A 56,489-nucleotide genomic window follows, 5' to 3' on the forward strand; every position below is an offset into this window, starting at 1 on the left:
TTGCGGGGTGGGGGTCCCCGGGTCTATGTTATAAAAAAAAAAACACCACCCCCCCCCCCCCCCGCCCTGGGGGGGGGGCCCCCCCCCCCGGGGGGGGGGGGGGGCGGCCCCCCCCCCCGCCCCCCCCGCCACTTGGTCCCCTCCGGTCAGGCCAGGTAGTCGGCGACCATCTCGGCGAAGTCCTCCGGCGTGCGAACCTCGACGCCGAGTTCGGCCGCCTTGACCGCCTTCGAACTCGGCTTGCCACCGGCGGACGGCGCCGCGACCAGGATGGACGTCTTGGCGTTGACGCTGCTGCCCGCGCGCCCGCCGGCCTTCTCGATCAGGGAGTTCATCTCGGTCCTCGTGTAGGCCGCCAGCACCCCGGTCATCTTGCCGGTGACCACGACGACCTTGCCCGTCAGCGGCCCTTCACCCACTCCCGCCGAGGGCTCCTTCATGTTGACACCCGCGGCGATCAGCTTGTCGATGACCGGTGCCAGCGCGGCGACCTGCTCGACGATGACCGGGGCCTTCTCGGGACCGATGCCCTCGACATCCTGCATCGCGGCTGCGTCGGCCTGACGGATGTCGTTCATTTCGCCGAAGTGCCGGGCGATGCGGCGGGACATGCTGCGCCCGGTGCCGAGGACGCCCAGGGCGCAGAAGACCCGGCTGAGGGGGAGTGCCTTGGCGGCCTCGATCTGCTGGGCGAGCTTGGCGGCCAGCTTGGCGCTTCCGGATGCTGCCGTGAGCTGCTCGGCGGTCAGGGTGAACAGATCGGCGACGTCGGCGACGTCACCGGACGCCACCAGGGCCGCCACGTACGCCGGGCCGAGGCCGTCGATGTCGAGCATGTCGCGTCCGGCGGCGTACTGGATCAGCGCCGGAAGCGCGCACGCGCTGCCCTGCGCGCAACGCCACCTCTCCTGCGCTTTGTTGATCTTTCCGCCGCAGTTAGGGCAGACCTCGGGCAGCGGTACCTCCAGCGCCCCGGTCGGCCGCAGCTGGACCACGGCCCCCTGCACGCGGGGGATGATGTCACCGGCCTTGTAGACCGTCACGGTGTCGCCGATGTGGAGGTCCCGACGGCGGATGTCAGCGGGGTTGTGCAGCGTGGCCCGGGTGACGGTGGAGCCGTCGATCTCGACCGGGGTGAGGATCGCGGTCGGCGCGAGGACCCCGGTGCGGCCGACCTGCCACACGACGTCTTCCAGCACGGTCTGCCGCTCGACCGCCGCGAGCTTGACCGCGATGGCCCAGTGAGGGAAGCGCGAGCCGAACCCGGCCGCCGCCTGCTCCGCCGCGTCGTTCATCTTGATCACCACGCCGTCGATCCCGACGGGCAGCTCCGCACGCATGGCGGCGATCGCATCCACCCGCTCCTGTGCCGCGGCGAGATCCGCGACGACATGGAGCCCTGCCGCGGAGTCCGCGGTGGTCTGGATGCCAACTGCGGCCACGGCCGCGAGGGTTTCCGCATGGGTGGCCCCGGCGGGCAGGTATGCGACCGCGTCCAGCTCGACCGCGCCGTAGGCCCAGAACGTCATCCGGAGACGGTACGGCCGGTCCTTCGCCCTGAGCGTGCCGGCCGTGCCGTTGCGGGGGTTGGCGAAGACCTGCGCGTTGTGCGCGGCACGGACCTCGTTCGCCGTCTCGAACTGCGCCTGGGTAAAGGCGACCTCGCCGCGGACCTCGATGGTGACCGGCTCGGTCAGCTGCTCGGGGAGACCGTCGATCTGGCCGATGACGTGGCTGATGTCCTCGCCGTGACTGCCGTCCCCGCGGGTGATGATCTGCACCAGACGGCCGCTGCGGTACCGGGCCGCCACGGCAGCGCCGTCAATCTTCGGCTCGACGGTGAACCCGCCCTTCGGCGCGCGGGTCAGCCGGCGCTCGACCGACACGCCCCATGCCACCAGGCCCTCGGCGTCAAAAACGTTGTCCAGGCTCAGGAGGCGGGTGGTGTGCGCGACGTCGCCGACGGGCGCGGCCCCGTCGGCGACGAGGCCGGTAGGCGAGTCCGGGGAGACCTCGGCCGGGTGCTCCTGCTCCCAGGCTTGTACGGACCGCCGAAGCTGGTCGTACGAGACGTCGTCCAGGACGCTGTCGCCGTCGCCGTAGTACGTCCGTGAGGCGTCACGCAGAAGCTGGAGCGCGGCCTCGTACTCGGTGCGGCCGGACACGGCGGACAGCGCCTGAGCGGCGGGAAGAGTCGTCATGAGGGTGATCCTCTCGTAAGGGTCTGACAGTCGTGGGAGGAAAGGGGGCGAGGCCCGGACAGGGGGTCGTCCGGGCCTCGCCGGCCCCGGCCGTCGAGGGGAGTGCACGGCCAGGGGGAGCCGCGCGAAGCGGCTCCTTCGGAACTGGCTTTGTGTTGGGGGCGATGCCCCGCCCTCACGACCACCAATATACACATAGAAATGCGAAGACGCAACGGAGCTGGAGTGGGTTCGCCCAAGCCCCCGACCGGGCCTTCCTGGTTCGGTCAGATCTGGTCGGCTCGTCGGGATGCCGGTAGCCGGCGGAGCCCCAAGGGCGGGAGACCGCGGGGCATTCCGAGGCCCGGGACCTGCGATTGCCTAGACCGTGTCGCCCTCGGCCCGGGTTTCGACGCGGTGCAGCACGTGGGGGGCGATCAGGTCGGCGCCACCGTCCTCCCAACGCACAGCCTGGAAGGCGTAGGGGGTGCCCTCCGCCATGCCGAAGGCGTGCCCAAGTCGTTCGGTTCCCCTGGCGCGCATGACCAGGTGCGTTCCGTCCGCGTAGTAGGTGAGCGCCGGGTCGAACATGGTGGCCGCGCGGGTCACGTCCGACGCCAGGGGGCGCGCCCGGATGACGATGTCCGCGACCTGGTCGGCGTCGATCCCGGGCATGTTCATGCGCCGGTCGGGCTCGACCTTCCAGGACAGGCCGGGGAACAGGCGGTTGACCTGATCCCGGACCCACTGCCATGCCTCGTTCGAGGCTTCCTCGGTGGCCTCGTTCGCCGAGGAGTGCCAGCCCTCGGCGCAGTCGGCGCCCTGTTCACCGAGGAGGGCCATCACCTCGGAGTGAGTGATCTCGTCCGGGAGGGGTGTCCCTGCCTGCAAGCGGTGGACGAATCGGTGGAAGAGCTGCAAGGCCAAGGACTCGCCGTCCAGGTGGTGGGCGTAGACGATCCGCAGCACCTTTCCGTGTCCTTCGGAATCGGGGACCAGGGCGGCGATGGCGGGCGGCGGCGTCGTGTTGATGGCCATGGGGGTGCTCCGTTTCGGGCGGGGGCGGAGGGGCGACGGCAGCAGGGGGCCGGCCGCCGCCCCTGGGATCAGGAGGGGGGAACGGACTGCCACGGCCAGAACGGCGGGCGGGTCCTGGTGGGGTACAGCACGGGCCGGGCTTGCTGCTCGGCGGTCGCCCGCTCGGCGCGTTCCCGTACCGCTTCCTCCAGGAGCCGGGGGTCGTTCAGGGCGTCGCCGCAGGAGACGGTCACGTGGCGACCGAGCCTCCAGAGCTGGGCGTTGACGGCGCAGCATGCGGAGTTGAGGGGGTCGAGGTCGTTCAGCCACCAGCGGTACTCGGCGGGGTCGGTGGCGAAGAACCGCATCGTGGCGGCTGCGGCCCGGGCCATGGTGCCGGTCCCGGCGGCGGCTTCGAGGAAGAGATCGCCGGGCCTGCGGTCGGTGGAGAAGAGGATGTCGCCCATGTGGTTGGCGGCGACGGTCGGGGTGAAGAACTCGCCGGTCGACTGCCGTTCGCTGTAGCTGCGCATCCGGGTGATGAGCAGGCCGAGGATGTCGTCGGACTCGGCGCGGGCGGTGTCGGAGCAGTACTCCAGCAGTCCTGCTCGGACGAGGGTCCGGGCGTAGTCGGACAGGCCGCGGATGTCGGTTTCGGTGGGGTGGGAAAGCCAGTCGTGGAGGGGGCGGGCGGCTTCGGTCAGGTCCGGGTCGTACGTCCAGAAGGAGTTCCAGCCGGCCCGAAGTGCGTCGATGAGCTGCTCGTCGTTCAGGGGGAGCAGGAGCGGGCCGTAGTCGGGGCCTTCCGGGCGCGAGGGGGCGGACAGGGCCAGTCCGGCCAGGGTGCCCACCGCGATGGCTCGGTCGCTGGAGCCGCCGCGGTTGGACGTCCACCAGGCGTGCGCGGCGTCGGCTATGGCGTGGGCGTGGTCCCGCCCGCTTTCGGGCGCCATGGCGCGGCGCATTCCGGCGGGCGGGATGCCGTACAGCGTCACGTCGCGTCTCCCGGCCCCTGCGCGATGAGGCGGTCGAGTTCGGCGACGAGCGGCGGCAGGAGGGTCCGCTTGCGTCCCAGGCGGCTGGAGCCGAAGGACTGCAACCTTCCGGGGTGGCCGCTGGGCTGGAAGTCGCTGTCGACGACCCAGGTCCGGTCTCCGGGCATACGGGACAGACGGTAGGCGGCCTTGTTGAGCAGCGTGCTGTGTTCGAAGAGGAGGAGTTCGGCGTACAGGCCGGTGACGTTTCCGGCCTGGCGTTCGCCGAGGACCGGCACGACGCCGGTGTGCTCCACGGTGGTGTCCTCGTCGGTGATGGTGGCGGTGAACGTCCGGGCCGTGCGCAGCGGGGCCAGCGCTCGTTCGGCCGCCTCATGTGCTTCGGGGAACCCGATCGGGTCGGCGGCCAGGCATCGTCCGGCGAGGGCGAGCGGATCGCGGGTAAGGGCCTCGGAGAGCTTGAGGGGAGCGAGTTCGCGCAACAGCGCGTCGCGCCCGAGGGTCACGAGGTACCAGTACTGCTGAGCGCGGGTGGTGGGGATCATCGTGTCCATGGGGGTCCCTTCCGGGGGCGGCGGGTGCTGGCGGGACATTCCGCCCAGCGGGTCAGTTCGGGGAGCGGCGTCGGCTCAGCTGCTCGCCGAATCGGCTTCCTCGGCCTTGAGGTCTTCGAAGTAGTCGCGTGCGCTGGCGACCAAGCCGGGGACGTCGCACCCGAACGACTGGGCCGCGTCCAAGAGCGCCGCGAGCATCCCCGCCTCGCGCTCCGCTCCGGCGGCGACGACGGCGCACACAGCGGTGAGGTGGACGGGGAACGCCTCGCTGCGCAGCTCCTCGGCGGCCTGGTAGAGGTCCCGGGAGCTGACCCGTCCGTCCGTCAGGCAGAAGAGTTGCGCGACCAGATCCCCGATCACGCGGTCGGCGCTCTCCTGGTCGTCGACGACTTGGTCGCCGGGGTGGTTGAAGGCGACCTGGGCCATGGCTTCGGCCGCAAGGACGCCGAGCCGAACGCGCTCGGTCCGCTCGGGCACGGGCAACAGAGTCGTCGGGGCGTGCTGGTTGTACGCCTCCAGCGCCTCGCTGGCCCACGCCGCGCGGTCCGCGTTGGTGCACTCGCGGACGGGATTCATGTTGATCCCGGCGTTCCGCGCCACGGCGATGCGGGCGGCCTGGCGTGCAGTGATGGGGATGTCCACGGTTGTCCTCTGGGTGAGGGTCGAAGAGTGCGGTCGGTGAGAGCGAATCCGCCGCTCGATCACAGCCACCACATTACACATTAAATGAATAATACGCAACGTCTTAGGCGGGGTGACGATCATCCGCCCACTTCGGGTACGGAAGAGAGGGCATCCCGAAGACCGTCCTCGACCTCTCGGCCCGGGTCCGCGCGGCGGGCAGCAGATACCGCAGGTTGCCGGGGTGACGAGCGGCGCGGGCGCCGATCGCCGGCAGGATCTCGGCCAGCCAGCGAGCCGGCTCCTCCTCGGGCCGCAGCGGCCGCGCCCCAAGAAGTTCGAGGCGGCGGACGACCCCGCCGCTGCCAGCCTCCCGCCCGGTCACCTTGGCTTTTGACCGTGCGCTGAGTACGGACCCGTCGGGCAGGAAGCACAGGGACCGGGCGGTTCCGCGGCCCGTGAACCGGGCGCCGAGCGCCTGGTAGACGATGCCGAGATGGCCGGGGGAGCCGATCACCACACCCTCGCCGGTGACCCGCCGGCGCGGCATGGGATCGGCGAAGGAGACTGCTGCGCGCAGCCCGCTCTCCGCCGCGAGCCGCAGGGCTCGGGACACCAGGAACGTCTCCCCGTTGGCCGGGACGGAAGGGCTGACGATCAGTCGGGCCAATTCGGCGCTCTCCGCGTACGGAGCAAGTCCGGGGAAGGGGACGGTCAAAACTCGCTCGTTCATCGGGGAGGCGAGCACCACGGCTCCGACCAGGACGTGCCCGTGCACGGTCTGATCGTCTGGGCCGGCCTCGGCCTCGGTGTCCAGCATCCCGAAGCGTTGGATGGCTGCGGGCCATCCGGAGAGATAGTGCTGTGAGGTGACGTAGCGGCGTGCCGTCTGCTCGTCGATCCGGACGACCTCGTATCGAGCCCTGCGGAAGCCTCCTTCGGAGGCGTGCCGCCAGCTGGGTACGCCGAACGACCACCGCTGGGCATAGCCTCGCGGGTCGCCCGCCACCATCGCCCGCAGCTCACCGGCGCTGGGCATGACCGGCATCCCGTTCACGCCGCCTCCCGGACCGCGGCCAGGTGGCCCAGGAGGTCTTCGCGCCAGCGCAACGCGTAGGGAAGGCAGTTGGCCTCGCTCTTGTGCGTGCCGCAGGTCCGCTCGAACCTGCCGCCCTTCGACCACGCCATGCTGTCGGCGGAAGCCACGTGCCGCCACGAGACGTCGAGTCCGGTCTTCTTGTAGCCGAAGGCGTGCAACCTCAGGCCCATGGCGTGCAAGTCCTCCAGGATCCAGCTCGCCGTGAAGGTGCTGGGCCGCCGGCAGATGCTGCCCACGCCGACGAGGGGCTCCTTGGTCAGATCGACGCCGGCCGCCGCGAACTTTTCGACGCACCGGGCGTAGTGGGGACGAAGCCACCCCTGGACGACGGGGATGATCGGAAGCTCGGGGGCGAGCTCGCGCAACGTCAGGAAGTTCGCGACGGTGAGGTCCTGGTGCTGGTCGATCGTCAGGCCGGTCATGCGCAGCGCGTCGTCCTCGCACATGAGGTCTTGCTGACTGGCCCAGGACAGCCGGCCCACCTCATCCCTGTACCTGCGGATCTGCTGCACGTACTGCTGCGGGGTGGTGCGCCATTTGCCGAACTTGGTGATCTCCGTGAAGCCGCCGCTGTCGAGCGCCCACGGGTGGCCGGCGCGGGGAAGGGTTTTGACGCGGGCGAGCTGGCGGTTCGACACGAACATCGGCACGCGGCTCTCCTTGAGCCAGTGCGGGCGGTGGACGCCGAGCCAGAAGGTCGGCAACGGCGGTGCCGCCTGTGCGGGCTGTGCTGGAACGAGAACGGGCATGACCTCTCCGAACGTGAAGGCATCGGGTGGGGCGGTGCCGCCGCGCGGGACCTCCGCGCGGCGCGGCGGGCAGGGCTCACCAGCCGACGAGGCCCTTGTCCTGCGCGGCCGCGAGCTCCCGCAGACGAGCGTGGAGCCGGGTTGCGTCGCCAGGACCGCAGCCGTACCGCTCGAACACGGCCCGGGCCGCGACGGCGCGGGAGCCGGCGAAGGCAAGGTCGCCCTGCGCGACACGGAGCCGGGTCAGGGCCCGCGTGGCTGCGACGAGGCGTGCCGCGTCGATGACCGGTGCGAGGCCCGGGCCGTGGGCGGGGGTGTACATGAGGGCGGTCACCTGCTCGCCGACTTCAGGGCACAGGTTCTTGGCAGACGTCAGCCAAGGGCGCCGCGCGCTGGTGAGGGCCGGCGACCAGCTCTGGCCGCGGTCGGTGCTGACCACGGCGCACTCGAACTGGAGGCTGACCCGGTACGTGAGCGACACGGCGGCCCGGACGTCCATGTGCTCCCCGTGAGCCACACCACTCTGGGCAAGGCCCGGCGTGAAGCGCACCTGCGCGGCCCGGCCGTGGATGGTGGTCTCCAGCTCGTAGTTCGCCTGAACCACGGCTTCGACGTCGAGCTCACCGGGGCCCGAGGATCCCGGGAGGGGGAGGGCTTGACGGAGCAGGCCGGCGCGGAGCTGCTGGGCGAGAAGTTCCGAGAGGTCCTGGGCTGTACAGGTTCCGGTGGCGTGCGTGATCGCGCGGATCCCCGCGCGTGCCGCAGCGAGTAGCTGCTCCTCGGCGATGAGCGGGTCGAAATCGACTGAGGGCATGACGGAGCGCTCCATGAGACGAGGCGGGGAGAGGCGACGTACGACTGGCGGGTGCGTCGGGTGGCCGACGGTGGGGGAGCGCGGCCGGGGCGTGAAGGTGCCGGGCGCCGGTGGTGGAGCTGCGCCAGGGGCGGCAGCTGTCTCAGCGCACACCCCGCGGGGCAGGGGGCCGCAGCGAAAGCAGTGGGTGCCCGGCCCGCCTGCGGCCGGTGACGGCGGAGGTAGGTGGAGTCGCGAGAGCCGGTCAGCGCTCGGCTGCGGGCAGCGGCGCCCGGTCGAGTTTGAAGAAGCACCGGCCGAGCTCCTGCGCGGACCACGTGAACGGGTGCCAGTCCTTCTCTCGGACGGTGACGGTGACGCCGGTCGGTGATTCCTCGACCGCTTCGACCCGCACGATCGGGAAGTGGCCGCTGGCGACACCGTCGCGCATGAGGCGGTCCCCAAGCCCGACCGGAGCCTGGACCTCGCCGCCGGTGTACCGCGTGTAGGGCACCAGGACCTGCGGGATCCCTTCCGGCACGGCCAGCGCACGATCGGTCAGCATGTCGGCCAAGTGCTCTCTGATCAGCGCGTAGAGACGCTGGGACGGCGGGTCCTCCACCGTGCGTGCCACGAACGCCAGGCGCAGTGCCTCGTCGTCCAGGCCGGGCGGATATCCGCGGTTGTCGGCGCGGGCGAGGACGTCCTCGGCGTACCGGTGGGCCAGACGACCGCGGTGGAGGGACCCGGCGGCGGGCGGGCTCGCGGCGACGCACGCCGGACAGGAGAGCGGGGCGTCGGTGACGCGCGCCGGGTCCAAGTGCTCGTAGTGGTGGACGACCGAGTACCGGCCCGCGTCGCAGACCACGTCAATCAGAAAGCCGGTGTGGCTGTTGAGCAGACCCTCGTGAACGGCGCCGTCGTGGCCGATGAGGTTCTTGTGGTCCATGTCTTCTCCGCCGCCCCGGGGGCGGCGTCCTCGCTTTCGGTGCGTCGGGTGGGTGGCTGGCGGCACGGGCGCGGTGCGCGCGGCCCCGCGCCTCACGTGCCGTCCGGCCTACTTGCTGAGGTAGAACTTCACCCCCCGGCACACGACCAGGATCGGCCCCGTCGCGTTGATGATCAGCTGGTACGCCTCCTGCTCATAGACCGATCCCGCCTCCGTCACGGTCTCGTCGAACCGGGTCTGACCCTGGAGGTAGCGGATCAGCTCATATTTAGCCACCGGCCCGTCGAGCGGAATCGTCGCCCCCATCGGCGAGTGGGAGTCGCTCAGGCCCCGCCCGATCCATCCGGCCGAGAGCTGGAGCGGGGCCGGGAACGGGACGCGGTGCGCAAGGTGCCGGGCGACGGCTTCGTGGGCGCGCTGGTCCCACATTCCGTTCCAGACATCGCTCGCGTTCCTGGCCTCTTCGTCGTACGCCGCCAGGGCCCGGCGCATGTTGAGGTACTCGTTGTCCTCACGGAAGATCCGGGACGCGGACCAGTTGCCGGTCGTGTCGAACCCGTCATCCATCGACTGCCCGTCGTGCTGGCGGCCGACCATCCAGTGCCCCGTGGACTCGTCTACGCCGAGCCACACACCCTCGAAGGAGCCGCGCCACTCGCGCCGTGCCTGGTCGACCACGGTCCAACCCTGGTGCTGCTCACCGGTCTTGATGCGCATGAGTGTCTCCTGATCTCGTCGGTAGGGAAGGGCTGGGACGCTCAAGCCGAGGGGCGAGCACCACCAACTGAGATCAGAATACACAGTGAACTATTAATAAGCAACATCGAGTCGCGTCGTGTGCCCGTGGGCATCACGGTGCCATCGCGGCGTCGGCTCGGATCCCGGCGGCGAAGGCGGAAGCCGTCAGGACCGGGACCGAGCAGCAGCGAGTTGCCCCCACGCGCGGCCGGCATCAGGCTGCAGGGCGGGATAGGCGGTTGCCAGGACCTCCTCGGCGAGGAGAGCGGGCCCGCGCGAGTAGGCGAGGGTCTCCTGCCCGTCGCCGGACTGCACAACGGCCAGATCCGCATGGCGGCCGGCGACCCTGTGCACGGCCCGGCGGAGGTCTTCGTTGCCGGTGAGCAAAAGCCTGCCCGGCCCGAGGGGATCGGAGGCGAGACGGGCGAGGCTGATGGAGCCGCGCGCGGGACCCGCGGTGCGGGCGGCGAAGTCCAGGCTCGCGTACGCCTGGACGACGTCGGGGCAGCGGCGGCCGGCGGTGCGACGGACGGCCACGCCGTGGCTTCGGCCGGCAGCTCCACCAGCGGGAGGTTCGGGGTCGAGCAGGTGCAGGGTGCGGAAGGGGTTGGCGAGTTCGTCCTCGACACCCGTTGCGTCGCGGTCCCGGAGCGCGTACATGCTGACCAGGCAGGCGATGTCCGCGGCGACTACCGATCGGGCCGGGCTCGTGTGGCCGGCGGCTTCGGCGGCCGCCACAAGGCGCCCCTGCAGTTCTGCGCGGCTGTACCGGCTGATCGGGGAGTACCCGAAGAGGTAGCGCCAGCTGGGCACATGGCACCGTTCGGCACTCACCAGCCACCAATGAAGCACCCACAGGCTGGTGTCGAGCTCAAGGAAGGGGTCTGCTCGTCCAAGAGCCAGTGAGCCCGGTCGGTGGGCACCAAGTCCCGGCCGTGCCGGGCGGCCAGTCCGAAGGCCTGGGACCAGAAGGACATGGCCGGGACCATGCTCTTGCCGACTCCGAGCACGACGGTCGCGTCGGGGCGGCGCAGGGCGGCGTGATCCTGGAGCAGGGCGAGGTAGACCTTGCGGAGCCACCCGTCGCGGGGTGGGTAGCCGCGGTGCCGGCCGAAGGCGGGCAGGCAGCCGGTCATGGGGGTGTGGTTCGGCACGGTGATCCCTTGGTGAGGCTCAGTCGAGTGAGAGGGGGCTGCGGTCGGAGAGGGTGAGCCGGGCGACGAGACGCGCGAGGGGCTGCGCCCAGTCGGCCGGTGGGCCGGGGACGAGGAAGTCCTCGCTCCAGGTGGTGCCGTCGCCGACGAGCGGTCGGCTGGTCACATGGACGTGCCGCAGGCGGGCTCCGGCGGGGGCGAGTTCGAGCTCGTAGGCCCGGGTTTCGGTGTCGATGTACCAGGTCAGACAGCCCTCGGCGTCAGGGCATCCACAGGCCAGCATGTACACGCGGGTCCGGCTGGGGATGGGCAGGACGGCGCGCAGCGCCTGAGTCACGGCCTGGCCCTCCGTGTGGTCGTGAACGTGTGCCACGTTTCCTCCTTTCGGCCCGGCCCACGGAAGTGGGCCGGGCCATGCGGCTACCTGCTGGACGTGAGGGCGTCCAGCAGCTGCTCGGTGGTGCGGGTGGCGATCGCGAAGCGGACCATCTTCATGACGTCATCGCGGTGGCGGGCCATGTCGCGCGCCTGGGCGAGGGTGTCCTCGGCCAGGTCGGGCTGGGCGAGGACGTCTCCACAGCCGACGACCGCCCGGGGGCCCAGTTCCCATACGAGGGCATTGACGGCGGCTCCGGCGGCGGCGAGGGGGTCGAGTTCGAGCATGACCCAGCCGCGGTCGGCTGGGTCCTCGCCGTCGCGGCGCAGTTCCTGCGCGGCGGAGCGGAAGAGCCCTCCGGTCCCGGCGGTCGGCTCGAGAGCCCACTCGCCGCGTTGGTGTGGCCGCTTTTCTGAACTGCCGTCGTTGGCCAGCATCGCGGTGATCAGGGCGCTGACATCGGGCGGGGTGTGGTACTCGCCGAGGCTGCGCCGGGAGTGGTGGTGGCGCAGGCTTGTGATGACCCAGGAGAGCAGGTCGATCCGGGACCTTCCGGCGGGGTCGGTGTCTCCGGTGTGCTGGAGGACCCCGTGGCGCAGTGCGGCGCGGGTCACGGCCTGCACGCCCGCGAGGTGCGTGTCGTGGAGGTCCTCTCTTGTCCAGTCGAACAGGGGGCGGGCGGTGGTCCACAGGTCGGGGCGAAGGCGCCAGTAGTAGTTGGCGCTCTCGGCCAGGCCGCGGACCAGGACGCGCGGGGGTTGTGCGGCGATGTACGCGGCGATCGTGTTGGCGGCCTCGGCGCCCGGGGACTTCTGGGGCCACAGTGCGAGGGCGGCGACGACCCCTGCGGGGATGTCCAGCCGGCTGCCGCCGGCGGCGTACCAGGCGTCGGCGACCGCCTCGCCGAGGACGGAACCGGGGCTTCGGCTGACGGTGATCGGGGGGCAGTCGGTCGTGCCGGCATGCCGGGCACAGCTTGGATCGGTGCAGTTCTGGGCCTTGTGGGTGTGTGCCTGGTCAACGGCCTCGATCACGAGGGCGGCGGTGGTGTCAGTGGACATGAGGGTTCCAGGACGTAGGTGGGTCTGCTGGTCGGGGACAGGAGGGCAGGGCCAGGGCCGTGGGCGGGAACGCACCGTCCGAGGCCCCCGGGCCTGCACGTTGTGGTGACGGGTGGTGCCGTACGAGCGGCCACCCCCGGCACATTCAGAGGACTCCGCGGCGGGACAGGTCCGGCTCGCACAGGGAGCACGTCCCGCACGGCGCGTGGTCGGTGCATCCCGGCTCCGGGAGGGCATGGGCCGCGGCGTCCTCGCGATGGATGAACTTGGGCCACTCGCGTTCGTACAGGAACTCGCCGGCCCACTCTCGGGACTGGAATCCGGGGATGCGCGAGGCGTCGTTGGTCGTATCGGGCTGGGCGACCCACGTGGTCGTGCCGTCCGAGAGGGTGTGTTCCCACACGTACCCGTGCACGGTGGGGCTGGCCTTGTTCACCACGAGGAACCCGCGGGTGTAGTTGTTGTGGGCGGGCTGGAAGTCGATGTGCTGGGCGAGGCCGGGCAGCATGATCACGCCTCCGAAGGGTGAGTGCGGGTGGTGTTGGGGGTGCGGAGTCTGAGGGAGCCCAGCCCTCTCGGTGGCCTGCACGCGCCCCGACTTGGGGCGCGAGGCTCATTCCTGTGGGAACCGAGGGCGGTCCGGTGCTTGCTCGTGTGCCGGGCGGCGTACTGCACGCACGGAGGCGTGGACCTACGCAACTCAGGGGCGAGGCATGCGGCTTGCGCGGGGCCGGATGCCGGACTTAGAGCCTCGCTACCGTCACCGAGTCGCGTCGGCGGAGTTCTTGACCACCCGGCCGCGCGGGGTGAGGGTCCACACCTCGTCGGGTGCTTCGCCCCGTTTCGGTGCGACCTGGGTGGCGGAGCGCCTCCACACGAGCAGATACGCACTGGGATCTGCGTCGGGGAAGTCTTCGGCCGGACTGTCGGCGAGGGACGTGCCGTATTTGACGCCGTCGTAATAGGTCGGGCCGTGGTGGTGGGTCACGCGGCGCTTAAGTGCCCGCTCGGGAACTTCCTGGTTCGGGGCGAACTCCATCGCGGTCAGATCGGTCGGCTTCTTCCGGCGCGACGGTATGAACGTGAAGTACACAGTCATCGGCGTGAGTTCCCCGGGTCGTTGAGAGCGGGCTGAGGTGATGTTGGGCTGTGCCCCACCGCGCCGCCGTGGGTGGCGGCAACGCGGAGAGGCGTTGCCGGTCGGGTCGGGCTGCTCGGCTTTCAGGCGTTCCGCAGAGCGCTCGGCGCGGCGGCGTACTTCACGCACGCGGGCATGGAGTCCCGCAGATCGGGGCCGCGCAGCCCGCGGCTTCCGCGGGGCAGAAGACCGCACTTGAGGCGCTCCCGGCCGTCGTGGAGCTGCTTGAACACCTTGTTGGCGCACCCTCCGCAGACGGCGGAGGGGTTGTCGAGATCGCTGCCCAGAAGCGGAACCCGGGTCGCGGGGTGCTCGCCGCGGTCGAGGTGCATGCGTATCGAGCCGCGGCCGGACCGAGCCGGGGCGGGGATCAGGGGCGTGGTCATGATGGAGGTCCTTCCGGGCGGGATGTATGTCGGGGCGGCGGCACCGAGGGCATCGGTGCCGCCGGGGGCTTGTGGTGCTACTTGGCCTTGCGCTGGTCGACTCGGTGGGCCTGTGATGCCGCTCGCATGACCTCGTCGAAGTCGAAGCCGAGGTCATGGGTGTAGGCGCGCAGATCGTTGAGCAGCACGTACAGCGCCTTCGAGAAGGTGGGGTAGGCGTCGTCTGCCATGTGCACGCGGAGGGCAGCAGCGGCGTCGCTCGCGTGCACGTAGTTGTCGAAGAGGTGGTCTTCGGCGGCCGAGTCGTCGGTGTTGGTGATCGGCCCGACGGACGGGGCGAGGTTCGGCATGGCGGCCAGTGGCCGTTCGTCGAGGCGCGCCCTGGCGTCGCCGTCGAGGCAGCGCTCGAAGTCGGCCCGCATGTGGCTGGCCAGGTGCATCAGGTCGGTGGTGACGTCCACAAGGGTCAGCCAGATGTCGTTGCTGCTCTGGCGGTAGGCGAGAAGGGCGGCGGCGACCTCATGGGCGACGGCAACGGGCATGACAGGGCTCCTGAACGGCAACGGGGTGGACGCGGCGTGGACTTGAAGGCCCGCCAGCGATGCGATCAATCTACACAACGAAAGATAAATAAGCAACATCATGGGGTTGATGAAGGCGGGTCCGGTCAGTCAGCCGTCCCCGCGTTCCACCTAGTTCGAGCGCTCAGCGCAACCTGTGGCGGCGCGGAGCTGCTCTACTCGTTCCCGCCGGCATCCCTGCGCGCTCGCAGTTCTCCAGGCGGCTGCCGACGGGGCATCGTGCCGACGAAGACCAGCAGCGCCCCCAGCGCCACTCCGGCTGTAATGATCGCGCCCACAACGCTGCCGGGCTCCAGTACCCACACACTGACCAGGGCGACGGCTGCACTCGGCGCGCCCCATCGGAGCGCCCAACGGCGCCATGGGCTCGGGCTCTTCCCGTCGACAACCGGCATCAGTTCCTCCTTCGTTCTGGATGCCGGCCGACACCTGCACCCGTGCGTGAATTGTGCGGCCCGGGAGTGCGGACGGCCCGGGCCGTGATCGGGTCAGGCGCAAAACTGTTCCCCGTCGAAGTACGCCCCACGGGCCATGCGGGTGTTGGGAAGGACGCCCGAGACGACCGGGGAGGGAAGGCCCGGGACGTCGACGAAGGTCGTGTATCGGTCCAGGAGCCGGGCGGCCACCCGGGTGTCGCCCCAACGGTGCCCGACCGCGTTCAGGGGGCCGAGGGCCACGTTCAGGTCGTTCATGATCGAGAAGCCGAGACCCTGGTAGTAGCTTTCCAGCTTCGGGAAGCAGTTAAGGGTCAGCAGCCCGTAGCCGGCGCGTGTGAAGCGGCGTACGGAATGCCGGATGAGTTCGGCCCCGATGCCTCGCCCGCGCTGATCGGGGTCCACGGCAACGGCGGTGATGATCGCGATTCGTTCCGCCAGAAGGTGCGCCAGCGGCACGTCGATGCCGGGATGGTCGAAGAGCCACAGCGGAGCGCCTCCCAGGAGGACGCCGAGCGTCTCGCCTTCATTGCTTTCGGCCACGACCATCAGGGCCCGGAAGTGGGAAAGGGGCCCTTCCTGCGGCAGGGACAGGTTCGGCCGGACCTCCTCGAACGCGTTGGGATCGTCGGGATTCACGTCGGCGAGGAGGCGCATGACGGCGTCGGCGTCGGTGGGCGCCGCGTCCCGGAAGGTGATGCCGGGCAGGCGCGTGCGAGTGGTACCCATGGAGGCTCCTGGGGGTGATGCGAGGCGCAGTACGTCGCCTCTGGTTGTGGGCCGCCGGAGGGGTCCTCAACGGCGGGCTCGGTCACGCTGGACCGGGGCGGGGTTCGGGCCGGGGCCGGGCCGACCGGAGCGGGCGAGCTGCCCGGACGGCCCGGAGTGCTGTGCGGAGGGGCCTCAGTAGATGTGGCGGCCGTCAGGAACGGTCTGTCCGATCAGGCGCCAGGGCGGGCCGTCATTGAGAACGCCCATCGGGCACCGATCCGGCCGATGCGTCGACAGGTCGGCCTCGATGGCCGTGTACCAGTGCTGCGTGAGCGGGCATCGCGTTCCGCGTGCGCATCCCGGCCGCTCCGCGACGAACACGTGGTACACGTCCGGAGAGGTGGGGAGGGACCGACGGAACGATTCGGCGATGCGCTTGCCGTAGGCCGCCTGACTCTCGCCCTGGTAGCGGCGCCAGACCTCCTTGCCATAGACAAACTGGGTCTGGCCGTCGCGGTCGAGCCGCCAGCGCAATGAGGAGCCGTAGCGCGGGCTGTCGGGGGACGACTCGTCTGCGCCCGCGGGCACCGCTCCGGTCATGTCGAGAACGGTCTGGCCGGTCCCGGCGAACGCCTGAGGCACGGCCAGCGCCCAATAGGTGGTGGCGCTCTCCTGCCACTGGTACGGCCTCCGCCGCTCGTGCTGTGTTCCCGCCTTGCGGCGCTTTATGAGCGGCTTGTTCCGCTTCATCTGTATCAGTCCCCGGATGCACTGGGACGGCGCGAAGCCTAGAGCTGCGCTCGTCAAGTGGGTTGGTGTGGTGGGGCGTTGGCCCGATCCGAGAGAAACAATACACACTGAAATGCGAATACGCAACAATCTAAGGAGTGTCCCCACCACGCCGTGCGAGCTCCGCCCCCGCTTGGAATCGGTCCCAGGCCAGCCGGCTGTCGACCGCGTCCTCGATCGCGCTCCAGACCAACCCCCGCGCGGGGTCCTCCGGAACGTGGGGCTCTCCACGGTTGCCCCGGATCACCGTGACCGTGTCGCCGACCGGCGGCCGGGCCCGGTGGACGAGGATGCAGGTGGGGGTTCCGTGGCCCGGAATGTAGGCCCCGGATGTGTCGATGATCCAGCGCGCGTCGAAGCGGGGCAGGAACTCGGTGACGTACCGCCTGCCGAACTCTCGCTTCATGAACGAGTTCGCGGTCAGCTGCGCCACGAAGCCGCCCGGGACGGCCAGGTGCTCGAGCATCAGCGCGGTGAAGGGCAGGGCCAGCGAGTACTTGCCGGCTGCCACCTGCGGGTACGCGGCGCGGACCTGGTCGCGGACGGTTGGGTCCTTCGGGGTGATGTACGGCGGGTTGGCCACGCACGCGTGGTAGGCGCCGGCGGCCAGCAGGGGCTCGGTGCGGTCCAGCAGGGAGTCGGCGGCGGCCACGTTGACGGGCCACGACGCCGGGACGCGGTCCAGGCTCACACCGAGGACGTGCGCCGAGCTCGCCAGGAGCCGGTAGGCGGTCAGCGCGGCGGCGTACGCGTCGAGGTCCACACCCGACACCGCAGCGAGCGCCCGCTCGACGGCCCGCGGCCCATGCCCGACCGGAGCGGGCCGGCGGCCGCGGACCGGCGGGACGCGGACCATGTGGAACGCGGCGACGGCGATGTGCCCGGTCCCGCAGGCAGGGTCGATCATCCGGACATCGGCCGGCCCCCACTCCTCCATCGCCGGCTCCAGCGACAGCCGCAGCAGGAGACGGGCGACCCAGGGCGGCGTCTGGCACAGGGCGCGCCCCTTGCGGGCCTCCTCGGACAGCAGCTGGTAGGTGTCGCCGAGCGCGTAGCCGTCCACGCGGTGCTCACCTTCCAGAGCGGGGTGCCGGTCCCAGAACTCCTCGATGGCAGCCCAGGCGGCCGCGCCGAGCGGCTGCTCCCACAGCGGCAGTACGGCCGGATCCAAGAGCGGGATGAGCGCGGGGTGGCAGTTGGCGAGGCTCTCCAGGGACTTCAGCAGGCCGCCCGGGCCCGGAGGGCGGTCGTCGGCCGGGGCCAGGACGTGGTCGTGGGCGTGCCGGACGAGGGCCGCGGCGTGGATCCAGAGGGCGGCCGTGCGCCGGTCGCCGGTGTCGCGCGTGACCGTGGCGGTGAGCTTGTCGTAGGCGCCGGGTGGAAGGGTGCGGGTGGTCATCTTTCCTCGCAGGGCTCGGGTGCTACTGGCTGTCGGTCATCGCGGCCCAGACCTCGGCGAAGGCAGGGCGGGCCTTGTCCTGCACGCCGGCGGGGGCGGTCACGTAGAAGTCCTCGACCGTCCCGTACGTCTTGGAGTCCGGGCGGACGCGGGTGCGCACGCGGGCGATGCCGGCGCCGTGGGCGTCCGTGGAGTGCTCGACCGGGCGGTTCAGCGCCGTGGCCGCGGTGGTCAGGAAGGTGCCGGCTTCGGTGCGGCTGCCGGTGCGGACGGTTTTCACCGACCGGTAGACGGTGCCCTTGATGCCGTTGTCGCGGCATTCGGGCTTGGCGCATCGGTCGCCGTGATCGGTCTTGCACTCGGGCCGTCGGCCGGCGGTGTAGACGCGCTGCACCCGGTAGACCGCCCAGGGCTCCTCGTCCAGCCGGGCGTTGAACTGGCCGAGCGCCTCGGTGTTCTGGTCGTGGGTGACCCGCCGGAACAGGGTGTCGTCCTTGTAGAGGGAGCTGTTGTCGTTCAGGGCCATCGACAGGTACTCCAGGCGCAGCACGCGCGCCGCGAGGTCGGGGTACTTCCGCAGCCGCTTCAGGTGGTCCGGCTGCGGCGAGCACACCCCAGAGAACGGGCAAACAGGACAATATGACTTGGACATGTCGATCCCGAGGCGGTCCTTGACGTAGCCCTGCACGTCCTTGCGGCCCCAACCGAGCCGGAGCAGCGGGTAGTCCAGAGCGAAGGTCTGGCGGCCGGCCCTTTCGTTGCGCTCGGCCTGGGCTTTGTTGGCCTTGACCGCGCGCTTGCGCTCGTCGGCGTTGTAGCCGAACAGCTTGCCGACCGTCTGGCCGCCGGCCTCCCGCAGTTGAAGATCATCAATGGCGAAGGCCTTGAACTTCTGCGCGCACTTGTGCCCGCCCGCGTACTGCGGAACGGTGCCGTTGGCCTCCAGCTCGTCCATGAGGGTCCACTGGCCGCGGTCGAAGACCTTGCCGGGATTCGTGGTGTCGGAGAGGACCTGGACGCCGGCGGACTCCAGGTGGCCGGCGCGCGCGACCTGCGTGTACCGGATGCCCTTCTCCCGCAGCAGCGGCAGGACGTGGTTCTCGACGTCGGAGATCGTGTCGGGAAACTCGAAGCCGGTCATCGCCGTCACGATCGAGAAGTCGGAGAAGTCCGTGGCGACCCCGAAGGCAGCCGGTTCGTTGATGATCGCCAGGGCCAGCGCCGTCGAGTCGACGCCGAGACCGAAGTTGAGCGACTTGTGCTTCGTCGCGCGGAAGGATTCCAGAGCGTCGGCGGAGGCGACCTCGGCCGGGGCCGGCACGCCGGAGGACGACGCTGCGGGGCCGGCCTTGTCGAGGTCGGGTGCGAACAGGGCGAGGGAAGTCATGGGTGTACCTGTGGGGGAGGGGCGGGGGGGGGGGGGGGGGGGGGGCCGCCCCCCCCCCCCGCGGGGGGGGGGGGGGGGGGGGGGGGGGGGGGGGGGGGCCCCCCCCCCGCCGAAGGAGAGGGGGATCAGGGCTGGGACTTCGCGGCGCGTGCAGCGTCGACGCCCGCGGGGGTGAGGAAGGGCCGGTGCTTCGGGCCGGTACGGCCGTCGTCGCCGTCGGTGGGCTGCGGGGTGCCGTCGGCGTCCCGGTACTCGACGAGCGCGAGACGGGTGAGGGCGGCGGCGGTTGGCCAGCTGACGTCCCGCAGCGCGCCGTCCTCGTCCGCGGAGTCGATGGCCGCCAGCTGGGAGTCGTTCAGGATCGCCCGCCGCCCGGCGCCGGTGATGAAGTACGGTCCGACGCCCTGCGCCTGCGCCAACTCCGCCGGCAGCCGGAAATCGTCGCCGTCGTTGCGGTAGACCAGGCCGTCGTCCAGGTAGACCTGGAGCGTGGTACGGCTGCCGTGTGACGTGAGGTGCCCCGATGGATGGGCACATGCGGCACGGAGGTGCTGGGGCGCTGGCGGGTAGGACTTGGCTTTGACGCTCATCGCGGGCCCTCCAGCGCGAGAGTCGGCACCGCGGAGAGCGCTGCCGCCTGCGCACCGATCGCCGCCGCCTTGAACTTGATTCCGCAGCCGGAGCGCTCGCACTCCTCCGTCGCCCGCGGGTTGGGCCACCGGCAGTCCGGACAGCTCCACATCAGCCCCGCCGAGACCGCCACCGAGGAGATCACGGCCCTCTGCTCCAGGTCGGCAGCGTCCAGGAGCTGCTCCAACACGGTGGGGTGCGGGGCGTGGTGGTGACTGTGGTCGTCGAGGACGACGGTGTCCTCGACGACGACGCGCAGCGGTACGGTCCCGTCCGGCCGAACGACGTGCTCGGGGTCGGCGCTGTCGAGGTGGACCGAGACCCGCACGACACCGTCCTCGGCGTCCACGTAGCCGAAGACGAGCACACCGGCCACCTCGATGCACGACGGTCCGTCGTCATCGGCGGCGTAGAAGACCGCGCCGCGATTGAGGCCATCGGCCGTCACGGCGTCGGGGAAGGCGAAGTTCAGGGGAACAATCCGAGAGCGGTGCGGCCGTCCGATCTCCTCCGAGTACAGCTCGAAGCCCTGATCGGGCACCGCGTCGCCGTCGGCACCGTAGTAGAGGTCGATCGCCTCCACGTCGTTGGCCGGAGGCTCATCGGGCACGTCGCCCTGGCCGCCCACGTTGGCCCAGTTGCTGCGCACGTGCGTGGCGAGCTCATCGAGGGCAGCGCCCCTCGTGGCGTACGGCGCCGTGGAGTCCTCGTGTCGCGTCCAGATGCGCAGCATCCACACCTGCTCGCCCGGGCGAGGCGCCAGGAAGGCGGAGACGGCCGGGGACCGACGGCCGCCGGCCTCGGCGACGATCTCAGCGTGAACGCGCCGGGCGAGTTCACGGTACGGCGACGGCAGTTCGGCGACGGCCTGTGAGTGGGCCAGGGCGCCGGCGATGCGCACCAGTTTCTCAATGTCAGAGGGGCGGAAGCGTTCAGCGAGCATGGTCATCCTCGTAGGTGGCAGAGCCCGGCGGCCACGGGCGGGCCCGCCGGGCGTAGAAGTTGGGAGTGCTAGATGCCGAGCGCCTGGAGCGCCGCCACCAGGGCGAGGGCGCGCTTTCGCTCGGGGGACACCCGAACGCGGCGGATGCGCTTCGGGTCGGAAGGAAGCTGAATGCCCACGGCACCGCCGCGGTCATCCCGGCGCAGCGCGTACTGGTCCGCCGAGAGCATCCACGCGTCCCAGTCGTCGGCCTTGCGCCCGGCACGCACCTGGGATTCCGCGGTGGGGGCCGTGACGGGGCAGGAACACGCCGGGTCGTCGCACGGACGGCCCGCCGGATGCCGGGCGATGACGCCGCCCGGACGGTAGGTGGCGCTGGTGCCGTTGAGCATGGGGCACGCCTTCTCCGCATACATCAGGCACGGCGGGTGGAGTGCCGGTTCCGGCGCGTACCCGACGCTCACGTCCTGCGGGCGGAGCAGCACGTAGAACCACCGCTCCAGCGGCCGTTCGCAGATCTGACACAGGCTGTTCTCGAAGGCCCGGGCGCGCCTACCCGGGTGAAGCCGGCCGAAGACCGGCAGGCCGTTGTGCTCGAACGAGACGTACGGGACGACCAGGCCGCCACGGGTGGGACGGTGCGCGCACGCCGCGGGAATCGCCGGGACGCTCACTGCGGACCACCACCGGCGAGCTCCCAGGAGGGGCGGGCGAGCTCGACCAGGAAGGTGTAGGCGGATTCGCTGGCCTGGAGCAATCGGACGACCGGGAGCTGCCGGTACTGGTCGAGGAACTCTCCGATCGTCAGCGCGGTGTGGTGCGCGTCGTCCGAGTAGTTGCCGTTGCCGAAGGAGACCAAGCGCTCGCCCTGGTGCTGCGGCCACGTGTAGGCGGCGAGAAGCTCGGCCTGGCTCCAGTTGTTCGGGTTGGCGCGGACCTTGACGAGCTCGGCGCCCGGCACCAGCTCCCTGAGCGAGTCGAGGGGCGGCGTCCGGTGCGGTTGGGGGCTGCTCAGGACCATGGCGGTCTCCCAGTTCGAGGCGGGCGCTCGTGGCCCGGGCGGTGAGTTGAAGGGCTGCGGGATTCGCCGCGCAGCGGTGCAGCGGCCTGACAGCCGCCCTCACAAGGCCGGCGAAAGCCGACGTACGGGTTGTGAAGGAGAGGGCGGCCGATCGACCAGACACCACACGTTACACATTGAAACCTAAATACGCAACACGATGGCGTGGGGTGTTCCCTCATCCCCGCATGACACGGCGAACCGGGCCCTCAGCAGCGCCACGCACAGCGCGCGGATTCCTCCCTGCTCCCACAGCGCCTGGGACTCCGGAACCGCAGCCGGCCACCACTGCACCGATACGCCGTGGCGCACCACGTCGACGGCGACTCCGTACCCGTCGTCCTTGCTCCAGTCAGCCATGCGCACATGCGGGCGCAGCACCTCAACAGCACCCTCGTGGAGGCGGATCGCCTCCTCCTTGGCGCTGCGCGCGGCCCTTCGCAGGGCATGGGCCTGGGTGGCGGACACCGGTCGGTAGACGGTGCTGGCCTCCTCGTTCTCCGCGATGACGACCAGGGCTCCCCCCTGCGCCGCGAGCACTCGGTCCCGGCCGACTTCGGTGACCAGTTCGAGCAGCTGTTCCGCGGAGACGACCGTGTCGGGTCCGCTCTCGGGAACGGCGGAGGCCCGGTAGTGCCCGTGCCGCACGAGGTCCAGGGCGTGCCTGACGGCCAGCATGGCGCGGGCCAGCTCGGTGGAGCCGGGCTGCCCGTTCGCGGCGTAGCGGGTCAGCCGCTGGTGGACCAGGGCCGCTTCCCGCTCGTCGGGTTCGTCGAACTGGCTGGGGAGCACCTCCCGAATGGCGAGGTCGATCACCTGCGTCAGGTAGCCGGCGCCGAAGGACCTGCGGCGGAGCAGGCGAAGCGCCAGCTGTTTGGACGAGCTGGCAAGGACGGTGGCTGGAGCCTCGGACACGAGGTGACTCCTCCCTGATTCGCCGGTCACGAGCCGGGCTGGTGGATGTACGCGATCCACGCCTCGTACTCGGCGGCGCCGAGCACGGGGGGCGGGACGATGGGGGCGCGCCCGAAGCACCGGTCACAGGGATGTGCGCCCAGTTCGGCGCCGGTGGCATCCCCTCGGCGGCCTGGCAACGCTGTGCCGCAGACGGCCAGGTCCGCCGGAGTTGACGGGTCCAGCCTCAGATGCAGGTCCTGGCCGTGAAGGACCGGGCGGACCACGACGCCCCCGGCTTCGGAGTCGGGGCCGAAGTGCCGCGCCAGAAACGTGACGGCACGGGCGTGGGCGGACTGGGCTCGCTCCGCCAGAGTCCGGGTGTCATCCGGCAGTTGTTCGACGGCGCGCAGAGGCTGCCGCATGTCTGCCGTCAGACGGTCGACGAGGGCCCGCCCCTCGGTGAGGAACTGCGGCGCGTCGCCGCGGGGGTCGTCGCTACGCGGGCCGACCCAGATCCAGGACAGGGGCACGAACGCGGCCAGCTCGCTCAGGAGTCCGTACCGGCGGCTGACAGCCCAGGTGGCGTATGTGGCGCACGGCCGGTGGGTGCAGGAACCGGCCGGCGCCTGGCAGGCGCGCAGCTCGAAGCGGAAACCGAGCTCGGTCGCGGCAGTGTGAAGGATGCCGAGCTCCGCCAGCGCGCCGCTCTGTTGCGGCCTTGCCCACCAGGCCGGTACGCCGCCGACCGATGGGCCGGGTTCGGTGCTGTGCCCGAGCCCCTGCGCCTCCCCTGAGCGGGCGGAGGCCAGAGTTCGGTGAGCAGAGACGACGCGGGCGCCGTCGATCACGAGATAGGTCATCAGGGGATCTCTCCGATTCGGCCGGGCGTAGCAGCGCCCGGCCGTCGAGATGGAAACGCCAGAGGGACGGGGGTCCGGCGAAGGGGATCAGGCGAGCGACTTCATGGCCTTGGCGGGCTTCTTCGGCGCGGCCTTCTTGGCAGCCGCCTTCTTCGCCGTGGTGGCGGAGGCGGCGCCGCCGGTGAGACTGCCCTTCGGGGCCTTCTTCACGGCCACCTCGCTGCCCTTGGGCAGCTTCTTCGCGCCGCTGACGAGGTCCTTGAAGCCCTGCCCCGGGCGGAATCGGGGAACGGAGGTCTTCTTGACCCGCACCCGCTCACCCGTCTGCGGGTTGCGGGCGTACCGGGCCGGGCGGTCGACCTTCTCGAATGCCCCGAATCCGGTGACGGAGACGCGCTCTCCGGCGACAACGGCGCGGAGGATGGCGTCGAGCACGTGGTCGACGGCGTCGGCGGCCTGCTGACGGCTGCCCATCTTCTCTGCGACCGCTTCGACGAGCTGGGCCTTGTTCATGGCTGAACTCCTGTGCATGTAAGGGGATTTGGGAGCCAGGCGTCGGGCGCTGGCATGGGGCCCGCGAAGGGAGACGGGGCGCGTCGTACGGAGTGGTGCGAGCGCCTCCGACAACCACCACAGTACACACGAAAAAAAGAACACGCAACGCTAATCGTCATGTTGACGAGAGAGGTGGGGCCGTGTCACTCTGACGTAGCGACAGCGGGTTGGAGCGCCAGGCGAGTTGATGCCGCGCTCCCCGCCACCGCCTTCCTCAGACCATCCACGCGGTACATGACCTCGGGAGAACACCCGTGAACACGAAGCTCGTTGACTCCACCGCCGCCACCCCGATCCCGGCGTCCCACCCGCTCAGCATCCACGCCACTGACCGCGCAGCCGGTGTCCTTCTCGGAGCCGCGTGCGGAGACGCGTTGGGCGTGCCCTACGAGTTCGGCCGCCGACTGACCGCCGACGAGCAGCCCGCCATGATCGGCGGCGGCCTGGGCCCGTACAAGCCGGGCGAGTACTCCGACGACACGCAGATGCACGTGTGCATCGCCGCAGTCGCCGCCACCGGCGCCGACCTGACCAGCGACGGGGCGCTCGACCAGATCGCCCGCAACTTCCACCGGTGGCGTGACGGCGGCGCGAGCGATATCGGGAACCAGACCCGCAGCGTGCTCGGCGCCGCGAAGGCCCACAAGACGGGGACACCCGCACAGGCCATGCTGGCGGCAGCCGACGCCTACACCGCGCGCACCCGGTTCAGCGCGGGCAACGGCTCCCTCATGCGGACCGGCATCGTCGCCCTCGCCTACCTGGACGACGTCGAGGGAATGGTCAGGGCAGCCACCATGATCAGCTCCCTCACGCACTCCGACCCCGAGTGCGCCGAGGCGTGCATCCTGTGGTGCTCCGGCGTCCGCATCGCCGTACTCGAAGGCACCTTCGACGGCGTCCGCCAGGGTGTATCGCTCCTTCCCGCAGACCGGCAGGAGATCTGGCACGCGAGGCTGGACGAGGCCGAGGCGAACCCGCCGCACCACTGGGAGCGGAACGGGTACGTGGTCACCGCTCTCCAGGCCGCGTGGTCCGCCATCACCCGCACGCCCGTCCCCGACCTGGCGCCGGAGCGCGACTCGTTCCCCGCCCAGCACTTCCAGCTCGCCACCGAGGCGGCTGTCCGCGCGGGCAACGACACCGACACCGTGGCCGCGATCGCAGGCACCCTTCTCGGGGCGCGCTGGGGCGTTTCTGCCATCCCGCTCGACTGGCAGCGGGCGGTGAACGGCTGGCCGATGATGTCCGGCCCCGACCTCGTCCGTCTGGCCGTCCTGACCGCCCGCAAGGGTGACGACGACAGCGACGGCTGGCCTTCGGCCCCGCGCGTCAAGATTCCCGCCTATGCGGGTGCGGCCTTCACAGTGGCTCACCCGGAGGACCCCGGGGTCATCCTCGGCAACCTCCCGATGACCGAGTTCACCGGCACCCCGCCGGTCGACGCCGTCGTCTCCCTGTGCCGCATCGGGCAGGACCCGGTCTTCTCCCGGATCGACGCTGAGCATGTCCGCGTCTGGCTTGTCGACAAGGAGGGCGCGAACCCCAACCTCCACTACGCCCTTGACCAGGCGGCCCGCCAGGTCCTTCGGCTCCGGAAGGAAGGGAAGCGCGTCTTCCTCCACTGTGTCGCGGGCCGCTCGCGCACCCCCGCCGTGGCGGCGGCCTACAGCACGCTCTTGGGAACGGACCCACACACCGCCCTGACGGAAGTCTGGACGGTCCTGGGCAAGCACTGGACCCTCCTGGCGCACCCGCAGCTCCACGACGCCGTCTACGAACTGGCAGGGCAGCCGCCGTACCAGCCGCAGCCCCGCCCCCGCCGTAGCCTCTTCTTCCGCAAGCGCGGTTGATTCCGGCACGGTGCGTGGCACCGCTGAAACCAGGGGCGCGGTCTCCGGCGGAGACCGCGCCCCTCTCGGTGCGCCGTCAGCTCGTCAGCGCCCCGTTAGGACAGACACAGCGACCAGATGCAGATGCACCCGGAGCCCGTCGGCCATATGGCCGACGGGCTCCGCGTTTCCGGGCCATCTGCGCAGCCCGTGGCCCCCGCCGGAACCAGACTTCGGACAGGCCGATCGCCTGGCAGGGCGACGCGCTTGCGGCGCGGCCCGGGGCCCGGTCGCGCGCGCCATGGGGGCCGGCGGGCTTCCCGCCGGCCCCCGGCCGTGCCTCGCGCACCCTCTATGCCCTGGCGTCGAAGTTGCCGGACCCCCTGCGGCTGAGGACGAAGTCGTAGACAGTCCGGCGGTACCAGTGGTCTTGAAGGACCCGGGGCTTTCCGCCGTCCCCGGCCGTCCGGTCGGCGAACGGGACCTGCCCGCGGGCGTGGTAGGCGTGGATGGTCTCGCGCGCGAGGGGTTCGCCGCGGGTGGCCATGCCCAGCACCTCGGCGAAGTCGTAGATGTCCAGCAGGTCCAGGGGGTCGCCCTCAGGCAGCGGGTTGACCAATGCCGGCCCGGTGCCCTTGGCGGCCGCCCATACGTGTGGGCGGTGCTCCTTCACCCACGCGTCGACCGCGTGCGCGGCATACGTGCGCGGACGGGTGCGCAGGGGCGTCGGGAAGGCCCGGCGGATGACCTTCTTGCCGTCTCGCTTCTCCTTGACGCTGATCCACTGCAGCCCGGTGCGCTCGGAGACGCCATACCGCGGGCCGATCATCTCCGCGGTCAATTCCGTCTGCTCACCGCGGGCTTCGGACACCGACTCATCCGCCGGCTCGACCTGGACGTCGGCAGAGGAGTCGGCTGCCGGCGTCTCGGGCCACGCCTGACCCGTCAGTTCCGTACGACGCTGGGCCGCGGTCCAGGACCGCCGGCGGTTGTGCCGGACCCACTCGTCCACCTCGGCCGCGCTGTAGCCGTTCTCGCCGGCCTCGGGGAACCCCTCAACGCGGGTCCACCCCCTGGCCGTCTGACCGCTCACGCTGTACGTGCTCGCGATGGCTTGGGCATCGACGTACCCCGTCCGCGCGGTGGAAGCACGTTCCGAGCTCTCGCCGGCGGCTGCAGGGGCCAGTTCAGCGACCGCCGGCTCCTCGGACGTCTTCTGGCGGCGCATGCGACGAGGCCGGTTCACGAACTCGTATGCCGTCTCGCGGAACCACATGCGTTCCGTCACCTCCGGCCGCTCCCCGTCCCCCGGCTTGCGGTCGGGCCCCGGCATCTTCTTCCGGGAAATGTACGTCCGCAGGGTGACCTCGGGCACCGGTTCCTTCCGCCCGAGGGCCTTGCCCTCCCAGGCGGCGATGTCCGACAGCTTCACCAGGTCCTTCGGACCGCCCTCAGGCAGGCCGTACGGGTTGTCCGAGTCCTGCCCCTGCGCCCAGTAGACCGGGAGGTTCTCGCGCAGCCAGTCGTCCACCAGCGCAGCGTCGCGGACCAGGGTTCGCCCAGGACCGGACGGCCATCCCTCCGGAAAGCCCTCGAGCGTGACCCAGTAGGCCACGTTGGCTTCGTTGACCTTGTACTTGGTCGCGATGTCCTGCGAGGTCACAAGTTCATCGGCGTCGGCGGGAATCACTGATACTCCTTGTCGGACCGGCAGTGAACCCGCAGGCCGTAGTCGTGGCCCCGAGGGTGGGGGCCTGGGTGGAACGAGCTTGAGCTGTGACCGGCATCGCCGGCTCCTCTCCGCGCCGGCGCCCTCGATCGTGCAGGGGCAGGCGCTAAAGTACATCACGTTTGGCTAATAGACAACGTCAGTGCCCGTGGGGGCGCCTTCGGGGAGGGGCGGTGATCCGCCCCTCCCCGAAGGCACCCCCACGTGAGCGGTCAGTGCGCGAGGGCAAAGTCCTGGTCCGTGCCCGAGTTCTTCGCGCGGAGCTTCTTGTCGCGCGCCCGCTGAAGGCTGCCGAATGTCTCCTGCCCTTGCTTCTTGAGAAGGTGCGGGATCCGATTGGCCGGGATTCCCACAAGAGGGGACTCGCTGAGAACAGAAAGGAGGTCGGATTCGGTCTGGTCGGTGTAGTCGGCGGCGATCAGCGCCTCCACGGTCGGGAAAACATCTGCGTGCCGCTCGGTCTTCAGGTCGATGAGGTGATCTTCCTGCCCGCCCAGGCTCCAGCACCAGAGGAAATTTTCGGGTGCATCGTCCACAACCAGCCGACGAAAGCGGCTGATTTCCTTGGTGTAGCAGTAAAAACGAACTCCCGGAGAATTCCTCATGATGCGCGTCCAGGTGAGGACGTATTCATCGGAGAAAAACTCACCTGAATCATGCAAGCGAATCCACTTTCCGTCGTATCGCTTGTGGCCGAGTTCTTCCGTCATTCGCCTCTCGAACTCTTCAGGGGTGTCCCGGCAGAGGAGAAGATTGCGAATGTGAGCTGCGCGGACATTCTTGAACCGGTACGTGCCGACCCGGGCGTAGCACAACGGGGCGCACACGCCCGCCTGGGGGCAGACGTTGAAATGACTGCCGTCAGGCATTTCGATCACAAAAGCCGGAAGCGTCCAGTTGAATACGCCGATCCTCCTCAGGTCCGAGTTCTGGGTGAGGAGCCGCTTGGGCTTGGTGCTGCCGGTCGTGTTGTTCTCAGACATCTCGTTCCTCGTGCTTCGAAGGGGAGGAGTGGGTGGGTGAAGTGCCGGGGCAGCCGGCGTGGGGGCGGACGCACGCGTGGATTCCCAGCGCGGTCACGCCGCCGTCGGCTCTCGCGAGCACGGCGAGTCCTTTGGCGATGGCGGTGCGCGCACTGCGCTGGTGGTGGCCGCCGTACTGCGCGTCGTCGCCGTGGCTGGCGATCAGGTCGGCGGCTCGCACCGAGACGCGCGCAATCTCGAACTCCGGGAGGTCCCGGAACTCGGCGATGCACAGCGGGACCATGAACAGCAGCCACGTCACCCACGCCGGTGACGCCGAAGTCGGGGCGTCTTTGCGGACGTCGACGACCCGGCCGAAGGGGCCGTGTGCGTCAGGGGCGGGCTGGGGGGCCGGCTCGTGCTGCACAGGTTCTTTGCCGGCGGAGGGGCCGGGTTTTGCTGTCGTCATGGTGAGGTGCCGCTTCATGCAGGGCGCCCCCGGCTGCATCAGCCGGGGGCGCCAGTGGGCAAGGGGGGAGCGCGATCAGTCGCCGCGTGCGAGGCAGCCCGCGGCGTGCGCGGGGGAGGTACGGAGGCGGGGGGATCCCCCGAGCGTGTCGCGGGCCTGGAGGAGGTAGTCGCCCAGGTCCTCAAGGGAGTTGATTTCCTCGGCGGGAACCGGCGCGCCGCACCGCTCGCACGGGGCGAGGAGGTCGAAGACGAGGCGGCGGCGGTCGTCGTAGCTCGCGAGGAAGGTCAGCGTCCTGTCCGCGAAGGGGATGGACAGCGCCACCGCGGGGAAGTGCTGGCCGTCCGCGACGAGCGGATGGATGTCGTCGTCCTTGGCGCGGATGCTGACCGGGCGGTTGAGGGAGCGCAGCGAGAGGCGGTGGCGCAGCACCGCCTCCACCCAGTGCAGTTCGGCGTCCTGACTGTGGAGGGCCGGGTCCGGGCCGATCTGAGCGGGCTGACCGGTCCGGGCGCGCTTCACCGCGGCCGTAACGGCTGCGTTCTCGACGTAGTTGAAGGGCTTCTTCATGGTGCTCGGCATGGGGTCTCCGAGAAGGGTCAGGCCCGTGATCGGCACGCTGGCGCGTGTCAGGGTCACCAGGGCTGGAGTCGATGGCCGCGAACTGCGGCTCCGGCCGGCGGGGTCTTCCCCGTCCGACACGCACCACGATACATATTGAAAGACGAATACGCAACGCATCGCTTGAAGTGACGGCCGACCAGCTGCTGCTCCTGGGAGAGCAGCAGCGCGGCCGGCCGGTGGACGCCGGACTACGCCGGCGAGGCGGTGAGCTGTCCGACCTGGTCGAGCAGGAGCTGGGCCCGGGCGAACGCGGCTGCCTTGTGACCGTACGACGGAACGACCAGGTGCATGGTCTCGTGAGCCAGCGCGCGGTCCGCTTCCTCGCGCGTCGTCACCAGCTGGAGGTTGACGGCCATCAACGGCACCTTCAGCCGCGCGCTCTTCGGGCCCAGATACACCTGGGCTGCGTAGTGCGAGAGGAACGGCATGCCGCTGATCGACGCGTACGCCGCGAGGTCCAAGACGAGGTGGAAGTCTCGCTGCGAGACGGAGGCGAACTGCTTCGCTCGCCGGCGCAGCCAATGCACGTCGACAGGCAGGTTCCGCTCGTCCTCCGGCAGCGGGCTCCGCAGTTCGGCGTGCCGCTGCTCCGTTACCGGGTGGGCTCGATCTGCCATGTGCTTCCTCCTCTCGGGCGCAGTCTGGACCTTGCGTCGATGCCGGTCGGCATGCGGCCGGCGCAGCGAGACCTCCCGGTTCCTCTGCGCGGCCGCCGGGGCCTCGAGGCCATCATGCCAACACGCCCCTTGCTCGCCTCTTCGGTGCCGGCGCCGGGACCCTCATGCGTACCGTCCATGCCATGAGTCGGCGTCCAGGCGCTTGAGCGCGGCGTCCTCGTCGGGGGCGAGCCGGTTGGTGAAGTCGTCCCAGTGGATCAGCTGCTCCAGCTCAGGGCCGTCGGCCGGCTCGATGCGTGCTCGCTGCCCACTGGTCAGGTCTATCTCCACCCCGTCGTCGACAAGGGTGCCGCGAGCGCAGGTCAGGGAGCGCCGGCGGGTGGCGTTGAGATTGAACAGGTAGCCGCCGCCGTTGTCCTCGCCGCCGACCAGCGGCCGGATCCACAGAACCTGCTCTGGCTCATCCTCGTCCTCGACCCGGTGGTGCCGGGCGAGGGCGGCGCGGAAGACCTCCGTCCCGTCCGGGTCCCACACGATCAGGCGCGCGCCGGCGTCCACCGGGTCGCCCGTGTGGCTGTGGTTGCCCGCGACCAGGTCCGAGAATCGCTGTCGCCACTGCTGTGTCATTCGATCGCTCCTTGTCAGCTGTAGTCGTCGGTCGTGCACAGGACATCCTCAACGGCCTTCCCGCCCATGTGGGTGATGCCACGTGAGGCGAGGGAAGCGAGGATGGTGGTGCGCTCCGCGGCGGTGTGGCACACGATCCGGCTGGGCGCCTCCGCTCCGAACAGGTCGAGCCCGTTCCTGAACATGACCTCGTTGCCGGCGGCGGAGAATTTCGCGATCTTCATCGGGTCGCGGGTGATCGCGCTCTCGTTGTAGTTGTGGTGCGCGGGGTTGATGGCGCCGAAGTGGTCGCCGTTGTAGGCGTAGTAGTCACTGCGTCGCATCAGCACGCTCGGGTCGTCCCAGATCAGCATGCCGCCGCTCGGCTGACTGGGAGTCTTCTTGACCCGCAGGAACACGCTGTTGGCGCCGCCAGTCATCTTGTCGGCCTGCTCGCTCATGCCGAGTCCGCCGCCGATGCCCATGACGGCCCGCTTCTCCGTGGAGGCCAGTACGCCGGTTCCCAGGAGACTGGCGAGCGCACCGCCGTGGAGACCATGGGTCAGGGACCTCCCCTTGAACGCCCCCTGAATCTCGGCCTGCTTCCCCGTCACGTCGAAGCGAGACCACGTCAGCCACTTGCCGGACGTCGACGGTGTCGGCTCGTAGCCCGGGCTGGCCGCCAGTGCGGCCCCGTCCGAGAATCCGGAGGCCTTGGCCACGGCGTCCCGGACGACCTCAACCTTCATCGGCAGCACCTTGTGGGCGGCCTCCAACTGGATCCGCTTCATCGCCGTCTGCAGGGCCCCGCTGTCGAGGCCCATGAGGGTCTCCATCCGCTGGTGCACGATCTCCTGGACCTGAAGGTCCTGAAGTCCCTGAGCCGTGTCCATGGCCGCCTGCATGCCGGCGGCCCCACCGAGCCCCTGCGCCTGGATGTTGTTCGACAGGTACGTCCACTCACCCTCGGCCGCGGTCATCGGCTTGTTCATCAGGTGGAGTTGCTCCAGGCGCTCCACGAGGTCCTTGCCGTGGCCGGCGCCGGCCGGGGCGTGGACTTCGAGCTGCCCGCGAAGCGAGAACTCCGTGTGCTTCGGGTCGTTGTCCTTGTACGGGCGGTAGACGGCGGTCCAGCCGTCCCCCATGTCGATCTCGTACTCGGTGCCGTTGGCGGAGCTGCGGGTGACGCCGTCCCAGGACGACTGGCCCGTCTCCGGGTCAAGGGACGCCTTGATCCGGCTGGCCTTGCGGACCTTCGCGGCGAGCGTGCCGGGCTCCGGCTCCCCGTTGGGCACCGGTATCTGCTTGGTGACCATCTTGGTCTCGGTCACCTCGTAGGCGTCCATCCACGGCATGACCGACCCGCCGTTGTCGATCTTGTCCTTCACGACGTTCAGCTGGTCCATGTAGTGCTGGGCCATGGCCTTCTCGTCGTCGCTGATCGACGGGTCGCTCAGGACGGCGGACACCGCGTCGACGGCCGCCTGGTGCTTGGCGATCGACGCATCCGACATCTCGGAGCCGGTCTTCAGCTTGTGCTGCACCGAGCTGACCGCGGTCTTGGTCAGCTCGGCCAGCTTCTTCTCCTTGTCGAGGTCGAGGCGCTCCTTGACCTCCTCCTCCACCTGGATCTCCTCCATGTGGGTGCCCGGGATGCTCAGCGCGTCGAGGAGCTTCTCCTCGGCCTCCTCGGATATGTGCGTGAGCAGCACCTCCCGCGGGCCGTCCGGCGAGTCATAGGCGACCAGGGTGGCTTCGGAGTTGATGAAGTCGTCCCCGCCCACGAGGAGCGGCGTGCCGGTCGGCTCGCCGACGGGGGGCGCGGCCGGCACCGGCGTCAGCGGCGGGTCCGTCTCCTCCTCTTCCTCCTGGACCTCCTCGATGTCGTCGGCGTGGAGCAGTCCAGCCTCCTCCGCCGGCGCCTCCTCAGCGCTGCCCTGCAGCTCCCCCTCGGCCGCGAGGCCCTCGGGCTCGGCCGAAGCCTCCTGGAGTTCCTCCTCGGGTCCGGTAGCGGACACGTCAGGCTCAGGTGCGGGTTCGGCGCCCGGAAGCGCGTCGAGCTCCGCCGGAGCGTCCTCGGCAGCGGGAGCTTCCGCAGGGAGAGCAGGTTCGGCAAGCAGCTGAGAGAGCTCCAGCTCCTCGAGCTCGGGGATGCCCGTGCCTCCCGCGGCCGCGCCCGTGAGGTCGGTCCCCTCGGCCGCATCCGGCGCTCCGGTGATGTCCGGCGGCGCGGTGGGTGCCTCGGCGATCGCGGTGGGGCTGACCGCGTAGCTCTGGTGGCTCGACTTGGATCCGGTTCCCATCAGCTACCACCGCCGTGCTTGAGGGAGGCGCCGGAGGGCAGACCCATCTGCTTGACGAAGAAGTCGGCGAAGTTCTGACGCAAGTTGTTCTTCCTCTCGACTGCGTGGTCCAGGAACGCCGTGGCGATCTGGGCGTGCGTGACCTGGGACTGCGGGACTTTCAGCGCCTTGGCCGCCTTGCTGCGCATCTGCGGCACCCACGCCACGCCGGCCTTGACGCCCTCGTGCGCGGTGGAGTGCAGGATCGAGCGCAGCTGTGCATCCGGCATGGACTCGAACTTCTTGATCACCGGGTGCGCGGCGGCAGGACTGATCTTGACGCCCTTGGCCAAGCCGCCTCCCAGGGCTGCTTGGTAGAGCTTCTGGTGGATCGGGGTGAAGCCGCCGCCGCCGCTGGGGGCGTAGTCGACCGACAGCTTGTCCAGGCCGTAGTGCTTGAAGGCCTGCCCGCGATCAATCTGCACGAGGCCGCCCGAGGGCGTGGCCAGCCAGTTGTTCTGGTGACCGTCGTGCTCGCCGACGAACCAGGAGCCCACGTGCGACCGGACGATCGCGTCGACCTGGGACTGCGTCCACTGGCTCGGGCTGGACGTGAACGGCTTGGCGTCCTTGAGCAGCGGCTGGATGGAACCGGCCGTGCCGTCGGCCTTCTTGTGGTGGTACACCGGCACTGCCGGCACGCCGCCCAACGACAGGACTTGGGACGCGGCGGCCTCGGTGTGGCCCAGGGCCCCGCCGTGGTTGTGGTCGGCCTTGAACATCCACTGCGAGCCGTCCGGGCCGGCATGGACGGTCTTGGCGTACGTCCCGCCGAGATTCGACACCTTGGTACCCGCGCCGAAGGACCAGCCGGCGACCTCCTTGGGATCGATGTAGGCCGGGACGTCCTGGCTGGTCGCCTTCGCTTGCTGGACCTCGGCCATCAGCGCCTGGATGTTCGCGTTGAACGACCCCGGCTTCGGCGCCTTCGCTGGCTTCGCTGCGGTTGCGGCCGGCTTGGGCGTGGCGGTCGCGCCGTTCTTCGGCAGCTTGCTCGCCAGGGCCTGGACCGCCTCGTCGGAGGCCAGACCCCCATCGGACTTCGCCGAAGGTGCCACGGCGGCTGCCGACTTGGCGGCCTTGGCCGCTTCCTTCTTCGCGACGTCCGCGTTGACCTTGTCCTTGATGGCCTGCTGGTCGTACTTCTTGTTGAAGCTCGCGGCGATGTAGTTCTGGACCTGGGCCCGCGTGGCCTTGCCGTTGTTGTCCATCCCCAGCTCGGCCGCGACGGTGCGCAGGTCGGCGAGCTTCTGCTTCCCGGCCCACGTCTTGAAGTCGCTGGTGATCTCGTTGGGCTGGAGGTACTTCCCCGGTCCGAGGGCCGGGTGCTCGGCGTACGGGGTGTCGCTGGCACCGCCTTGCTGGGTGTAGGCGTACCAGCCGTTCACGCCCGTCTGCATGTCCCGGACGTCACCGGCGTTCTTCGCCCACGCGGCGATCGCCTGCGGCGCGCCCGGATCGCCCGCAGGCGGCAGGTTGAGCGGCTGGTCCCCACCGGGAGCCATCGCAACGTGGGCGGCATAGCCGGCGTCGAGGTTCGCCAGCTGCTCCTGCCTCTTGGCCGCCAGGGCCTTCAGCGACTCCACTTCGCTTTCCGGCGTGGAGGGCCGCATGAGTGCCACGAGCTGGTGACCACCGAGGTGCTGCGCCTCGGTCTCGCTCAGCTTCCCCGAGGCGAGAGCCTCCTGCACCAGCGGCTGGACGTCCTTCGGCGCCACGTACGTGTGATGGAGAGCTTCGTCGACCACCGCCTTGGCCTCGGCCTTGGCCTTGGCCAGGTCCTCGCCGAGCTCAGGACAGTCGGCCGACGCCAACTTCTGCTCGGCGGCCAGCATGGCCTGCAGGGCCTCGGCCCTCTGCTCCTGAGACTGTGGCCCGTAGGTCTTCTTCGCCTCGTTCCAGGCTTCGATCGACGCGGTCACCGCCTGGGCGGAGGCCGCGACCTCGTCCGGCGTGGCCTTCCAGGCGCCGCCGCTGAGGGGCGGCTCGGTTCCCTCGAGCTCGTGCAGGTCAGCCAGCGTCATTCCGCCGACCGTCTTGCCGGCGAGCAGCTCGTTGTACCGGTTGAGAGCGGCGGCCTGGATCTTCGCCTTGGACGGGATGTCGCCCGGGTACGCGGGGTCGAGCCAGTGAACCAACGGGTGCTGGCCCTTGCCGGACAGGCCCACCAGCGCCGGGTGTTCGAAGCCTTTGGCCTCGGCGATCTCGCGCAGGTCGTCCTCGTCGAGCGAGTTCAGGTAGGCGAGGGTCTGCGCCTTCAGCGCCTTGGTATGGGCCTCGATCTCCTCGTCGGAAGCGCCCGCCTCCTTCAGCTTCTCGATGGCCTCCTGAGCCTGCTCGACCTGGCCGACGAAGGCGTCGTACCGCTCGACGGGGTCCGTCGGGACTTCGTCCTCGGGGTCGAGGGCGAACGGCGGGTCGGTGATCTCCTCCATGAGGTTCATCGCCATCAGGAGGTCGGCCTTGGCCTTGACTTCCTCGTCGGACATGGGCTGCGCCGGCGCTTCGGCCACCACGTCGTCCGCCTCGGACGCGGTGGTGGGCCCTACGGCGTAGGAGGCGTGCGAGGACTTGCTGCCCGTGCCCATCAGCTGTCACCCCGCAGCGGGAGCGCAGGGATGACCTCGGCGAGCAGTGCATCCAGGACGAGGTCGGCGGCGTGGGTGAGGTCGAGCGCGCCATCGGGAACGTCGACGGGCTCAATCGCGCACACGCCGCCGGACTGCGCGATCCAACGTTCGATGTCCTGGCTGGTCGTAGGCGCGCTCAGGCGCTCTCGCCAGGGGTCGGCAGCCTCGTAGACAAGTGGGACCCAGCGCACGACCGGTGCGGACTGCTGCTGGCCCTCGTCGAGGCCGAGAACGGCGACGGGGTCGACCGGGAGGCCGAGCGCGGGGTGCCAGACGAGCAGGATCCACAGGCGCCAGGCGGGAGCGGCCGTCGGCGTCTGCGTCGTCTCGGCATCAGGGTGGTTGGTGTCGGTCGTCATGGAGGCTCCTCCCGTAGGTGCTTTCACCTGCTACAGGTGTGGGAGGAGCCGCCGGTGTGACAGTGCGGGCGAAGAAGTTTCAGCGGTTCGGCAGGAGCGAGGCCATGTACTGGACCGTGGCGGCGAAGGCGTCCTCGCTTCGGGCGTGGACATCCTCGCGGCCGTTGGGGGTCATGATCGCGCCGTGCAGGGCGTACTGATGGGGGTTCTGGGAGATCAGGGTCAACCGGGGACCGAAGATCTCGGCCATCTCGGCGATGCGGTTGGCTCGGGACAGGCCAGTGAGGAAGACCGGCATGTCCTCGGGCAGATGCTCGGCAAGCCAGTGCAGGCCGGGCCGCTCCCAGCTGTCCCAGTCGGCGTTGTCGCGGACGGTCTGCACGTTGATGGCGATGCCCGCCGGCTGGGTGTCCTCGATCCAGGCGAGATAGCGCTGGAGATCTTCCAGCCGGAACCAGTACACGTTCGGTACGACGTTCACGCCGGCCTCGGCGAACTCCTGGGCGAGCATCAGGCTGCGGCGCATGTTCAGCAGGTGCTCGGTGCGGGGCCAGTCGCCGTAGATGCTGTAGTTGCACGAGAGCACCAGGTCCCACTCCTGCTCAGCTATTCGCTCGACGAGCCTGTCGCGTTCGCGGCGGGTCCAGAAGGCCTCGACGAGGGGGTCCTCGCCGTAGCCGACAAGGACGGCCTTTTGGTGTTCCCCGAGGGCGAGGGCCTGGCGTGCGGTCTGCTCGGTGAAGCGCTTGTAGAGCGTGTGGGTGTCCGGGGAGAAGACGCGCCGCAGTCCGACCCCGTAGGCCGGCCAGTTCAGGCTGGTGTCGAGCTTGGTGATGGCGCTGCCGTCAGTCATGGGAATGAAGGACGGCAAGCCGGTGGGCAGGGTGCTGTCGACGGTGATGTCGTCAAAGGTCAGGGTGCCGCCGACGTCGGCCATCCACCCGGCTATGTCGGTCCGGCTCCCGCACCGGATCGGGCACTTCCGGGTCACGCACGCGTTCGCCGGAGCGTCAGCTTCGGCCGCCGCGCACCCGCAGAACCGGCAGTCGGAGTTCTGGCCGGTGCACAGCGGCTCGACAGTGGCCGGGCCTCCCCGACCGTCAGGGCCGGCGTAGAAGGCGCAGCTGTTGCAGTCGCAGCCCCGGCCGGGCAGGGGCACGCCGACGGTCGGGATGGGCAGGGAAACACTGGTCATGCGGCTTCGCTTCCTTCGTTCATCGCGTCGTGGTCTGTCTGGTCGCCGGCGGGGACGTCGTCGAGGTGGGTACTGAGCTCGCGCAGGGCGAGACGCAGGGAGCCGCGGTCGTATCGCGCGATCTCCTTGCCGGCTCGGACCTCGACCAGCAGGCTGCGGATTCCGTCCAGGGCGGTGCGGATCGTGTCGGTTTCCACGGCAGGGCGACTGGGGGCGGCGTCGGCCGACAGCTCCGCCGTGCCGGCCTCGGCCGCCGGCGCCGGCGCCGGTGCCGGCTGCGACGCACCGACCGCCACCGAGACCTCGGCCGGTCCTTCCTGGCCGAATGCCGACGGGGCGGCGTCGTCATCGCCGTCCTCGGATTCCTCCTGAGCTTCTGAGCTGCTCAGGACCCGGGTGAGCTTCGCCCGGCGGCCGGCGTTCGCCGCGTCCTGACGCTCCTCGGCTTCGGTGATGATCTCTTCTGGGTCAAGCTCGGGCTCCTCCAAGCCGACGTTCACGGCGGTCGGCAGCAGGTGGAGCCGCTTGGAGGACTTCAACGCGGCCCAAATGCCCTCAGCAGCCTGCGCCCGGCCATTGCGGAGCTCGGCGAACTTGATCCGCGTGTTCAAGCGGACCGCCGCCTCGTCCATCTCCTCGGTGAGGTCACGCGGCAGCGCGCGGAACGCACGCACGAGCTCGCCGGCCTTGCGCTCGTTGAGCTGCAGCCCGAGCCGGTCCAGCACCTCGCTCCAGGGAGCGGCACATGCGCTGTCGGTGCCGCGGATCTTCTCCAGGGCGTAGAACCGCTCTGCCGGGTCAGGAATCGCGTAGACCTCCTGGGGCACGGGCTTGCCGGCCTTGAGGAGCTTGCCGACCAGGATGGCACACCGCTGGTACAGCAGGGCGGCGGCCTGCTCGCCGGGCCGGAGAGGCTCGCGCGCGAAATTTTCGACGAAGCGCCACATGTGACGCTCCTCTTCGGACAAGGGACCTGGGCAGACCACGGCGGGCAGGGCCGCGAAGTGCGGGTTGTCCGGCCGGTTGACGGCGCCCCAGCGCATCGCACGCAGTCGGCGCTCCCCCGTGACCAGACGGATCGTCGGCGCCTTCCCGTCGACGACGATCTCCTCGGCCAGGACCGGCTCCAGGAGGCCGATGACGGACATGGAGGAGATGAGGTCGGCGAGCTCGGACGGAGGCAGGGAGTCGGAGGGGTTGCGGGCGTGGGGCTCGGTGAAGGGTGCGCCCTGGCCGCGCAGCGGCAGCATCTCGAACCGCCGCTGCCGCAGCTTGACGCTGCGGTGCAGGATCTCGGTGAGCCGGATCATGCTCCCGCCGTCGGGCGGAGCCTCGAGCGAGGTACTGGTCATGGTGCTGCTTCCTTCGGGGCCGGGGCGCGGCCGGTCACTTCGTGGCGAGGTAGAGGTCGGTAGGGGCGGGGCGGGCGGACTGCGTGCCGCTCAGCAGCGGGGTGAAGATCGGGGCGAACGGCCCGTGCTCCTGGAGCTGCTGCAGGGTGGTGACGCCGATGTGGATGTCGCCCTTGAGCCGGCTGAGACGGACGTCCGCCGCGGCGCGGGTGTAGAGGTCCTCGGTACGCGCGGCCAGCCGCTGCGGGCGCCGGTCCGGCTCCCCGGCCTTCGGCGGCGCCGCGTCGAGAATCACCAGGACCCGGGGGAAGACCGGGTAGTTGTACATCCACGCCGGCCGCGTCGCGTTCGGGGTCCGTCGCGTGCGGTCCGCACTTTGCGGGACGTACTCGTACAGCCGGCCGTAGGCCTGGAGCTTCGCGGCGAGCCGCGCGGAGGTCATCGTGGCGCGGTCGAACTCCACGAAGAAGCTGAGCATCGTGCGCCGGCCACCGCGCTCCATGTGCACGTAGTTGAGGATGGCGTCGCTGATGACGTGGTCGTCCTCGAAGCGGCGCTGCCCGTCACGGATCCGGTTGGCGACCTCCGGGGTCCAGTCCAGCGGACCGCACTCGTGGCCGAGGCGGCGCGCCCACTCGACGAAGGCAACACCGACCTCGTTCACGCCGAGCGTGTGCGCCTGCCGGGCCCCGGCAACCGACTCGGGCGACACCCGGTAGGGCCGGGAGGGCAGCTCTCCGGCCTCCTCCACCGACGCGGCGCCGGCTTCGGTGAGGAACCACAGGAACGGCAGGCTCTGGACGCGCCCGCGGCCGCCGGGTCCCTGTGCCCGGATCCGGTCGACCAGCCCGGCCTGGTGCAGCTCGCCAAGCTGCCAGCGCAGGTACACGGGACGGCCCGGCCGCTTCTCGGGCAGGGTCAGCAGCACATGCAGCTGGGGGGTGGACAGCACCCGGTGCTGGTACAGCAGTTCCAGGATTTCGCGGCCGATCGTGTGAAAGCTGCGCGTCGGCGCCGACGTCGCCGGCGATTCGGCAAGGGGCATGTTCATCCGAGCCTCGACTGGTTCTGGTGGGGATTGATCGGGTGCACGTTGTTCGGGGTCTCGTCAGCCGGATCCGGCTGCGCGCCGCTGATGAGGGTGCCTTCGCTGTCGTGAACCCGCGGCTTGGCGGGCCCACCGGCGGACACCGTGCCATCGGTCGGTCCACCGGGGCCTTCGTCATCCGCAGGTGCGGCTTCGTCGAAGTCGGGCTCGTCGGGCGGCACATCGGCGCCGGTGGGATCGTCGTCGTCCGGCGGGACATCGAGGGTGACGATGAACCGGCGCAGCCTCAGGTCCAGCCGGCGCAGGTCGGTGAGGATGTCGCGCACCGAGCGGCGCTGCAGGTTCTCGTCGATGGCCCGCGCCAGCCGCTCCTCGTTCTGCGGCCGGAAGTAGTCGCCGTACAGGTCCTCCACCGAGGCACCGCGGACACGGAACGGGTCGCTCGTACCGCCGTCGAGCGTCACCGACATCACGTAGTTGTACCGGTTGAGCTGGACGATCGTGTCGGGGGAGACCTTCTTTCCCCACCGTCGGGTAACCAGCGTCGCCTCGTCGACGTCGGACGCCGTCGTCGACAGGATGGACAGATTCTGCAGCAGGCCCTGCCTGGTGGTGGCGCTCAGCCGCTGCGCCATCTGCGTCATGGCGAGCAACTTCACGTTGTACTTGCGCAGCTGCTCGGTGATCTGGGCGAGGGTGCCCTTGGACGCGCCGTCCACGCTGGTCAGCTCGTCGATGAAGGTGTAGAAGTCGCGGCGCTGGTCGGGCGGGGTGTCTCGTCGTGAGAGGCCGGCGCGGAAGAGGTCGTAGATCAGCAGGGAGCTGATGATGCGGTCGACGTCGCCGGTGCCGGCGGGGCAGACGAAGACGATCTTGCCAGTGTCCATGGCGTGCCGGATGTCGTACGTCGACCGGCTCGACCCGAGGAACGCCTTGATCGCGTTGCTGGACGACAGACGCTCGATGATGTTGGTGACGACCGGCACGGCTTCCTTGCTGTAGCTCGGGAAGACGTTCTCCCAGAAGTCCCGGATGTCCTTGGGCAGGTAAGGCAGCACGTTGGTGCGCCACACGGCGTCGGTGAGGATCGTACGGATCTGGAAGACGGTGGGTGCCAGTTCGGGCCGCCCGGCGCGGCAGACGTGCCACGACAGGTAGACCAGGGACTCGACCGCCCGGGTGAGGATGGTCTTCGCTCGGCCGGCGCTGTCGCTCCAGTTCAGGGCCGCGGCGAAGCCGGTGACGATGTACTGGACGATGTCGGGGATCTCCGACTCGCGCCGGCGCTCCATGGACAGCGGATTCCAGGAGCCGACCATCTTGTCGAGCTCCGGGGACGTGAGGTCGATCTCCCAGATCCGGTCGGCCAGTTCCTTGTGCGCCAGGTACGGGCGCGCGCGGGTCCAGCCGTCGCCGTGGGGGTCGAGGAAGAGCACGCCGAACCCGTTGTGGGCGAGGGCGATCGCCTGCACCAGCGACATCTCGGTCTTGCCGAAGCCGGACTTGCCGAGGAACAACGCGAACAGCAGGTACTTCAGCGGGACGCCGGCCAGGCGCTCGCCGCCGCCGGACTTGGACACCCAGCCGAGGGGGAGCAGGCCCTGCTGTCCCGTCCACGTCGGGAGGGCCGCCGGCGGGGGCGGCACGACCCCGCCCGAGCGGGTGATGTTGGGGGCGTTGTTGTGCTTGGTGGGCGGCTTGAGCAGGCCGGCGATCTCCTGGGCGGTCACCCAGGAGTGCCGGCGCGGCACGAAGAGCCCGGTCTCGAAGCGGCGGTCGAACTTGCTCCGGTAGAACCAGTGGTCCGAACGGACGCGGGTGACACCGAGGTGGAGGCCGACGGGCCGGAGGTGGTTGTCGCCGGACCACGGCTCCAGGGCGGCGAGGACCTGGTCCAGCAGCATCCGGGCCCGGTACTCGTCGCGTGCACAGGTGCGGACGAGCAGCTGCATGGAGAAGACGGGCTCGGCGCCAGGGGCGAGCTTGCCCATCGCGGCCTTCATGTCGGCGACGCGGTGGGTGCGCTGCTGCTGGTGGTGCTGCCGCTGCCGGGCGCCGCCGCCCTGGTTGCCCTTCATCTCGGTGGCGATCTCGGACATGACGGCCCCGAGGTCGAAGCCGAACCGGTTGGTGCGCTGATGCGGCATGCCGGGTATGGCCGGACCGTCCGAGGGGTTGCGGCGGGCCTGGGCGAGCAGACGCCGACGGCGGCTGCTGACCCGGTTCGGGGCGACGGGAACGAGGTCCAGCATGACGTCGGCGGCCTCGCCGAGATCCTCGCGGACGTCGGCGACCGCGTTGGCCAGGGCCTCGAGCGGGTCCGGGGTGAGCGGCACTTCGCGCAGGGCGAGGTGGTCAGGGAGAGCCAGGGCCAGCTCCGCGCGGGCGTAGTGCATCTCCCGGGTGGCCGGCTTGTCGCGGAGGTTCGCTTGCGGCTTGGCGAGCTCGACCGGCGGTGCAACGGTCGGGTCTGGTGCGATGGTCATGATCTACCTGTCTGTGGTGTGCGTCGGGGCGTCAGGAGCCGAGCCGGATCTGCGGCTGTTCGCGTGCAGCACGGCCGTCGGCCTCCACGGGCCTCATTTCGACCTGGGCGTAGCCCTGGTGGCGCAGCACGGACATCGCTCGGTCCGGGCCCTCGACCCTCATGGACAGCGCTCCGTCGGAGCAGGTGAAGCGGACGCGGAGGGCGCTGGTGCGGGTCGAGGAGACGAGCCAGCGCGACACGCTCTTGTGCGCGCGGGCCATCTGGTGCCCGAAGCGGATGACCTCTTCCGGCTTCGGGTCGAAGCCTGTGGTCGGCAGCACTTCCAGGGCCGTTCGCTTGGACATCGGGCCGCGGGAAAGGGCCCAGCGGACCGCGGCAGCGACACCGCCGGCCGCCAGGGCGACCATGGCGACCCACCAGGCGTTGGCCATCACCGTGTCCGCCAGCTGTTCGGCGTGACCGGGAAGGTCCCCGGTGAAGCCGATGACGCCGTCGATGAGGTCGGTCGTGGTCATCGCCCACCGTCCGCGGGCAAGGTGGGCAGCGCCGCGGCGTCAGCCGGAGCGGGCACGGGGTAAGTCGGGAGCACGGCGGCACCTCCAGAGAGCAAACGGGCCTTTCGTCTGCTACAGGTGTCGGGATCCGGCTCGGTGTGACACTCCGCTCCGAAATTCTTCGCCGAGTTGCGGCGGCCGGCGCCACGGCTCCCTGCAGGGAGCGCGTGACGCCGGCCGTGGGTCAGATCTTCACGCCGTGACCGCGGAGGTATGCCAGCGGGTCAATGTCCGATCCGTACTCGGGTCCGGTACGTATCTCGAAGTGGAGGTGCGGGCCGCTGACGTTGCCCGTGTCGCCGGACCATCCGATCCGGTCGCCGCCCTTCACCTTCTGGCCGACGGAGACATTCAGCGAGGACTGGTGCGCGTACTGCGAGTACTTGCCGTCCCCGTGCTTGATCACCACCTGGTAGCCGTACGCGGAGTTCCAGCCGGCCGTGACCACGGTGCCCGGGCCCACCGCGCGAACCGCGGTTCCCTTGCCTACCGGGAAGTCCACGCCGGTGTGGTAGCCGCTCGACCACATTGACCCCGAGACCCCATATCCGGTGCCGATGTGCTCGTCGGCGACCGGGGCGACCCATGAGCCCGAGGTGCCGCCTGAATCGGGCTCGGTGTAGTCCGGACGCTTCATGATCAGGATTCGGTCCGTCCAGAACGAGAGGGGCCCGATCCGGACGCGGGCACCGGTGTGCGGTGCGTCGATCACCTCTCCGCCGCCGATGAACATGGCGACGTGCTCCGGGCTGGAGGCGCTGCCACCGGAGAAGATGAGGTCGCCGGGGCGCAGGTCCTTCGCCGAGTTGACCTTGCTGCCGATGCCGACCTGGTCGTACGTGACCCTGGGGAGGTTCACGCCGACCTTGCTCCAGGCGTACTTGACCAGGCTGGAGCAGTCGCAGCCGGTAGAGCCCACGAACGGGGGCTTGCAGCTGCCGCCCAGGACGTAGGGGGTGTTGTACGCCTCCTTGGCGCCGGCGACAACCTTGGCCAGACCACCGGAGACCTTGCCGTCCATCGGAGCGGCCCACTTCTCCGCCCGCTCCCGGATCTCGCGGACGTAGTCCCGGGTCTCCTTGTACGGCGGGATCCCGCCGTACCGCTTCACCGCGCCGCCGCCGGCGTTGTACGCGGCGAGCATGTTGTCGACGACGTCGCCGGGCACGCTGCGGATCTCGTCGGCGAGCTTGCAGTCGTAGGACACCATCGACGGCACGGCGTCCTCGGGATCCAGGGGGTCTGCGCCGCCCTTCTTGTTGGCGTCGATGCCCTGCGTGGCCCAGGTGGAAGGGATGAACTGGGCGATCCCGAGCGCGCCCGCTCCGCCGTCGGGCGGGTTCTTGCGGAAGTTGGACTCCTGGTAGAGCTGGGCGGCGATCAGCGAAGGCGTGGTCTCCGCGCAGCCGTAGTCCCGCACTGCGTTGAGGATGATCGGGCGCAGCCAGTCGGGGATGTCTTTGGTGTCCGACAGGCCGCCCCCGAATCCCGCGTTCTCCAACGCGTCGCTGGTGTTGTCCTCACCGATCGCCGAGGTCAGCGCCAGCACGGCAGCCAGCACCAAGCCGAAGCCGAGCAGGCATGACAAAAGGATCGAGATCAGTACTCTGCGCAGGGCCTTGGACTCGCCTTGCTCAGACATTGGGAAGCCCTGCGACGCGCCAGCTGCCGTCGGCGCCACGGCGGAGCTTGAGTGCCACCTGTTCTTCCGACGCGGTGGCGGCACCCGTGGAAGGCGTCTCGGTCAGCCTGTAGATCACACGCGCGAAGGCGGAGTCCTCAGTCGGTGCGGGAGCTCCGTCCGGCAGTGACACCCGCAGAACGGTGACCGTCACCTGGACCTGGCGGTCCTTCCAGTTCAGCCACTGCCGCCGGCCGGCGCTGCCGCCGGTGTGAGTGCGCAGGTCCTCGGCCAGATCGCCGTCGGCGTAGGCGGCGGCGCGCCGGGAGGCGTCGTCGAACGAGGTGTCCCGGCCCGGCCGGGCGTCGTGGCTGGCCCACGCGGTCGTGAACGCCCGGGCCGCCTCCTGCAGCGGTGCGGGCAGCGAACTCGGCTCCGAGGCGACGGGAGACTCGGACGGCTCGGCTACGGGTGAGGCCGTCGTCGGGCGCGCGCTGCCGGAGCTGCTCCCGGTGGCAGCTGCGGAGGGTGCGGCCGAACGCGCAGAAGGTTCAGGGGCGGCGGGACGATCGCTCCCACCGAGCCCGAGGAAGAGAGCGACGCCGACAGCTGCCAGGACTGCCGCAGCGGCGAACAGCACGATCGTCCCGCGCTGGGCGCGAGCACGCGCGACATCGGTTTTCGGCATGAGGGTCCCCCGTGAGGTGGTTCTGGTGCGGTGATCTGGGCGGCCGGGGCCTGTCAGGCCCCGGCCGCGGCCCGGCTACGGCCGGGGCCTGGGCGGGCCGGGCGGCCGGGTGGCGCGCCGGATGGCCCGGGGCGGAGCCGGCGGCTTGGCCGGCATCGACTTCTTCGCGGCCGGCGGGGTCGGCGGTGCAGGGGTGGGCGGGGTCGGCATCTTCGGCACCCCGGCCGGCCCGCTGGCCGGCGGCTTCACCGAGCTCGGCGTCTTCGTGCCGGCCGCCTTGGGACCGGGCGTCTTGGCACCGGCCGCAGCCGATGCGCCCCCAGGAGTCCTCGGCGCGATGGCACCGGCCCGGGGCCCGGGAGGAGTCGCGGCCCTCGCGTTCGGCTGGATCTGCGCCAGACCGAGGTTGACCTGCGCCTTCGTCCCCTGCTTCGCTACGAACTTGCCGGCCGTGACCGTGTTGCGCACGTACTCGTCCTTGAAGTCCTTGGCCTCCTGGACCTTCTTGTCGACGGTGCGCGCCTTCACAGCCTTGAGGTCGTCGCCGACCTTCTTCCCGCGCGCCATGGCCGCAGCGCCACCACGCTTGGTCGCGGCAACACCGCGGGGGATCCCCACAGGTGCGCCCACCGTGGCCATGAAGGCGAACTTCCCGGCCTTGGCGCCGTACTTGGCAGTCGTGGCGGCCGCCTTACCGGTGGCCATGGTGGCCCTGCCGCCCCTGGTCTGGGACATCTTGTTCGCGGCCGCCGTGGCCAGCCGCTTCTTCAGGGTCTGCTTGGCCGCCTGCTGCGCCGCGACCTTCGCGGCCGTGCTCGCACCGCCGGTGCCGACTGCCGCGGCCGCGTTGGTGGCAAGCCGCGCCGCAGTCCGCAGCCGGCCGGCCTTGCGGTTCGCCTGCGGTGAGCCGACCCAGGCGTTCTTGGCGGACTTCAATCCCTGGCCGACGGGCTTGCTCACGCGCCGCGCCTCGCTGCGGGCCTCGCCCCACATCTGCTTCAGACCGGGGGCGGTCTCGGCATAGCGGCCGGGACTGCTGAACACGGAGCGGCGGCCGGCGCCGCCCACACGCGCATTGGCCAGCTTGCGGTTGAGGTTGACCGCGATGCTCTGCGCGGTCTGCTTGATCTTCTTGTGACCGGCCAGACCGGCGACGGCCGTGACGTCGATGACGATGAACTTCACGGCCAGGACGTCACCGGTGTCCGCGTCGATCAGGGCCAGAACGATCAGGATGAAGATCGCCAGGAAGAGGATGGCGATGATGATGCCGAGAACGGCCTTGGTGATCGCGGAGAACCAGCGCCACAAGGTGGCACGGCCGCCGCCGGGCAGAATGCCGGCGGTGAGGGCCCAGTGACCGCGGATCGCCTCGAAGGCCAGCCAGCCCTGCGCCGTGAGGAACGTGCCGGTGACCAGGATCATGAGGATGGCCACGATGACCGCGGCGATCGCGACGAACAGAGCGGAGAAGGCAAGGTCGGCGGATGCCCGCTTGGCCTTGGGCTTCACGTCCCCGCAGGCCGCCTCGAACTTCTTCGCGTTCTCGTTGAGTTGCCCGATGAAGTTCGTGTCGTAGATCGAGTCCATCATCGCGGCGTCCCAGTAGTTCATCCCGAGCTGGTCGAGGTTGAACTCGGCGAGCTTGTACTCGCGGAAGGCCTTGTCGCACGGCCCGTCGAAGGTCTGCCCGTACACCATGAGCTCGTTGGGTTTGACGATGAACGCATCGACCAGGGCGTCGGTGATCGGCTTCGCTACGTTGTCCGGGTCAGCGCTGCCCTTGGCGCTCGCGGGGTCGTCGGCCAGGACGATGCTGGCGACCTCCAGGGTGAAGTCCTTAGCCTTGCCCAGCAGGCCTCCTTCCGAGAGCAGCATGGTGGAGCCCTGCGGCTGCGCCTGGTCGTGCTGGCCGAGCAGGACCTGGGCCGGCGAGACAAGCACGGTGGTGGTCAGTGCGGCGACGACCAGGGAGACCCCGATTTCGGCGAAGCCGCGCGAGCGCTCCTTGAAGAGGATCAGCCAGCCGCAGTAAAAGCCCGCGAAGGTCAGGAACAGGCCGGGGAGGCCGAGCCGGTCGATGACCTGGTTCTTGATGGTGCTGGAGATGTTCTCGACGGGACCGACCATGACCTTGGCCAGCCCGAAGTTCAGTGCCCACTTGATCAGCCAGCAGGTGAAGCCGATGACCCACTTCGAGACGCCGAAGAGCAGCTGGGCAACGATGTTCCAGATCTTGAGGTCGATGTCCTTCCAGCCGCCCGTGTCCGTCTTGACGGTGTAGGAGCTGATCGGGACGCCGTCCTTGTCGGTGACGTTGAACGGCTGGAGGATGCCGTCGCTGCCGTCCTTGGGCTTCTGGTTCAGGTTCTTGCCGCCGGGGCCGGCAGCCGGCTTCGCCGGCGCGGACGTGCTTGGCGACGGCGACGGCGAGGGGTCTGCCGTGGCTGCAGGGGCCAGCACCACGGTGAACAGGGCCAGCAGAACGCCGATCAGACCGAGGCGCCGCTTGAGGCCACGCTGCCGGAGGCGACTCATGCCAGGACCCCGTCCGCCGCCTCGGCGAGCTCCACGGCCTCGTCGGCTTCGTCGTCGAGCTGACCGGGCGTCGTGGTGATCGCGGCGGCCGCCTTCTCGTCCGCAGGGATCAGCACCTTGATGCCCGCGATGCGCTTGCGGAGGTCCCGGTACAGGCCCTCGCCGGCCCGCAGGGCGCGCTCGGTCTCGCTGACGTTGAGCGGGCTGAGGTTCTCGGTGATGACCTTGAGCATTTCGTCGTCGATCGGGTCGAGGTCGAGGAACTCCAGGCACCGCGCGGCCAGAGCCTTGCCGCGGTGGCGGAAGACGAAAATGTGGCTGAGCAGCGCCCTGATCTTGTCGCCGATCTCGTTCTTCGGTCCGATGTCGTACGGGTCGTGGCTGCCGGCGAAAGCTCCGGCGTTGTGCTTGCGGCCGTCGGCGATGAGCTCGAGCATCAGGTTGGAGCCCTCGGCGGACGAGGTGAGCCACCAGCACTCGTCGAGGAAGACGCCGGCGAACTCGTTCGGGTCCGCGAAGGCGATCTCGCGGCAGAGCGCCGTCATCAGGTACATCAGCCGCCAGCCGAACCGCTTTTCGACCTCCAGGCTCGGGAGGCGGTGCTCGGAGAGCTCCTCCTTGGTGGGCAGGCCCAGGCGGTCGACGGCGAAGACGATGCTGTCGGAGTCCGTGATCCGCACGACCGGCAGCGTCGGGTCGAAGATGGTGCGGCCGAGGTCCTTCTTCGCCAGCGAGCGCAGCTTGCGGACGAGTTCGGAGGCGGCGGCGCGGACCGCGTTGTCGTTCGGCTCGTCCGGGTCGGGTGTGCGGGCCCGGTCGGCAAGGGTGTCCATCAGGGCGGTCATGCTCGGCTTCGGGCCGAGCCGGGTGGCCTCGATCGCCTCGGCGAGGGTGATGCCCTCGATGCTCATCGAGCCGATGTCCAGGAGCGGGGTGAGGAAGGACTCGGTGTAGCGGGCGGCGCGCGGGCCGCGGAAGACGCGCAGGGGGTCCAGGCTGACGCCGGCGTTCTCGTCGACGTTGATGATCTGGGTCGTGCCGGGGCACGCGAGCGCGAACCGCGACCATTCCTGCTGGGGAGTGCGGTCGATGACCAGGGCGCGGCCGCGGGAGTTCCTCTGCCCGGTCCGGTGGCCGGTGGTGAGGATCGAGTACATCGCGCACTTCATCGCGACGGACTTTCCGGAGCCGAGCTCGCCGACGAACGCGGCGGACGCGGAGGCGTTGACGCGGGGGCCGTGGGAGAAGTCGACCAGCACGGGGCGGACGCCGCCGCCGTTGAGCTGGAGGCCGAAGAGGCTGCCGGAGTCGTCGCCCAGGCCGGCGCCGCAGAACGGCATCGACATGGCGAAGTCCCGGGCCAGCAGGTACTGGGTGTAGTCGAGCATCGGGCCCGGGGTCTTGGTACCGGGCAGCATGCCGTGGAACAGCGCGACCTGGTCGCCGGTGGGCCGCACCAGCGTGTAGTCGTTGCCGCCGAAGTGGTTGGCCAGCGACGTCGCCTTCTCATCCGCCTCCTCGGGGGTCGTGCCCCACACGCAGGTGGCGACGGTGGCGCGGATCTCGACCTCGGTGCTGGAGGCGGTGAGCCGGTCGCGGTACTCGTCCAGGGCGAAGGACGCCTTGTCGAGCGATGCCGGCACACCGGAGGTCTCGCCGTCGTACTCGCCGCGCTGGTGCGCGAGCTCGCGCTGCTGCCGCCGGCTCTTCGGCTCGGCCTTCGAGCCGGACTCGACGTGCAGCCGGACGGCCCAGTCCACGGGGAAGTTGAACTCGTCCAACGCCGCCAGGTACTCGCTGCCGGGGAACCGGAAGGCTTCCGGCATCTCGGAGAGCACGCAGAACGCCTGGTAGGAGTCGCCGTGTTCGCTGGTGGCGCGCAGGTAGCGGCGCTTGAAGGGGTTGGTGGGGCCCTTGGAAGCGCGGGTGCCGCGGCCGCCCTCGTCGAGGATGACCTGGGTGTGGGCGGTCACCGTGTGGCCGCGGCCGCGCAGACCCCGCGGTGCGCCGTCCTCGGGCAGGAGCGGCTCGTTCAGGCCGCGGCGGGCGCTGTGCCCGTAGATCCACAGGATTTCCGCCTCGGTGGCGGGTCGCATCTTGATGCCGGAGGGCCAGCCCGCCGCCAGGCGGGTGGCCTGCTCCAGGCGCTGGCGTTCCTCGGAGAGGGATATCGGGGCGACCGGCAGGCCGAGGGCGCCCATGACTTCCGACTGGACGGAGGAGAAGACGGCCCGGGTGCTCTGCTTGAAGTCGACGTGGGACAGGGGGACCGCGAGGAAGTCGACGCGGCCGGTGAGTTCGAGGTCCTGGAGCTGGTCGAGGACCTTCAGCGCCAGGTCGACGTACTCGGGGGAGGCGTCGAGGTCGACGCCGGCGGTCATGCGGGTGACGACCGACGCGGCGTCGACGCTCGGGCACAGACTGAGCAGGAGGGCTTCGCCCCGCAGGGACTTGAAGAGGGACTCCAGGGAGTCCAGTCGCTCGCGCTTCGTGGACTTCGAGGCGTGGGTGTAGTTCTCAGTGTCGACGCGCCACACCGCCCACACGGTGGCGGCAGTGGTCCAGATCAGGTGGCCGCTGATGTGCCGGACGGGGAGACGCATGGCGTTCTTCTTTCTGTGCTGGTGGTGATGTCGAGGCAGCTGGTTACTGCTCGTCGAGTGAGGCGAGGAGGGCCTGCAGCCCGGTCTTCGGCTCCGGCCGCGCGGCCGCGGTGGCCACCGGCGCGGCGGCCGTTGGCACCGCGGTCGCGGCCGCACGGGACTTGCGCGCGGGTACGGGTGCGGGCTTCGCGAGGGCTGCCGCCGGGGCGGGTCGCTCGGCGGACCGGACGCGCACCGTGCAGGTGGCGGTCGCCAGTCGCGGTCGAGCGACCCGCTGCGGCTTGCCGGCCAGGCGCCCCTGGGCCGGGGTGGAGGAGTAGATGAGCAGGCTGCGCACGGCGCGTGCCGGGTCCCGGCCGTCGAGCCGCGCGTACCGCAGCAGCCAGGCCAGACCCCAGGGGATCAGTGCCATGAGGATGAAGTTCATGGCGCCGAAGTGGGCCCACAGCTCCCTCGTCATGACGAGGAGACCGAAGCTGATCACCATGGTCATGACCTGGGTGATCGTGTAGGGCCCTCCCGGGAGCCGACCGGCTCCCGGGAGCTTGCCGATGACGAGCGGGTGCTTACGAGCTCGCGTGTACGAGTGCCCGATCAGCTCCTCCTCCGAGGCGCTCACGAGATCCGCCAGCCCTTACCCGCCAGAGCGGGCGCCTCGCCCGGAGCGTGGACCACGGAGACCGAGGCCGCGGTGTCGTCGATCTCGGAGCCGACCTTGGTCTTCAGGACGTTGAGGTTGCTGATGCCCCAGAGCACGAGGGCGGCCAAGACGAAGGCGACGAGGGTGCCGACGAAGGAGCGGGTCTTCCACCAGGCCATCAGCACGGCGATGATCGCCATGAGGGTGGCCACGGTGAGGACCAGCGTGCGGACCTGGCCCGTCTTGGTGTTGGCCCAGTCGAGGACGTCGCCGGCGAGGACGACGTGGTCGGGGTTGGCTGCTGCCAGGGTGTGCATGAACGATTCCTCTTTCTCAGGAGTTCGACGGCGACGGCGAGGGAGTCGCCGTGGCTGCGTCGGGGCTTGGGGTGGTGGTGGTGTGCGGCGCCGCGGAAGGCGGGCTGCTCGCGCGGATGGCCGGGGCGTCGTCGACGGACGCGACCTCCCAGCGGCCGGCGCGGGACTTGAGGGTGAGCGCGTAGCTCAGCGAGACCGGGCTGCCGGCCTGGTCCGTGGCATCGACCTGGACCAGCTGGTGCAGCACCGTGCCGTCGGCCGGCACCTTCTGCTGGCCGGAGCCGGACGAGTCGTCCTGGACGCCGGCCACCTTCAACGCGGCGTACGGCGCAGGGCTGATGGGCTGAAGCCGCGTACCGGGCGAGGTGTAGCGGTCGAGTTCGGTGGAGCCGGTGAGGTAGGCGGCCAGGAACCCGCGCGCGGTCTCCACCGACGGGTCGGCGCTGCTCGACCCGCGGTCGGTCTCGTACGCCAGGCCGCCGGGCTTGACGGAGGCGGGTGCGGCCACCTGCGCCGGCAGGGACGTCGCGGCGTAGCCGGCATCGGATGCCGCCTTGTCGGCACCGCCGGCACTGGCCGGGCCAGTGGCCTGAATGCCGACGCGGAAGTACTGCACCCCCAGGCGCTTCGCCTTGCCCTTGTCGTCGTGCGCCGTGACGTCGGCGGCCACGGTGATCGACCAGTAGCCAGGCTGAACCTCATGGGAGGCCAGGACGGTGGACTGCGTGGCCTCGCGGGTCCCGGGCTTGACGGCCAGTGCGAACGAGCCGGAGTAATACGGCGCCAGGTCCCGCTCGGTGCCCTGGCCGGCCTGGAGGTAGGCGGCGACGAACAGTTCGGCGAAGCCCGCCGGCCCGACCGAGGACGCGGGCGCTGCGGCAACGACCGGCTTCGTCGCGCCCTGGGCCGGGCCGGACGCGCTGAGGAACGCCAGCATTCCCAGAGCCGGGCCTGACGCCACGAGAGCCCAGGCACCGACGCGGGCCAGCCGGGAGATCCCGGACATGTGGGCGGTGCTCGCCTTCCACCCGGTTTCATCCGGCTGGTCCGTCGGCGACTCCTGGTGCTCCTCGACCTCCTCGTCCCAGACTTCCGCCTCGACGAACTGCTTCTTCTTGTCGGCCTTCCGCTGCCGGCGCTGGCGCTTCACGACGCCGTCCGCAGGGCCTGGACCGTCAGGACGGTCGAGATGCGCTCCTTGAGCTGAGCCGGCGTACGGGCCAGCAGCACATCCCACGACGCCAGGGCGGGCTCCGACTCGCTGTCGAGGAAGGCCCGCATCTGCTGGTGCAGGTCACGGTCCATCGGCCGGCTCACCAGAGCGGCGGCAATCTTGGTCAGCTCGCGCGAAGCACGGGCCACACGGGCCTCGTCGGCGTCGAGCAGCTGTCGGCCGGTGCCGGCCGGGGACTTCGTGGTCACGTCGGTTCTCCCGGAGGTTGAAGGGTGGGGGCGGGGCGTTAGGGGCTGGAGGAGCTCTGGCGGGCCTCTCGCCTGCTACAGGTGTCGAGGAAGTCCGCGGTGTGACAGTCGGGCCGAAGTTTTTTCGAGGGACTTCTGCGGCGGTCCATCCACGGCGCGGGCCGGCGGCTCTCAGGCCGCGGCGCGGTACTGGGCGAGGGGCGACTTCGTGCGCAGCGTGCGAACGGCACGGCTGGCGTGCTGCCGCAGCAGGTCCCCTTCGTGGCCCATGGAGCGGGTGGTCATGTGCCGCTGCTCGGGCCGCTGCGAGGTGGACAGGTAGTACCGGGCGATGCGCTGCGCCTCGAGCTCCTTCAGCGCTCCGATCTCCACCGCCCACAGCAGGAGGTCGAGGACCTCCGTCCGCGCCTCGTGACGTGACAGGGCCGGCTCATCGGCGCCGACGAGCTCCATCTGGGCGGCGCGCATCAGCAGGTCTGCGAGCTCGACCGTGCCGTGCGGGGTGTCGGGGTCCTCGCTGGAGACGACGTGGGCGTAGCGGGTGTGGCACTCAGCTGAGGCAAGAGGCGCGACGCCGGCGGCGAACTCCTGGACGTCCTCTATGTCGTCGAGGCAGGCGGCCAGGGTGCGGCGGGTCAGCTGCAGGGTGTCGAGCGCGAGGTTGTTGAAGATCCGTCGCGGCCGTCGGTCGAGCGGGTAGGTGCGGACGACCTCGAAGGCGGCGCCCAGCACCGTCGCGCAGACGTCGTCCCACGGAAGGCCGTACGAGCGCTGCTGCGTCTTCGCCATCAGGACCGTTTTGGGCAGGAGGACGCGTACGGCCACCCGCCACGCGAGGTGGGCGTCGAAGCCGGTCCCGCCGGCGCGCTCGACCAGCAGGTGCATGACGCGGTCGTGTCCGTCCAAGTCACCGCGGCGGTAGTAGACGGAGATCTTGTCGACCACGTCCTGGGGACTGGTTGCCCCAGCGAGGTCGGGGTGCTCCTCGGCCCACGTGGCGACGCGGTCCGCGGCCCTCAGGTCGCGGCAGAGCACGTCCCAGTCGCGGTTCATCAGGGCGAGCGTGTCGTAGCGGGTTGTGGACTCGGAGGAGTCAAGTGCCGGGGTGTGCTGGGTGGTGGCCACGTCCGTGTCCGTCCTTTCGCGCCATCTGGTCTCGATGGCGCTCACACTCCCGAGGCCCCCCTTGACCGCGGTCTGACGGCGATTCCGGCGCGACGAGGTCAAGGGGAAACCGGCCCTCGGCACCCGGCGGCCCACTGGGCAAGGGGGGCCGCGGTCAAGGGGTGGGCGCAGTGGTCAAGGGGGATGGCATCCACTCGGCGAGGTGGATGGGAGCGACCCACCTCCACCGAGGACGCGGTGGAGACCACTTCCAGTGGACGGACCTAAGGCACCGCGGAGCCGGCGCCATCCACTGGACCGGATGGACCACGCCCCGTCGCAGGGCTCACGAACCTCCACCCACTGGCCACCCACGGTGGGCCCGGACGTCCCGCCCATCGGCCCATCGCGATGGACGCCATCGCGAACTGGGTCCGAGACACCCCGGGTCGCCCTCGCCTTCACACGCCGTTCTGCACGGCGCCGGGCTCCGGTGGGTGCCGCCGGGGAGGAAGCGCCAGCCGCGCCCCGCGGCTCCCCCTGCTCGGCGGCCGCCCGCATCGGACAGAGGCTGCCCGTGCCGGTGCCGTGCGCAGGCCTCATCGGATCCTGGCCCTCTGGCGCCTGCTGCGTTTCCCCTTGACCCGGGCCCAGGTCAAGGGGAAACAGCAGGCGCCCGGTCCCGTGGTCAAGGGGTGCAGGCACGGCCGGTCAAGGGGGTGGCCGAGGGGCCAGATGATGCGGTGAAGCTGGTCAAGGGGGAGAGGAGAGGGTGGCGAGGCGATCGCCGGAAGGTGTCTGCCGGCGATCACCTCGGGTGGGTGGCACGCGCGGTTTCACCGCGATCCAGCCTGCGGCTCGGCCGGCCACCGGGGCCACCCCATCGCCTCGTCCACCGTCCGTCATCGGTGGGCGCCACCGGTGCACCGGATCGGATGGAGCCCACCGAGTGGATGAACCACACCCCGTCCACTGGGTGTCGCCCACTGGGTGTCGCCCATCGGGTGGTCCGAGCCGATGGACCACACCCGATGGACGAAGGCGACTCTCCATCGGGTGGGCTCCATTGCGGGGCGCAGTCCCACCGGATGGAGCCCACCCTGCGCGCGGGACCGAGCGGTGGGGAGTGGGCCCGTAAGTGGCCGGGTGGGGAATGGCGGGTGCGTCACGCCGGCCGCGGTAGCGACGGCAGCGTGCGCTCGCGCCGCCCCACCCTCGACCGCGACTCCACGGCGGCTTGTCGCGGGCCCGTGTTTCTCCTTGACCAGGGCGCGGGTCAAGGAGAAATCGGCCGCCGCGAAAGCTGGTCAAGGGGCGCCTCTGAGACGTCAGGACCACCGTGGCCCGTCGCGGATCGTTGAGCTCCTCCGGGCCGCGGCGGGCGCCCGCTGTGTGGAACGTGGCGCCGGCGTGGTCGGCCCATCGCCACCCGGGGTGTGGAGAGCCCGGAGCGGTGGAGTGGACGGCTCACGATGCGGCCCGCTCCAGATGCCGGGTTCGGCATCGGACACACAGGCCGGTGGAACCGAGCGCCGGGCGGGTGCATCCGCTGCCGTCCCACCCCGCGCACGCCTCGGGCTCCACCGCTGAGGACGGGCGGCCGGCGCGCATCCCCTCGTGCTCCTCTCGGCACGGCCTGCACCTGCGGCCCGGCTCTGTCCGGTTCAGCAGCAGGACGGCGCAGCCGCACTCGGGGCACCGGCCCCGGGGAATGGCGGGAGTGGAGCGCGGGGTGGGGGTGTCGGTGGGGGTGGAGTGGACGACGAGGGTGGGAGTGGGCGCCTCGGGCTGGGCGGTGGCGCGGCGCCGGTCGCGGACGATCTCCTCGCACACCGAGCACCGGCGGCCGCTGCTCCACAGGACACCGGCCTCGCAGTCGAAGATCCCGCAGCCCCAGTGCGGCAGGCCGACGCCGAGGATCCACCGGCCGGGGTCGCGGATTTCGTCGGTGAAGAACCGGCAGGCCCGTGCCTCCAGGCGCTGTCGCAGCCGGGTGTCGTCGATGCCGGAGCGCAGCTGCTGGCCGACCTCCCGGGCGATGCGCCGTTGCATGTAGACGCTGGTCTGTCGGTAGAGCCTGTGCACCGGCTCGAGAACGGCGTGCACCCGGGCGCTGATGGTGAGCCCGGGTCCGTCGTAGGTGCCGGTGTGGTTGGTCAAGGGGGTGCCCGCGGGCTTGGTCAAGGGGGTGGTCAAGGGGGTTTGGTGGTCATCCGCGCGCAGCGCGAGTCCACCTTCGCCGTCGCCGTGCGGTGGTTGCGCACCGCGGTTTTCCACAGCTTCACCTACCTGTACTTCGCCTACGGCGGGTGAGAAGGGGGCGCGCTCGTCATCAGGTCGGTCAGTCCTAGGTTCTTCCTTAGTCGCGAGTGATCCCGCATCAACCGAGGAACCCGATCCCTCACCAGGACCAGAGGTGGAGGAGGGTGCGACGTCCGCGGTGGACGGTTGTCCACAGGGGTCCTGAGGAAGGGCGGCGGGGATGTCGTGGGCGATGAAGTGGTGGCGGCCGCGCACGCCGGCCCTGCGCTCCACGGTGATCCACCGCGTGGCCTCCAGCTCGTCGACGATCTCCCCGGCGGCCGCGGTGGTGAGCGGCTGGCCGGCCCGTCGGCCGCTGTGGTGGTGGAGCGCCCCTGCGATCTCCGACTCGGTGAGCGGGATCCGCTGGGCCTGGGCGTACGCGATGAGTG

General features: G+C 70.3%; 52 protein-coding genes and 2 pseudogenes (1 of these 54 running past the window's edge). 1 reads left to right on the forward strand and 53 read right to left on the reverse strand.

The features are described from left to right. Positions 1 to 146: 146 nt before the first annotated feature. The 29 genes and pseudogenes from ligA to ACF07B_RS41605 form a co-directional block, all read right to left on the reverse strand. Positions 147 to 2,201: an NAD-dependent DNA ligase LigA gene (gene ligA / locus ACF07B_RS41465; RefSeq protein ID WP_392182753.1), complete on the reverse strand. Its 2,055-nt coding sequence runs from the start codon at positions 2,199 to 2,201 to the stop codon at positions 147 to 149. Positions 2,202 to 2,561: 360 nt separating this feature from the next. Then, positions 2,562 to 3,218 (reverse strand): hypothetical protein, encoded by a 657-nt coding sequence (locus tag ACF07B_RS41470; protein WP_392182754.1) that lies wholly within the window; start codon positions 3,216 to 3,218, stop codon positions 2,562 to 2,564. Positions 3,219 to 3,286: 68 nt separating this feature from the next. Beyond that, positions 3,287 to 4,192 (reverse strand): hypothetical protein, encoded by a 906-nt coding sequence (locus ACF07B_RS41475; protein WP_392182755.1) that lies wholly within the window; start codon positions 4,190 to 4,192, stop codon positions 3,287 to 3,289. Then, on the reverse strand, positions 4,189 to 4,746 hold the full coding sequence (locus tag ACF07B_RS41480) for a hypothetical protein (protein WP_329449054.1): 558 nt from the start codon (positions 4,744 to 4,746) through the stop codon (positions 4,189 to 4,191). Before ACF07B_RS41480 ends, ACF07B_RS41475 begins: the two co-directional genes overlap by 4 nt. Before the next feature lie 75 nt (positions 4,747 to 4,821). Continuing rightward, the gene (locus tag ACF07B_RS41485; RefSeq protein ID WP_329449055.1) at positions 4,822 to 5,388 is read right to left on the reverse strand and encodes a hypothetical protein; all 567 of its coding nucleotides are present in this window, start codon (positions 5,386 to 5,388) and stop codon (positions 4,822 to 4,824) included. Between the two features lie 103 nt (positions 5,389 to 5,491). Beyond that, positions 5,492 to 6,424, reverse strand: coding sequence for a hypothetical protein (locus ACF07B_RS41490; protein ID WP_392182756.1), 933 nt, complete (start codon positions 6,422 to 6,424; stop codon positions 5,492 to 5,494). Beyond that, on the reverse strand, positions 6,421 to 7,215 hold the full coding sequence (locus ACF07B_RS41495; protein WP_392182757.1) for a hypothetical protein: 795 nt from the start codon (positions 7,213 to 7,215) through the stop codon (positions 6,421 to 6,423). The genes ACF07B_RS41490 and ACF07B_RS41495 overlap by 4 nt, the downstream gene beginning before the upstream one ends. Before the next feature lie 76 nt (positions 7,216 to 7,291). Next, positions 7,292 to 8,029 carry a hypothetical protein gene (locus tag ACF07B_RS41500; protein WP_392182758.1) on the reverse strand — a complete coding sequence of 246 codons (738 nt, stop codon included), beginning with the start codon at positions 8,027 to 8,029 and terminating at the stop codon, positions 7,292 to 7,294. Between the two features lie 244 nt (positions 8,030 to 8,273). Further along, positions 8,274 to 8,957 carry a hypothetical protein gene (locus ACF07B_RS41505; protein WP_392182759.1) on the reverse strand — a complete coding sequence of 228 codons (684 nt, stop codon included), beginning with the start codon at positions 8,955 to 8,957 and terminating at the stop codon, positions 8,274 to 8,276. A 108-nt stretch (positions 8,958 to 9,065) separates the two neighbouring features. Continuing rightward, complete coding sequence (locus ACF07B_RS41510) at positions 9,066 to 9,674, reverse strand: hypothetical protein (RefSeq protein WP_392182760.1); 609 nt, start codon at positions 9,672 to 9,674, stop codon at positions 9,066 to 9,068. A gap of 186 nt (positions 9,675 to 9,860) precedes the next feature. Continuing rightward, positions 9,861 to 10,831, reverse strand: a pseudogene (locus ACF07B_RS41515) (DUF4007 family protein). Between the two features lie 37 nt (positions 10,832 to 10,868). After that, on the reverse strand, positions 10,869 to 11,222 hold the full coding sequence (locus tag ACF07B_RS41520) for a hypothetical protein (protein ID WP_392182761.1): 354 nt from the start codon (positions 11,220 to 11,222) through the stop codon (positions 10,869 to 10,871). Between the two features lie 47 nt (positions 11,223 to 11,269). Then, on the reverse strand, positions 11,270 to 12,286 hold the full coding sequence (locus ACF07B_RS41525; protein ID WP_392182762.1) for an N-6 DNA methylase: 1,017 nt from the start codon (positions 12,284 to 12,286) through the stop codon (positions 11,270 to 11,272). A 145-nt stretch (positions 12,287 to 12,431) separates the two neighbouring features. Beyond that, a complete protein-coding gene (locus ACF07B_RS41530; protein WP_212728899.1) occupies positions 12,432 to 12,794 on the reverse strand; it encodes a hypothetical protein in 363 nt (120 codons plus the stop codon). 252 nt (positions 12,795 to 13,046) lie between these two features. Beyond that, positions 13,047 to 13,385, reverse strand: coding sequence for a hypothetical protein (locus ACF07B_RS41535; protein ID WP_392182763.1), 339 nt, complete (start codon positions 13,383 to 13,385; stop codon positions 13,047 to 13,049). A 122-nt stretch (positions 13,386 to 13,507) separates the two neighbouring features. Beyond that, positions 13,508 to 13,810 carry a hypothetical protein gene (locus ACF07B_RS41540; RefSeq protein ID WP_024127017.1) on the reverse strand — a complete coding sequence of 101 codons (303 nt, stop codon included), beginning with the start codon at positions 13,808 to 13,810 and terminating at the stop codon, positions 13,508 to 13,510. A gap of 77 nt (positions 13,811 to 13,887) precedes the next feature. Beyond that, complete coding sequence (locus ACF07B_RS41545) at positions 13,888 to 14,352, reverse strand: hypothetical protein (RefSeq protein ID WP_024127016.1); 465 nt, start codon at positions 14,350 to 14,352, stop codon at positions 13,888 to 13,890. 194 nt (positions 14,353 to 14,546) lie between these two features. Then, positions 14,547 to 14,786 carry a hypothetical protein gene (locus tag ACF07B_RS41550; RefSeq protein WP_024127015.1) on the reverse strand — a complete coding sequence of 80 codons (240 nt, stop codon included), beginning with the start codon at positions 14,784 to 14,786 and terminating at the stop codon, positions 14,547 to 14,549. A gap of 93 nt (positions 14,787 to 14,879) precedes the next feature. Beyond that, a complete protein-coding gene (locus ACF07B_RS41555; RefSeq protein WP_392182764.1) occupies positions 14,880 to 15,554 on the reverse strand; it encodes a GNAT family N-acetyltransferase in 675 nt (224 codons plus the stop codon). A gap of 174 nt (positions 15,555 to 15,728) precedes the next feature. Continuing rightward, a complete protein-coding gene (locus tag ACF07B_RS41560) occupies positions 15,729 to 16,286 on the reverse strand; it encodes a hypothetical protein (protein ID WP_024127013.1) in 558 nt (185 codons plus the stop codon). A 130-nt stretch (positions 16,287 to 16,416) separates the two neighbouring features. After that, positions 16,417 to 17,724 carry an Eco57I restriction-modification methylase domain-containing protein gene (locus ACF07B_RS41565; RefSeq protein ID WP_392182765.1) on the reverse strand — a complete coding sequence of 436 codons (1,308 nt, stop codon included), beginning with the start codon at positions 17,722 to 17,724 and terminating at the stop codon, positions 16,417 to 16,419. A 22-nt stretch (positions 17,725 to 17,746) separates the two neighbouring features. Beyond that, positions 17,747 to 19,111 carry a hypothetical protein gene (locus tag ACF07B_RS41570; protein WP_392182766.1) on the reverse strand — a complete coding sequence of 455 codons (1,365 nt, stop codon included), beginning with the start codon at positions 19,109 to 19,111 and terminating at the stop codon, positions 17,747 to 17,749. A gap of 125 nt (positions 19,112 to 19,236) precedes the next feature. Beyond that, positions 19,237 to 19,701, reverse strand: coding sequence for a hypothetical protein (locus ACF07B_RS41575; protein ID WP_229878011.1), 465 nt, complete (start codon positions 19,699 to 19,701; stop codon positions 19,237 to 19,239). Next, positions 19,698 to 20,684 (reverse strand): hypothetical protein, encoded by a 987-nt coding sequence (locus tag ACF07B_RS41580; protein ID WP_392182767.1) that lies wholly within the window; start codon positions 20,682 to 20,684, stop codon positions 19,698 to 19,700. Before ACF07B_RS41580 ends, ACF07B_RS41575 begins: the two co-directional genes overlap by 4 nt. Before the next feature lie 68 nt (positions 20,685 to 20,752). Beyond that, complete coding sequence (locus ACF07B_RS41585; RefSeq protein WP_392182768.1) at positions 20,753 to 21,358, reverse strand: hypothetical protein; 606 nt, start codon at positions 21,356 to 21,358, stop codon at positions 20,753 to 20,755. Further along, on the reverse strand, positions 21,355 to 21,705 hold the full coding sequence (locus ACF07B_RS41590; protein ID WP_392182769.1) for a hypothetical protein: 351 nt from the start codon (positions 21,703 to 21,705) through the stop codon (positions 21,355 to 21,357). The genes ACF07B_RS41585 and ACF07B_RS41590 overlap by 4 nt, the downstream gene beginning before the upstream one ends. A 183-nt stretch (positions 21,706 to 21,888) precedes the next feature. Continuing rightward, positions 21,889 to 22,659 (reverse strand): hypothetical protein, encoded by a 771-nt coding sequence (locus tag ACF07B_RS41595; protein WP_392182770.1) that lies wholly within the window; start codon positions 22,657 to 22,659, stop codon positions 21,889 to 21,891. 26 nt (positions 22,660 to 22,685) lie between these two features. Beyond that, positions 22,686 to 23,501 carry a hypothetical protein gene (locus ACF07B_RS41600; protein ID WP_376265135.1) on the reverse strand — a complete coding sequence of 272 codons (816 nt, stop codon included), beginning with the start codon at positions 23,499 to 23,501 and terminating at the stop codon, positions 22,686 to 22,688. Between the two features lie 90 nt (positions 23,502 to 23,591). Beyond that, a pseudogene (locus ACF07B_RS41605) lies at positions 23,592 to 24,014 on the reverse strand (HU family DNA-binding protein); the annotation flags it as partial. 296 nt (positions 24,015 to 24,310) lie between these two features. Between ACF07B_RS41605 and ACF07B_RS41610 the strand changes: the two are divergent. Further along, a complete protein-coding gene (locus tag ACF07B_RS41610) occupies positions 24,311 to 25,909 on the forward strand; it encodes an ADP-ribosylglycohydrolase family protein (RefSeq protein ID WP_392182771.1) in 1,599 nt (532 codons plus the stop codon). A 331-nt stretch (positions 25,910 to 26,240) separates the two neighbouring features. On the opposite strand, the gene ACF07B_RS41615 is transcribed toward ACF07B_RS41610, so the two are convergent. From ACF07B_RS41615 to ACF07B_RS41730, 24 genes are all read right to left on the reverse strand, one after another. Further along, the gene (locus tag ACF07B_RS41615) at positions 26,241 to 27,578 is read right to left on the reverse strand and encodes a hypothetical protein (RefSeq protein WP_392182772.1); all 1,338 of its coding nucleotides are present in this window, start codon (positions 27,576 to 27,578) and stop codon (positions 26,241 to 26,243) included. Positions 27,579 to 27,829: 251 nt separating this feature from the next. Further along, complete coding sequence (locus ACF07B_RS41620; protein WP_392182773.1) at positions 27,830 to 28,600, reverse strand: hypothetical protein; 771 nt, start codon at positions 28,598 to 28,600, stop codon at positions 27,830 to 27,832. Next, a complete protein-coding gene (locus ACF07B_RS41625) occupies positions 28,593 to 29,048 on the reverse strand; it encodes a hypothetical protein (RefSeq protein ID WP_392182774.1) in 456 nt (151 codons plus the stop codon). The genes ACF07B_RS41620 and ACF07B_RS41625 overlap by 8 nt, the downstream gene beginning before the upstream one ends. A 75-nt stretch (positions 29,049 to 29,123) precedes the next feature. Further along, on the reverse strand, positions 29,124 to 29,630 hold the full coding sequence (locus ACF07B_RS41630; protein ID WP_190149015.1) for a hypothetical protein: 507 nt from the start codon (positions 29,628 to 29,630) through the stop codon (positions 29,124 to 29,126). Positions 29,631 to 29,860: 230 nt separating this feature from the next. After that, complete coding sequence (locus ACF07B_RS41635; protein ID WP_024126979.1) at positions 29,861 to 30,289, reverse strand: hypothetical protein; 429 nt, start codon at positions 30,287 to 30,289, stop codon at positions 29,861 to 29,863. 162 nt (positions 30,290 to 30,451) lie between these two features. After that, positions 30,452 to 30,916 carry a hypothetical protein gene (locus ACF07B_RS41640; RefSeq protein ID WP_392182775.1) on the reverse strand — a complete coding sequence of 155 codons (465 nt, stop codon included), beginning with the start codon at positions 30,914 to 30,916 and terminating at the stop codon, positions 30,452 to 30,454. 14 nt (positions 30,917 to 30,930) lie between these two features. Continuing rightward, positions 30,931 to 33,198, reverse strand: coding sequence for a hypothetical protein (locus ACF07B_RS41645; RefSeq protein ID WP_392182776.1), 2,268 nt, complete (start codon positions 33,196 to 33,198; stop codon positions 30,931 to 30,933). Continuing rightward, a complete protein-coding gene (locus ACF07B_RS41650; protein ID WP_392182777.1) occupies positions 33,198 to 35,825 on the reverse strand; it encodes a hypothetical protein in 2,628 nt (875 codons plus the stop codon). The genes ACF07B_RS41645 and ACF07B_RS41650 overlap by 1 nt, the downstream gene beginning before the upstream one ends. Continuing rightward, positions 35,825 to 36,226 (reverse strand): hypothetical protein, encoded by a 402-nt coding sequence (locus ACF07B_RS41655; protein ID WP_392182778.1) that lies wholly within the window; start codon positions 36,224 to 36,226, stop codon positions 35,825 to 35,827. The genes ACF07B_RS41650 and ACF07B_RS41655 overlap by 1 nt, the downstream gene beginning before the upstream one ends. A 79-nt stretch (positions 36,227 to 36,305) precedes the next feature. Next, positions 36,306 to 37,421 carry a DUF4417 domain-containing protein gene (locus tag ACF07B_RS41660; RefSeq protein WP_376265109.1) on the reverse strand — a complete coding sequence of 372 codons (1,116 nt, stop codon included), beginning with the start codon at positions 37,419 to 37,421 and terminating at the stop codon, positions 36,306 to 36,308. After that, positions 37,418 to 38,773 (reverse strand): ParB N-terminal domain-containing protein, encoded by a 1,356-nt coding sequence (locus ACF07B_RS41665; protein WP_392182779.1) that lies wholly within the window; start codon positions 38,771 to 38,773, stop codon positions 37,418 to 37,420. Before ACF07B_RS41665 ends, ACF07B_RS41660 begins: the two co-directional genes overlap by 4 nt. Before the next feature lie 34 nt (positions 38,774 to 38,807). Then, entirely contained in the window at positions 38,808 to 39,824 is a 1,017-nt protein-coding gene (locus ACF07B_RS41670; RefSeq protein ID WP_024126972.1) for a replication-relaxation family protein, read from the reverse strand. Beyond that, positions 39,821 to 42,307 (reverse strand): ATP/GTP-binding protein, encoded by a 2,487-nt coding sequence (locus tag ACF07B_RS41675; RefSeq protein WP_392182780.1) that lies wholly within the window; start codon positions 42,305 to 42,307, stop codon positions 39,821 to 39,823. Before ACF07B_RS41675 ends, ACF07B_RS41670 begins: the two co-directional genes overlap by 4 nt. Before the next feature lie 31 nt (positions 42,308 to 42,338). Next, positions 42,339 to 42,824, reverse strand: a complete 486-nt coding sequence (locus ACF07B_RS41680) for a hypothetical protein (RefSeq protein ID WP_392182781.1) — start codon at positions 42,822 to 42,824, stop codon at positions 42,339 to 42,341. 223 nt (positions 42,825 to 43,047) lie between these two features. Beyond that, entirely contained in the window at positions 43,048 to 44,505 is a 1,458-nt protein-coding gene (locus ACF07B_RS41685; protein WP_392182782.1) for a peptidoglycan DD-metalloendopeptidase family protein, read from the reverse strand. Next, positions 44,498 to 45,172 (reverse strand): hypothetical protein, encoded by a 675-nt coding sequence (locus tag ACF07B_RS41690; RefSeq protein WP_392182783.1) that lies wholly within the window; start codon positions 45,170 to 45,172, stop codon positions 44,498 to 44,500. Before ACF07B_RS41690 ends, ACF07B_RS41685 begins: the two co-directional genes overlap by 8 nt. Positions 45,173 to 45,247: 75 nt before the next feature. Next, positions 45,248 to 47,710 (reverse strand): hypothetical protein, encoded by a 2,463-nt coding sequence (locus ACF07B_RS41695; RefSeq protein WP_392182784.1) that lies wholly within the window; start codon positions 47,708 to 47,710, stop codon positions 45,248 to 45,250. After that, positions 47,707 to 50,313, reverse strand: coding sequence for an ATP-binding protein (locus ACF07B_RS41700; RefSeq protein WP_392182785.1), 2,607 nt, complete (start codon positions 50,311 to 50,313; stop codon positions 47,707 to 47,709). The genes ACF07B_RS41695 and ACF07B_RS41700 overlap by 4 nt, the downstream gene beginning before the upstream one ends. A 43-nt stretch (positions 50,314 to 50,356) precedes the next feature. Beyond that, positions 50,357 to 50,932, reverse strand: a complete 576-nt coding sequence (locus tag ACF07B_RS41705; protein WP_392182786.1) for a hypothetical protein — start codon at positions 50,930 to 50,932, stop codon at positions 50,357 to 50,359. Beyond that, a complete protein-coding gene (locus tag ACF07B_RS41710; protein WP_024126964.1) occupies positions 50,929 to 51,270 on the reverse strand; it encodes a hypothetical protein in 342 nt (113 codons plus the stop codon). Before ACF07B_RS41710 ends, ACF07B_RS41705 begins: the two co-directional genes overlap by 4 nt. A gap of 16 nt (positions 51,271 to 51,286) precedes the next feature. Further along, positions 51,287 to 52,420, reverse strand: a complete 1,134-nt coding sequence (locus ACF07B_RS41715; protein WP_392182787.1) for a conjugal transfer protein — start codon at positions 52,418 to 52,420, stop codon at positions 51,287 to 51,289. Continuing rightward, a complete protein-coding gene (locus ACF07B_RS41720; RefSeq protein ID WP_024126962.1) occupies positions 52,417 to 52,692 on the reverse strand; it encodes a hypothetical protein in 276 nt (91 codons plus the stop codon). Before ACF07B_RS41720 ends, ACF07B_RS41715 begins: the two co-directional genes overlap by 4 nt. 171 nt (positions 52,693 to 52,863) lie before the next feature. Continuing rightward, complete coding sequence (locus ACF07B_RS41725) at positions 52,864 to 53,817, reverse strand: hypothetical protein (protein ID WP_392182788.1); 954 nt, start codon at positions 53,815 to 53,817, stop codon at positions 52,864 to 52,866. 1,446 nt (positions 53,818 to 55,263) lie between these two features. Next, a protein-coding gene (locus ACF07B_RS41730; protein WP_392182789.1) for a hypothetical protein crosses the window boundary here: on the reverse strand, positions 55,264 to 56,489 show its 3' portion. The gene runs 427 nt beyond the window's last position; 1,226 of the gene's 1,653 nt are visible here — the last part of the coding sequence; the start codon falls outside the window, past its right edge — the gene reads right to left on this strand; its stop codon occupies positions 55,264 to 55,266.

It is taken from the genome of Streptomyces sp. NPDC015532, assembly GCF_043078065.1.
Taxonomy (GTDB): Bacteria; Actinomycetota; Actinomycetes; order Streptomycetales; family Streptomycetaceae; genus Streptomyces.

Excerpts from the sequence above, each read along its gene's own strand:
- ligA (WP_392182753.1), bottom strand. The coding sequence starts at position 2,201 with ATGACGACTCTTCCCGCCGCTCAGGCGCTGTCCGCCGTGTCCGGCCGC.
- ACF07B_RS41470 (WP_392182754.1), bottom strand. The coding sequence starts at position 3,218 with ATGGCCATCAACACGACGCCGCCGCCCGCCATCGCCGCCCTGGTCCCC.
- ACF07B_RS41480 (WP_329449054.1), bottom strand. The coding sequence starts at position 4,746 with ATGGACACGATGATCCCCACCACCCGCGCTCAGCAGTACTGGTACCTC.
- ACF07B_RS41495 (WP_392182757.1), bottom strand. The coding sequence starts at position 7,215 with ATGCCCGTTCTCGTTCCAGCACAGCCCGCACAGGCGGCACCGCCGTTG.
- ACF07B_RS41500 (WP_392182758.1), bottom strand. The coding sequence starts at position 8,029 with ATGCCCTCAGTCGATTTCGACCCGCTCATCGCCGAGGAGCAGCTACTC.
- ACF07B_RS41505 (WP_392182759.1), bottom strand. The coding sequence starts at position 8,957 with ATGGACCACAAGAACCTCATCGGCCACGACGGCGCCGTTCACGAGGGT.
- ACF07B_RS41510 (WP_392182760.1), bottom strand. The coding sequence starts at position 9,674 with ATGCGCATCAAGACCGGTGAGCAGCACCAGGGTTGGACCGTGGTCGAC.
- ACF07B_RS41525 (WP_392182762.1), bottom strand. The coding sequence starts at position 12,286 with ATGTCCACTGACACCACCGCCGCCCTCGTGATCGAGGCCGTTGACCAG.
- ACF07B_RS41530 (WP_212728899.1), bottom strand. The coding sequence starts at position 12,794 with ATGCTGCCCGGCCTCGCCCAGCACATCGACTTCCAGCCCGCCCACAAC.
- ACF07B_RS41535 (WP_392182763.1), bottom strand. The coding sequence starts at position 13,385 with ATGACTGTGTACTTCACGTTCATACCGTCGCGCCGGAAGAAGCCGACC.
- ACF07B_RS41540 (WP_024127017.1), bottom strand. The coding sequence starts at position 13,810 with ATGACCACGCCCCTGATCCCCGCCCCGGCTCGGTCCGGCCGCGGCTCG.
- ACF07B_RS41545 (WP_024127016.1), bottom strand. The coding sequence starts at position 14,352 with ATGCCCGTTGCCGTCGCCCATGAGGTCGCCGCCGCCCTTCTCGCCTAC.
- ACF07B_RS41550 (WP_024127015.1), bottom strand. The coding sequence starts at position 14,786 with ATGCCGGTTGTCGACGGGAAGAGCCCGAGCCCATGGCGCCGTTGGGCG.
- ACF07B_RS41555 (WP_392182764.1), bottom strand. The coding sequence starts at position 15,554 with ATGGGTACCACTCGCACGCGCCTGCCCGGCATCACCTTCCGGGACGCG.
- ACF07B_RS41560 (WP_024127013.1), bottom strand. The coding sequence starts at position 16,286 with ATGAAGCGGAACAAGCCGCTCATAAAGCGCCGCAAGGCGGGAACACAG.
- ACF07B_RS41565 (WP_392182765.1), bottom strand. The coding sequence starts at position 17,724 with ATGACCACCCGCACCCTTCCACCCGGCGCCTACGACAAGCTCACCGCC.
- ACF07B_RS41570 (WP_392182766.1), bottom strand. The coding sequence starts at position 19,111 with ATGACTTCCCTCGCCCTGTTCGCACCCGACCTCGACAAGGCCGGCCCC.
- ACF07B_RS41575 (WP_229878011.1), bottom strand. The coding sequence starts at position 19,701 with ATGAGCGTCAAAGCCAAGTCCTACCCGCCAGCGCCCCAGCACCTCCGT.
- ACF07B_RS41580 (WP_392182767.1), bottom strand. The coding sequence starts at position 20,684 with ATGCTCGCTGAACGCTTCCGCCCCTCTGACATTGAGAAACTGGTGCGC.
- ACF07B_RS41590 (WP_392182769.1), bottom strand. The coding sequence starts at position 21,705 with ATGGTCCTGAGCAGCCCCCAACCGCACCGGACGCCGCCCCTCGACTCG.
- ACF07B_RS41600 (WP_376265135.1), bottom strand. The coding sequence starts at position 23,501 with ATGACCTATCTCGTGATCGACGGCGCCCGCGTCGTCTCTGCTCACCGA.
- ACF07B_RS41620 (WP_392182773.1), bottom strand. The coding sequence starts at position 28,600 with ATGTCTGAGAACAACACGACCGGCAGCACCAAGCCCAAGCGGCTCCTC.
- ACF07B_RS41625 (WP_392182774.1), bottom strand. The coding sequence starts at position 29,048 with ATGACGACAGCAAAACCCGGCCCCTCCGCCGGCAAAGAACCTGTGCAG.
- ACF07B_RS41630 (WP_190149015.1), bottom strand. The coding sequence starts at position 29,630 with ATGCCGAGCACCATGAAGAAGCCCTTCAACTACGTCGAGAACGCAGCC.
- ACF07B_RS41635 (WP_024126979.1), bottom strand. The coding sequence starts at position 30,289 with ATGGCAGATCGAGCCCACCCGGTAACGGAGCAGCGGCACGCCGAACTG.
- ACF07B_RS41640 (WP_392182775.1), bottom strand. The coding sequence starts at position 30,916 with ATGACACAGCAGTGGCGACAGCGATTCTCGGACCTGGTCGCGGGCAAC.
- ACF07B_RS41645 (WP_392182776.1), bottom strand. The coding sequence starts at position 33,198 with ATGGGAACCGGATCCAAGTCGAGCCACCAGAGCTACGCGGTCAGCCCC.
- ACF07B_RS41650 (WP_392182777.1), bottom strand. The coding sequence starts at position 35,825 with ATGGGCACGGGCAGCAAGTCCTCGCACGCCTCCTACGCCGTAGGGCCC.
- ACF07B_RS41655 (WP_392182778.1), bottom strand. The coding sequence starts at position 36,226 with ATGACGACCGACACCAACCACCCTGATGCCGAGACGACGCAGACGCCG.
- ACF07B_RS41660 (WP_376265109.1), bottom strand. The coding sequence starts at position 37,421 with ATGACCAGTGTTTCCCTGCCCATCCCGACCGTCGGCGTGCCCCTGCCC.
- ACF07B_RS41665 (WP_392182779.1), bottom strand. The coding sequence starts at position 38,773 with ATGACCAGTACCTCGCTCGAGGCTCCGCCCGACGGCGGGAGCATGATC.
- ACF07B_RS41670 (WP_024126972.1), bottom strand. The coding sequence starts at position 39,824 with ATGAACATGCCCCTTGCCGAATCGCCGGCGACGTCGGCGCCGACGCGC.
- ACF07B_RS41675 (WP_392182780.1), bottom strand. The coding sequence starts at position 42,307 with ATGACCATCGCACCAGACCCGACCGTTGCACCGCCGGTCGAGCTCGCC.
- ACF07B_RS41680 (WP_392182781.1), bottom strand. The coding sequence starts at position 42,824 with ATGACCACGACCGACCTCATCGACGGCGTCATCGGCTTCACCGGGGAC.
- ACF07B_RS41685 (WP_392182782.1), bottom strand. The coding sequence starts at position 44,505 with ATGTCTGAGCAAGGCGAGTCCAAGGCCCTGCGCAGAGTACTGATCTCG.
- ACF07B_RS41690 (WP_392182783.1), bottom strand. The coding sequence starts at position 45,172 with ATGCCGAAAACCGATGTCGCGCGTGCTCGCGCCCAGCGCGGGACGATC.
- ACF07B_RS41695 (WP_392182784.1), bottom strand. The coding sequence starts at position 47,710 with ATGAGTCGCCTCCGGCAGCGTGGCCTCAAGCGGCGCCTCGGTCTGATC.
- ACF07B_RS41700 (WP_392182785.1), bottom strand. The coding sequence starts at position 50,313 with ATGCGTCTCCCCGTCCGGCACATCAGCGGCCACCTGATCTGGACCACT.
- ACF07B_RS41710 (WP_024126964.1), bottom strand. The coding sequence starts at position 51,270 with ATGCACACCCTGGCAGCAGCCAACCCCGACCACGTCGTCCTCGCCGGC.